The organism is Aestuariivita sp., assembly GCF_021404545.1.
In the GTDB taxonomy this organism is placed as follows: domain Bacteria; phylum Pseudomonadota; class Alphaproteobacteria; order Rhodobacterales; family Rhodobacteraceae; genus Aestuariivita.
The window spans coordinates 112519-160000 of record NZ_JAAWWD010000061.1; the positions used below are offsets into that span (position 1 = coordinate 112519).

The window sequence follows — 47482 nt, forward strand, 5'->3', positions numbered from 1 at the left end:
CACCAGTTTGTCGACATCAGATCGCGGGCATGTTCCACCAGATGTATCGGATCGCGCGCCAGAAAGATCTCCATGGTCACCGGTCGGCGGTCCTGGGCATAAAGGTACTGGTCCGGCAGCCCGTCGATCATCGGGGAAATGACACCCAGCGTATCCAAACGGCGCACCACGTAATTCAGTGCGGTCAACTGATGAGGAACGCCGGGATCGGTCGCCAAGATGCTCTGGAGCATCTCGAACAGGCGCCTCCAGTTCCCATGTCGCCGCACCTCTTCGCCAACGCGCAGCACATCGTTGACCGATGCCCGCAGGATGTCGGCATCGCGCCCCTCCTGCTCCAGCAGATCGGCATAGTCGCGTGCGCTCGACACCAGCTGACCGGTTTCGTCTTCGGTCACTTCGATACCGACATAGACCCCCGACCGGATCAGATCGCGCGGGATTTCCTCCTCCAGGCGGCGGTAATAGACGCCGCCTTCAAGCTGCCTGAACCGGTACTGCGCTTCCAAAGGCATCGCGCGCAGCAACCGATAGGCATATTGCGCTTCCCAGTCGCGGATCGCCCAGTCAAAGAACGACCGCGACAGCAAGTCCTGGATAGAGGCCAGGTTCTCCCAGACCGGTCGCCGCGCCATGAGCGCAAAGAACAGCCCGGCATAGGTGCCGCCAAGCGCATCGTCCCGGTCGGTCGCCCGAAACAACACCTCCAGCACGCCCAGCCGCCGCAGTTCGATGGCCACGGCCTCCAGGACCGGCGGCACCGTGCGCAGCGCACCGCCGAACTCATCCAGAGGTGCCGGAGTGTCATCCGCCTGTTCGGAGGTATCGGCCTGGGGTTCCGGCTCTACAATCGGCGCCAGCGGGCGCAGCATGTCCAGCACCTGCCGCGCCGCATCGGCGTTTTCATTGTCCTCCAGAATCCGCTGTGCCCGTCGCGCCAAAAGCGCCGCCCGGGCCAACTGGCTTTCGGTGAATTCGGTCTCATCGTCCCGGGTGGTGCGGGCGCGGTCCCGCTCGTCCCCGACCGGCTCGCCAAAGGGCCGACTGATGCGCGCGCTGATCTCGGCGCCCACCTCGCCCCGCATCAGCGCCACCAGCAGCCTGGGCCGCTGCCGCTCGACCTCGCCCAGCACCAGATCCAGCGCAACGACTTCCAGACCGCGCAACGCGTCATAGGGCAGGCTCTCGAAGGTGCGCTCTTTGAAGCGGTCCACATCCGTCCGGGCAAGCCCGGCATAGGCCGCCAGAGCCGAGCGTGCATAATCGCGGTGATGCTGATCGCCAAGCTCGCCCGGAATCCGCGCGCGCCGGTCTGGGGGCAATGCGCGGATCATCGCAGCGGCCGTCACAAACGGATGCGCATCCAGAATACTCAGAATCTGCGTCATTTCCCCGTCGGTGACGATCCCGTCCAATGTCGCGCTGATCCGGTCACGCGCGCTTGTCTGCGCCGGAGACAGGTTGTCCGCCTGGTCGTCGATCCGCTGCTGCAACCCGTCGGCAGTGTCCAGTGTCGGCCCCGGCTGCGCGGGCGAGGAGGCCACCGCCGTGCCGGTATCGCGCGCCACAGCCCCCTTTGGCAGGACGGCCCGCGGGGCGTAGAGCGGCAACAGAGCCGCGGCCCGGGCACCGATGTCCCGTGCCTCACGCTCGGCGGCCTCCGCATCGCCCTGCGGCGCCAGCCCCCGTTCCGCCCGCTGGGCCAGGTGGGTCATCTCATGCGCCAGCAGCGCGCGCGCCGCACCCGATCCCAGCGGGTGCGCATCGGGATCCACATGCGCCACGCCGTCCTTGACGACGCCGCGCGCGCCAAAGGCCCGGGCATGTGTGTCGAACCGCACCTGGGCGTCCTGCGGTGCCAACCCCAGTTGCATCGCGAAATCCACCACCAGCCGGGGATCCGGTTCCGTCGCCATGGGTCTGGACAGAGCTCTGTCCGGCGCAGCACCGGTGTGGTCCACCGCACGTCTCATGGCGTGATCCGCCCGATAATCCTGTGTGCCAGTGCCGCACCGACATCTTCGGGCAAGGCCGCGCCCCGGTCGGGCATCGCCGCCACAGCCGTATCCTGCCGTGCCGACAGCTCCGGCAGCACCTCAAGCCCGGCCAGTTCCCGCGCCAGCGCACCGGTCAGGCTATCTGCAATCCGGCGGGCGGTGCTGGGCGAAAACCCATGCAGGTCCAGGCGGTCGATGCGCAGCGTCACCCGCTCGGCCGCGCGACACTGGCGCTGGCGGATCGCATAGCGGGTCATGACCACCCCTCGAATTCCGTCGGGCTCATCAACCGACCCATCTTGTCGTATTCAAACACCGCCGCGCGTCGAATATGCTCCATATTCAGCGGACAGGCCTGGTCGGCGGCCAGAAACGCCGCATTCAACGCGATGGTTCGGATGGTGCCGCCTGCCACGTTAAGCCGGGACAGTCGCTCAAGATCCATCGGCTCGGCCACAACCTCGACAGGAAAGCTCTGAGCCCAGATTTCGCGGCGTAACGCCCTGTCGGGGAACGGGAAGTCGATCAGAAACCGAATCCGCCGCACAAAGGCCGTGTCGATCGCGTCGCGGATATTCGTCGTCAGGATCGACAGCCCGGCAAAGGATTCCATCCGCTGCAACAGGTAAGCGATCTCGATATTGGCATAGCGATCATGGCTGTCGCTGACCTGACTGCGTTCGCCAAACAGAGCATCCGCTTCATCGAACAGCAGCACGACACCGCCGCCTTCGGCGGCGTCGAAAATACGGGCAAGGTTCTTTTCGGTCTCGCCGATATACTTGCTGACCACCGCTGACAGATCGATACGATAAAGATCCAGCCGCAGCGCGTTCGCCAGCACCTCGGCCGCCAGCGTCTTGCCGGTACCGGACGGGCCGGAAAACAAAGCCGTCACGCCGCGCCCGCGCGCGCCCGGCCCGGCCATGCCCCAGCGATGATAGACGATGAAGCGATTGCGCACCTGCGCGACCAGATGTTCCAGCGTTTCGCGCTCGCGTTCGGGCAGGACGATATCGGCCCAACCCGCCTCGGTTTCAACCCGATCGGCAAGCGCGGCGAGCCGTGGTTCGGCCAATCCGCAGCAGCGGTCCCACAGCGGCATGTCACCGCGGGCGGTGGCCAGGGTCTGGATATCTGCTGCGGCCAGATCGAACTGACCCAGCACCTGCGGCAGTTCTTCAAGGGCGCCATTGGCGGTGGACCCTAGCGCCTGACGCCACAGCGCCTCCTGTTCGTCCGGGCTGGGCATCGGCACGCTGAGACACGCGATGGACCCCGCCCCGCTGACGCGCCGCCGCGCCGAAAACAGGATCGGGCAGGCGCAACCCTGTGCAAAGCTGAGTGCTGCTGCCGGATCGCCGTCCTCCAACTCAATCATCAGGACCAGCGGCTGCAACAGGCACTCGCGTTCCCACAGCCGTTGGATCAGGCTGCGGCTTTCGATGTCGGAAGGTATCGCGGCAGCCTGCATCCGGCACAGCAGCCGCCCCGCCTTGCGCGCCGCTTGGGCCACGACGCGCTGCCGGTCGTGCATGTGGCGACCATCCAGGCTCAGATGCACCGGACCACGGTCCCAGCTGTCCCGCAACCGTTCCGCCACCCGCAGTTGCGACGGAGGCAGCAGCGCATCGTCATAGACGGGCCGGTCAGCGCGCTCCAGCAGGCGCCGGTCCAGGTCGCGCAGGCCCAGCAGCGCGCTCAGCGTCCGCTCGTCAATCGCAAGCCCGGCCCGGGTCGGCGACCGGCCCTCCAGCGTAAGACAGTGCCAGTACCGCAGCGGCCGCCCCGGCGACAGCGCGTTCCAGTGCGGGGCGTCCAGCACCGCAAGTGCGACGGCAAAACTGGCCTCCGCGCCGCTGCCGGGCCCACGCAGACCCGCGACCAGCTGGGCAATGCGCGGGTCCATCTCGACACCGGCGCACAACAGCAGCAGATCGGCCTCGAACGCGGTCAGACCCAGGCGGTCTACGATGCGACCCAATGCGGTCCCGCGCGCGGTTTCCAGGAAGTCCGGGCCATCCGGCGCGGCACTCTCGGCCTCAAGCCTGGCGCGGATCCGGGCCAGGCCCTCGGCCAGCACCGCCTGATCCCGCTGCTGTGGCGTGCCGCTCATATCGTCACCTGCGGGCTGTCGAAATTGCCCGCCCCATCAAACCCCAGTGGCGAATCCACGCCATCGACACGCAGGCGCAGCAGGTAATCGCCCGCAGCGACATCCGTATAGCGGAACACGATCTGGGTCGTGGTCTCGGCCGGGGCCGTCACGCCGTTGTCGCGCGGGGCGTCAAGGCTGTAGTGCCGCGGGCGCGCGCTGCCCAGCTGGTTCAGCGACAGGCTCACGCGCTGCCGCGCGCCGATCGCGGGCGTCGTTGTCAGCGTCAGGTCACCGGTGCGATAGGTCACCCCATCAACGTCGCGCTCACTGTCGGGTGTGACCACATGGGTGAATGTCGCCGCCAGCGGCAAGGCAACGGTGTTGGACCTCAACGCCTGATGCGGCACCGGAGGATCGCCCAGATCGGGCGCGATCACCGCGCTCAGCGGCACCAGACCCGGCAAGGGCGGTGTCGCCAGATCCGCCAGCGGAAGAACGATACGCAGGGGTGTGATCTGTGCCGCGGTCGGCATGTGGGTGACCGTCCCAAACAGCAGGCTGAGCCCATCGGTAGCCAAGCTCGTTCCGTCGATCACAACCGTGTCCGCCATGGTCAGCGCCTGGCCATCGCCACCTTGTGCCGACACCCCGGTCAGATGCGCGCCCAATGTCGGCAGAACCCGGATCAGCCGCCGCGTCACCGGGAGCGCAGACCCCGGAGCACTTTCGCTTTCGATAAACGCGACCGACACCTTATAGGCCATCGACAACCGGTATTGTGCATCCAGCGCCGACCACATACGCGACATCTCTTCCGAGCTGATCGCCTCGGGCGAGATGCGTATCAGCTCGGCCTGGGCATCGATCCCCGATGCGGCAATCACCGCCGGGACCGGCGCTTGCAACGCATCGCGGATGTGCCGACGCGACAGCACCGGCTCCTCGTGGAGCAAAAGCGCGGCATGACCCATCAGAACCTCGGCGAACAAGGCCTGCGCGCCATAGGCGGTCATCAGGTAATGCAGATCCAGCACCAGAGCGGGACGGGTCGTCAGCCCGCCGCCCGCCGACCGGGTCGGCTGGTCGGCATTGCGGTAGGTCACGTTTGGCGTGACCTGATGCAGGAACAGGTTGAGCTGCGTGGGATCGGCATTGGCCACGCCGGAGATCAGGTCCGGCGGGGTCGAGGTGACCGAAAACGCCCCCACGACCGAGGCCACGTCATTGGCCACCAGCCGCGCGTTGATCCGGGCGCGCAGCACGGCGGTGATCGCAGCCATGGCATAGCCGTCGCTCATCCACGCCCTCCCAGATAGGTGTTCAGATCAGGCGCCGGATTGTCCGCGCTGCGCCGCACCCGCGCCGTCCGGGCGGGCGGCGGTGCGGCGCGGATCTCCAGATGGCCGATATGCACGTCCACCCGCCGCTCAGGCGGCGGCTTCGTCACTGGCATCGGTGGCACCGCCTGAGGCATCGCATCTACGACCGGCGGCGGCAGCACGCCCTCAGGGAGATGCGGCGCGTCCGGCACTGTCGGCACCGGTGCGGGCGCAGGTCGGGCGTCTGGCGTGTCGCCCACCGGGCGTGCCACGGCGTCCGGCACATCCGGCGCGAGGTCGGGCGCGTCCTGCAAGATCTCCTCGCGGCGCAGCGTGTGCAGCTCACGGGTTATGTGACGAAACTCGGTGGTCCGCTCATGCGCGATTTCGCGGTGATCATGTCTCACCTCAAGCGGCACCCGCGTCTCAGGTGCGGTGCGCTCGGTTTCAGGGTCAGGCAGGGGTGCGGGCGACCGCGCCGACGGTTCCGGCGCGATCTGCTCGGGGGCCGGTGCACGCAGCGGCGCGGGCGGCGTATCCGCCGCTTTCTCGGCCGACGGCGCAGACGGGGGGGTGCGCGCTTGAACCTCTTCGACGAATCCCTCGTCAGATCTGCCTTGCGGCTCGAACAGGCCTGGAAGCTGTGGGGTCAGCAGGCGCGCCGTCCCAAGCTGCCGGGCCGCCAACCGGGTGAACATATCGGTCATGGCACATCCATTAGCAGATAGGCCTCGCGCCGGACCGGCGCCATCTCCAAGAGCCGGGCCTCGCTCCAGCCATAGCGCATGGCCAGTTGGTGCACCTCCCACAGCGTCCGCCGGGCCCAGGCCTCGAGCCGAGCCAGCAACACGGCACAGGCATCGAACCCGCTTTGCCAGCTTGCGCCGCATTCCGGACAGTCCAGGGCCATTTCCGCGGCGGCCAGCGGATCCTCCTGCTCCATCCGCTCTGCCAGCGCCAGCACCACGCCAGGTGGCAGGCTCTCGGGCGGGTGCGTCCGCGTGTCTCCGGTCACGTGATCGACGGTCGCGCGCAGCAGGTCCCGGCGCATGCGCTCTGGCCCGCTCGCCCGGTCAAGCCGCGCAAGATCGGTCTGCGTCGGCAAATGATACCGCACCGTCCAGCCGTCATGCGACAGTGTTCCGGCCACCTCGGGGGCGGCCTCTTGCGCCGCGATCAGCGCCTGCGCCGAAAGCTGTACCCCCAACGCAGTGTCACAGTCCGGGCAGCGGTCGTGGCAGGTGATCCGATCGCCAAACGACAGCGCAAATCCCGTCAGCGCCGCCGCCTGCACCGCCCCGAGGCTCTGCCCGGACCCAAGCCAGGGCGCGGCCACTACCAAGGCCCGCGCGGATGCGGGCAGCGCTTGCAGGCTGTCCCAAAGGCGCATCATGGCGCCAGCGTCCCAGTTACTGTGGCTCGAGGAAGCTGGGTTCGGTCGGTTCGGGCTGATCATAGTCGCGCTCCCATCCCTCGTTCTCGATCTTCATCATCTCGATCGCGATGGCATTGGCGTTGGCATCCAGATCCGGCAGCGTCTGGAACTCCGACACCCAGCAATTGTAGATGCGATAGGACATCGCCACCTGCCCCGCCTCGTTCAGGTGCTGGATGATGATGTTCTTGCGCAGATCCATCAGCGAGCTTTCCGCCCCAAGGCCCGAGCCATAGTTCCAGACCTTGTTGGCCCATTGCTCGAATGTCGGGTCATAGGTCTTGCCGCGCTCCAGCGTGATCGGCTCGTATTCGGTGCGCCCCGGCGCCTTGCGAGACGAGGACGGATCGCCGCCAGCGCGGTGTTTGATGACTTCGGTCGTGCGTTTCAGCGCACTGACCTTGGAAACGCCGGCCACGGTCCTGCCGTCGATGACGACCAGGAATTTGTAGTTCGGCAACTCGTGATACCGGTGTGTGTTGGTGTTGAACGTTGGCATGACGGACCCCTCAGACCTCGACCTGACCAGCCAGCTGCTGGATGGTGATGATGACGAATTCGGCAGGCTTCAGCGGCGCAAAGCCGACCAGTACGTTGACGATACCGCGATCAATATCGGCCTGGGTCGTCGTTGTGGAATCGCACGCGACGAAATAGGCCTCCTGCGGCGTGGTGCCCTTGAACGCGCCCTGCCGGAACAGTTGCTGCATGAAGGTGCCAACGTTCAGCCGCAGCTGCGACCAGAGCTGTTCGGCATTGGGCTCGAACACCGCCCATTGCGTACCGCGATAGAGGCTCTCCTCGATAAACAGCGCGATGCGCCGGACCGACAGGTATTTCCATTCGCTCGCTGCCTGATCGGCACCTTGCAGCGTCCGCGCGCCCCACGCCACCGTGCGGTAAACCGGGAAGTTGCGGATGCAGTTCAACCCGAGCGGGTTCAACGCGCCGTTCTCCGCATCGTTGAGGTTCTGCGTCAGCCCCTGCACCCGGCTGATCGTGGCCTCTGTCCCGGCGGGCGCCTTCCAGACGCCGCGGTTGGTATCGGTGCGCGCATAAAGACCGGCCATGGCGCCGCAGGGCGCAAACCGCCGCAACTGAAACGCGCGCAACGGATCGACGAACAACAGATGCGGATAATAGGCCGCGCCATGATTGCCCGTCACCGTCAGCCCGCCGCTGATCCAGTCAATGGCGCTGGCGGTGTCGCGGATCTCGGGCGGCGGATCGACCAGAAGAAAGGCGCGCTCGGCCTGGCACAGCTCCATCCCGCGCGCAAAGATCTCGTTCGGATCGACCGTGCCGTCCGTGGTATTGGGATCGCCCGGCGCGCTGCGCGTGGCATCGGGTATGCACAGGATGTTGAACATATCCACCTGACGCAATGCTTGCATGCCGGTGAAATTGCCTTCGTTGCCCACCAGCCCGGCCGTGTCCGGCAGGCCGGTTCCAGCCACCGCCGCCACGGGGGCGGTCTGCGCCTCGGTGTCCCGGCCCAGCCCAAGGCGGTAATGACCCACGTTACGCGTCCCCGTCGACAACCCAAGCTGCGCCAGGGCCGAGTTCGGCACTCCGGCGGCAAAGCTCAGCCGGGCATCCAGCGCGCCGCCCAGTAGCTCGGGATCGAAATCGGGATAGATGCGCAGCCCCTGCCCACTGGCAGAAGGTACGACACGCACCGCCGCTCCCGGAACAAGCGGCCCGATCACCTCGTTGATGCGCCGCTCCACATGGCGGCTCAGACCCAGGATCGACTGCGGCAGCGCTTCACCATTGTTGAAGATCGGCACCGGCACCGACACAATCGCCGCAACCGGAACGTCCGAGGTGATGCGGATCGAATAATCGTTGTCATTCAGCAGCGCATTTAGATCCACATCGCCGCCCGCCGCACCGGTCTGTACGGGCCGCCCCGCCGCTGGATCGGCAATCTCGACGATAACCATCTTCGATCCGGTGGCCGGATCGTTCACCACCGCCTCGACATTGCGCGGGCTGGTCGCTGACATCGACACATCGGTGAACCGCTCAATCGCACCAGAGTCCAGATCGGTGATCGTCAGGTTGAAATTCGCGACATCGCTGACACCGTTGTAATCCACATCGACCAGCCGGTTATTGGCATCTTCTCCGGTCGCCGCCGCGGTCACGCTCAGCGCCGCATTGGCGCCACCTCCCACCGCATCCTCCAGGGTGATGGCGGCCGGTTCTGCATCCACCCGCGGCACCCGCACGACGATCGCCTCTGATCCGCCATTGGCGAAGAACTGTTGCACCGCATAGGATAAAAGACTGTCCTCGTGCAGCCCGCCGAACAGTCGCTCGAAATCGCCAAAGCTGCGCACGGTATACGCGACATTGTCTCGTCCGGTGACGCGCGCTGTCCAGCCCACGAAGGCGGTGATCGAGGTGGCGACACCGGCGATTGTCCGAACGCCACTGGATTGTTCCTGGATGTAAACTCCCGGATAGGTTGGGGTGACTGGCATGGGATTGCTCCAACGAAAGGGGCGCCGCGCGCCCGTGACGTGGCCTGAAACAGACCGACTCACAGCACTTTGACCCAGCCTCTTCACGCAGATGTCACGCGCATGTCACGTCAGTCTCGCAGCGCAAGATTCAGCCTACGCCACACGCCTGCGTTGAACGCATCTTGTGTTCAGGCTAAGGTCCGTTGGTATTGTCATGTGTGGGAGAGGCCGCTCTCTCACCCCATTTATTTTGTTTTCCGGCTGTGCCGCCCCGGGTTTCAAGACCGAGCCGACGTGGATCAACCCGGCTGCAAGACACGAGCAGATTTCTGTTATGGGGCGCCCGCAGCGGCGCCCGACCGAGGGACGTATTGATGGACCCATTGATCGTAAATCTGTTCGGCGTCACCCGTGTGCACCCCCCGGTGCCTCAGCCCAGCCGACACCCGCAACCGCCCCGCAAAGTGGCGGAGCTTTTGGGTTATCTGGTGATGGGAGGGCGGCGCAGTTATGAAAGGGCCGAACTCGCGGATCACTTCTGGAGCGATCAGGACGCGCCGCGCGCCCGGCGCTGCCTGAGTACCGCAGTCTGGCGTCTGCGGCAGATCCTTGAACCCAAGGGCGTGCCGCCAGGATCGTATCTGTCGACCGAGAATGCCGAAATGGTCGGGTTTAACTGGGCCAGCGCACATCTGATCGACGCGGCCGAACTTGAGGCGGTGCTCGACGCGACCCTGTCCATCCCTGCCGAACACCTGACCCAGACAGAGGCCCAAGGGCTTGAAGACGGTCTTGCGCTTTGCACCGGCGATTTTCTGGCCGGTGTGCTGGACACCTGGGCGTTGCGCGAACGCGACCGGCTGGCCGCGCGCCAGCTTGACGGGATGGCCCATCTCTTGCGCCACAAACTCCATACCGGGCAGTATCAGGCCGCGCTGGCACTTGGCGCCCGCATCCTCGAACGCGATCCCCTGCGCGAGGATGTGCACCGCGACATGATGCATCTGAACCTGCGTACCGGCCAGCGCAGCCGCGCGATCCAGCAATACCATGCCTGCCGCGCGCTCCTGCGTCAGGAGCTCGCAATCGATCCCGCCCCCGAGACCGAGCGGGCCTACAAAACCCTCTGCAACGGCACATCGCAGGATCCCGGCACCGCACCCGAGAAGGCGATGGATCAGGCCATGGATCGGCTGCACCGCGCACTCGAAGAGCTCGACCGCGCCCGCGCTCTGGTCGAACAGCTGACACGGCAACAGCCTCCGCCTGTCTGACCCGCCCCCAAGCAGCGGGACGGCTTTCCCATCCGACCTCGCAAGCCCGGGCCGGTCGCCGACCGACAGCTGCGCTTTTTGGGTTGCCACGTGACCGTCTCACCGCAGCACGGCTCGCGGCCCGCAACACAAGGAATGTGACCGGCATTCATGAGGCGTTCGGCGTTCTGAGTGAACCATGTCGACGGGCAGCAGCAACCACCCTTCACCCAAAGCCGAGGCGGTGGATTTTCGTCCAGCTCTCAGACCACGAAGCCGGGCCAGCTCAAATCCAGGCCGTCCGGTTTGGCGGGCAACCGCTGCCAAAAGATGCAAATCAGCGGAATGACGTTCCGTTCTGCGGGATTGGCAGCCGCGCATTTCCTTCTTAATCTGCTTTGCAAGGAGTCGGTCGCATCTGAGGAGACTGCGACCGGACATCTGCCTTGGGAGGGGGAGAGATGCGTCCAGCAATACCGATGACGCCCGAAGACGCGGTGCGCCATGTTGTCGAAACCGATCCGACATTCGCGGTCCATGAAACTGAGATACGCGGGGTCACCGTCCGCGCCTTCCGCAATATCCCGCCCACCGTCCCGGCGCTTCTGGCCGCGGGTTGGGCGCGCCACGGGGAGGGCGCATGGCCCTATGTCGCCTATGAGACCGAGACCCTGACCTATGCCGAGTTCACCAAGGCGGTACACCGTATGGCGCATGCCATGCAGGACGAGCTGGGGTTGAAACAGGGCGACCGTGTCGCGGTGGCGATGCGCAATTATCCCGAGCTTTTGATTCTGGTCCTGGCGATCTCGTCCTTTGGCGGGGTCGTGGTGTTCGTCAACGCCTGGTGGACAACCCAAGAGCTGGAATTTGCCCTGCGTGACAGCGATGCGCGCGTGGTGTTTGCCGACGGGGCGCGTCTGGACCGGCTGGAACCGCTGCGCGACACGCTTGGCCTGACGCTGATCGGGGTGCGGGATGGTGAAGGGCGCGGTGGCCATGATTTCACGGTCCTGCGCGACGGGGCCGCAACGGACACGCCGCTGCAGGTGGCCATCGACACCGATGACGATTTCGCGGTGATGTATTCCTCGGGCACGACGGATCATCCGAAAGGCGTTGTACAGACGCATCGCGGGGCGGTGAATGCGGTGTTCTCCTGGCTGATACAGGCCGCGATCGTACCGCTCATCGACCCCCCTGCACCGGATGCGCCAGAACCGCCGCGCCCCTCGGCGCTGGTGGTGACCCCGCTGTTTCACGTGACAGCCACGCATCCGCTATTTTTGTTGAGCCTGCCCGCCGGGGCCAAGATCACGCTGATGCATAAATGGGATCCCGAGGACGCGGTCCGGCTGATGCGCGACAATGACATCACCCGGTTTCTGGGTGTGCCCACGCAATCCGCCGAACTGATGGAGGCCGCCCGCCGCATGGGCGAGACGCTGCCCAAGATGGATTACCTCGGCGCGGGTGGTGCCAAGCGCCCCGCCGCTCAGGTCGCGCAGCTGGCGGAAGCCTTTCCCAATGCCGGGGTCGCAACCGGCTGGGGTATGACCGAAACCAATGCGTTGGGCATCGGGGCGATTGGCGACGAATATCGCGCAAATCCCGAAAGCGCGGGCAAGCTGCACCCGCCGGTTCAGGAACTGGCCATTCTGGATGACGCGGGCAACCCGGTGCCCAACGGCACCATCGGCGAGATCACCGTCAAGGGCCCGCATATTATGCGCTGCTATCTCAACCAGCCCGATGCCACGGCAGAGGTTCTGAAGGACGGCTGGCTGCGGACCGGGGATCTGGGCACGCTGGATGATGACGGCTACGTCACGATTGTGGACCGCAAGAAGAACATCATAATTCGCGGTGGCGAGAATATCGCCTGTCTGGACGTCGAAGGCGCGTTGCACCGGCACCCCGATGTGCTGGAGGCCGCGGCCTTTTCCATCCCCGACGCGCGGCTTGGCGAGACGGTCGGTGCCGCGGTGCAGCTGCGTGCGGGCACCGATCTGACGCGGGCCGATCTGGGGGCGTTTCTGGATGGTCATCTGGCAAAATTCAAACACCCCGCGCACCTGTGGGTGCAGCATACCCCATTGACCCGCGGGGCCACCGACAAGATCGACCGGCGCGCCATCCGCGCGGCCTGTCTGGACAACCAAGAGGCACAAGTATGACCCCTCCAACCGAAGAAGAGATCGGCCGTTACATCGCCGCCGCGGGCGCGCGTGCCTGGGAGGTGCCCGGCCTGCCCGAAACCGTGACCCACCGCGACATCACGACCGTGGGCATCATCGGCGCCGGAACCATGGGCGGCGGCATCGCGATGAACTTTGCCTCCGCCGGGTATCCGGTCAAGATCGTCGAGACCACGCAGGAGGCGCTCGACCGGGGCCTGGGCGTGGTGCGCGGCAATTACCAGCGTTCGGCCGACAAGGGCCGGTTCCCCCAGGACGAGGTCGAGGCCCGCATGGGCCGTTTCGACGGACGGCTCGCGCTGGCCGATCTGGCCGAATGCGATCTGGTGATCGAAGCGGTGTTCGAGGACCTTGACCTCAAACGCCGGATCTTCACCGAGCTTGACCGGGTGATGAAACCGGGCGCGATCCTGGCCACGAATACCTCCGCGCTCGACATCGACGCGATTGCCGCGATGACGACCCGGCCCCAGGATGTGATCGGGCTTCATTTCTTCTCGCCCGCCAATGTGATGAAGCTGCTCGAAATCGTGCGCGCCAAACACACCGCCGATGACGTGGTGGCCACCTGCATGGACCTGGCGCGGCGGATCAACAAGGTTGCCACGCTTGTCGGTGTCTGCCCCGGTTTCGTGGGCAACCGTATCCTGTTTGCGCGGCAGAAACAGGCCAACAAGCTGGTCTATCGGGGCGTTATGCCCTGGGATGTGGATGCGGCCCTCAATGCGTTCGGGTTCAAGATGGGACCGTTCCAGATGTCGGATCTGGCCGGTCTGGATATCGGCTGGTCGAAAGGCGCCCAGACCGACAACCCGATCCGCGACGCGCTGTGCGAGCTGGACCGGCGCGGGCAAAAGACCAAAGCGGGTTTTTACGATTACGACGAGGCGCGCAGACCGATCCCCTCCGAGGTGACGGCCGGGATCATCCGCGACATCACCGGGGCCGAGCCCGCAACCATGAGCCAGGCGGAGATCATCGAGATCTGCATCTATCCGATGATCAACGAGGCCGTGAAGATCCTTGAAGAGAACAAGGCGCAGCGCCCCTCCGACATCGATGTGGTTTGGCTGAACGGCTATGGCTGGCCCCCCGACACGGGCGGGCCGATGTTTTACGGCGATATGGTGGGCGCAAAGGCCGTGCTCGACCGTATGGAAACGCTGGGTGCGGAGGATGCGGAGTTCGCCCCTGCGGATACATTGCGCCAGCTTGCCACCTCGGGCGGCGCCTTTACCCAGATCGACACCGGAGGGTTGAAAGTATGAGCTATGAATTTATCACCGTGGAAAAGCAGGGACACATCCTGCTGGTCACGATGAACCGTCCCGATGTCTATAACGCGGTGCATGTCGATATGCACAACGAGATGGCCGAGTGCTGGGACAGCTTTGCCGCCGACCGGGATCTTTGGGTCGCCGTGCTGACCGGGGCGGGCGACAAGGCGTTTTGCGCCGGTAACGACCTCAAGGCCACGGCACAGGGCGGCAGCAAGGCCAAGATGACGCCGACAGGGTTTGCCGGTCTCTCATCGCGCTTCGATCTGGAAAAGCCGATCATTGCCGCCGTGAACGGCTTTGCCATGGGTGGCGGGTTCGAGACTGCGCTCAGCTGTGACATCATCCTCGCCTCCGAGACCGCGAAATTCGCCCTGCCAGAGGTCAAGGTCGGGTTTTTTGCCGCCGCATCGGGCGTGCAGCGCCTGTCACGCTATGTCGGGCGGCTGGCCGCGCAGGAGATGATGTATACCGGGCGCACCATCGACGCGTCCGAAGCGCTGGCGATGGGCTGCGTGAACGCGGTCTATCCAGCCGATCAGCTGATGACCAAGGCGATGGAGAAGGCCCATGAGCTGTGCTCGGTTTCCCCTTCGGCGATCAAGGCGACCAAACGGGTCCTCAACGATATGTATGCCCGCGACGGCATGCGCGACAGCATCGCCTATTCCCGCGAGGTCATCGCCGATCTCAGCAAGACAGAAGATTTCAAAGAGGGCGTGAACGCCTTCGTCGAAAAACGCGCGCCCAACTGGGTCAACAAATAAGGAGGCATCCCCATGTCCGACACGACCTCACCCGCCAGCCTGAACAATCTGGAAATGTCCGAAGGCGCCAAGCCTTTGCTGAACGCGGTGATCAAGCATATCCGCGAAAACGTCGATCCGGTGACCGAAGAGTTCTATCGTCTGGGCGAGGGGCGCGCGGATCGCTGGTCCTATGCGCCGGGTCAGCTCGAACTGCTCGACGGGCTCAAGCAAAAGGCGCGCGCGGCGGGTCTGTGGAACTTCTTTCTGCCCAATGCCGAAACCGGCGAGGGGCTGTCGAACCTCGATTACGCCTATATCGCGGCTGAGCTGGGCAAGAACCCATTGGCCTCCGAAACGCTGAACTGTTCGGCGCCCGACACCGGCAATATGGAGGTGCTGGAACGCATCGGCACGCAAGAGCAGAAGGACACCTGGCTCAAGCCGCTCCTGGCGGGGGAGATCCGCTCGGCCTTTGCGATGACCGAACCGGATGTCGCCTCGTCGGATGCGCGCAATATCTCGACCTCGGCGGTGCTGGAAAATGGCGAATGGGTCATCAATGGCGAGAAATACTATATCTCGGGCGCGGGCGATCCGCGCTGCAAGATCATGATCACGATGGTCAAGACCTCGCCCGATGCCGAACCTTTCCGCCAGCAGAGCCAGATCCTGGTGCCGATGGACGCGCCGGGCGTCGAAATCCTGGGACCGATGCATGTCTTTGGCCATGACGACGCGCCGCATGGGCATATGCACATCCGGTTCAACAATGTCCGCGTGCCCGAAAGCAACATGCTCTGGGGCGAGGGGCGCGGATTCGAGATCAGCCAGGTGCGCCTGGGGCCGGGGCGCATTCACCACTGCATGCGCTCCATCGGGCAGGCGGAAAAGGCGCTGGATCTGATGATGGAACGCGGGCTCACGCGCGAAGCCTTTGGCAAGAAGATCGTCGATCTGGGCAAGAACATGGAAACCATCTCGCGCGCCAAGATCGAGATCGAGGCGATGCGCCTTCTGGTGCTGAAAGCCGCCAAGGCAATGGATGTGCTGGGCAACAAGGAGGCGCGTATCTGGGTGTCGATGATCAAGGCCAAGGTGCCGGAACAGGTCTGCGACATCATCGACCAGGCCATGCAGGTTCATGGCGCCACGGGCATCAGCCAATGGTCGCCGCTGTCGGGCATGTATGCGCAACAGCGCACGCTGCGCTATGCGGACGGGCCGGACGAGGTGCATCATCACGTCATCGCCCGGCATGAGGTCAAGACCTATCAGCAAAGCAACGCGCGCCAATCGGCGGCCAAGGCGGTGGGCAAGGAACGTGGCGCCTCGGGGTTCATGGGATGAGCCTGTTCGATCTGACCGGCAAGACCGCCCTTCTGACCGGCGCGTCCAAGGGCATGGGTCTGGCCATGGCCACGGCGCTTGCCGATCATGGCGCGACGGTCGTGATTTCGGCGCGCAAGCCCGATCAACTGGAGGCCGCCGCAGCGCAGATCAACGCCCGTGGCAAAGGCCGCGCCCATGCGGTGCCCTGCAATGTGGTTCACAAGGATCAGGTGCAGGCGCTGGTGGACCGGACCCATGATCTGGCCGGTCCGATCGACGTGGTGATCGGCAATGCCGGGGTAAACCCCTATTATGGCAAAACCTCCGAAATCCCCGACGAGGCTTATGAGCGGACCATGCAGGCCAATGTTCAGTCCAACCTGTGGCTGGCGCAGATGGTCGCGCCCGACATGGTGGCGAAAGGCAGCGGCTCGATGGTCTTTACGTCCTCTATCGGGGCGTTCAAGGCCTCGGTGATGTTGGGCACCTATGCGATGTCGAAACTGGCACTGATCGGGCTCTGCCGCAATCTGGCGGCCGAGTTCGGGCCCAAGGGCCTGCGGTTCAACGCGCTTTGCCCGGGCCTGGTCAAGACCGACTTCGCGCGCGAGCTGTGGGACAATCCCGAAACCGCCAAACGCGTGCAGGAGGAGATCCCCCTGCGCCGTCTGGGCGAGCCCGAGGATTTCGCGGGCATTGCCGTCTACCTCGCCTCGGATGCCAGCCGGTACATGACCGGTCAGGCGCTGACCGTGTGCGGCGGCTCAAGCATGTGGAGTTGAGCGATGGATATCACAGGCAGGATCTGCGTTGTGACAGGCGCGGCAAGCGGGATCGGCCGCGCGCTGTGCGTCGCGTTCGCCCAGGCGGGCGCGGCGAAGGTGGTCTGCGTGGACCGCAACGGCGAGGGCGCGGCGCAAACGGCCCGGGAGATCGGCGGAGTGGCCTATACGGTCGATGTCTCATGCGAGGATCAGATCACCGCGATGATCGACGATGTGGAGGATAAGATCGGCCCCATCGACCTCTTTTTCTCGAATGCCGGGATCGCCGTGGGCGGCGGGATGGAGACGCCCAATGACGACTGGCAGCGGGTGTGGGAGGTCAACGTGATGTCCCATGTCTGGGCGGCGCGCCACCTTGTGCCCCGGATGGCCGCGCGCGGCGGTGGGTATCTGCTGAATACCGCCTCTGCCGCAGGCTTGCTCAATCAGGTGGGCTCGGCCTCCTACGGGGTGACCAAACACGCCGCGGTCGGTCTGGCGGAATGGATCGCGATGACCCATGGCGATGACGGGATCAAGGTCAGCGTTCTGTGCCCGCAGGCCGTGCGCACCGAAATGACCCGGGGACACGAGGATCACGTGGCCGCCATCGACGGCATGATGGAGCCGGGGCCTGTTGCGCAGATCTGCCTCGAAGCGATCCGCGACGAGACCTTCCTGATCCTGACCCACGCCCAAGTGCGGGGGTATATGCGCAACAAGGTCGAGGATTATGACCGCTGGATCGGCGGCATGCGCAAACTGAACCGACGGTTCGGAGAGCTGGCCTAGACTGCCGCATCCGGCCCTGTAACACCCTGACCTAGAAAGAGGATTTCACAATGATCGGATATACGACAATCGGCGTCTCGGACCTGGACCGGGCCAAGGCGTTCTACACCGACCTTTTTGCCGACCAGGGCGCAAAGGTCGTGATCGATGCCGGTCGCATCGCCTTTATCGGCACCAAGCGGGGCGAGCCGATGCTGGCCGTCTGCGAACCCTACGACAAGCAGGCACCCACACCCGGCAACGGGGTCATGATCGCCTTTCCCACCTCGACCAAGGCCGAGGCCGAAACGCTCTATCATCGCGCGATTGAACTGGGGGCCACAGATGAGGGCGCGCCGGGTCAGCGGATCCCGGATCAGTTTTATGGCGCATATGTGCGCGACCCGGATGGCAACAAGATGTGCTTTTTCGTGTTTGGCTGAGGGTGTCAGTCCTTGTGCAGGGGGCGCATCAGGCCCTCCTGCGCGACACTGGCCACAAGCTGGCCGTCATGGGCATAGATGGCGCCACGGTTGAACCCGCGGCCGCCGCCCGTCCAGGGCGCATCGAGATCGTAAAGATGCCAGTCCGCAAACTCGATGGGCGCGTGAAACCACATCGCGTGATCCAGGCTCGCCGTCATCACCTTGCCCTGAAACCACGTCAGCCCGTGCGGCCGCAGCGACGAGCCCAGCAGGTTCATGTCCGATGCGTAGGCCAGCAGGCAATGCTGCATCTGCGGGCTTTGACCCCGGGCCGCCTGCATCCGGAACCACAGTTGATTGCGGTCATCGGTGATCGCGGGCTCGAAAAAGTCGCGGGGGGCTACCTCGCGCAGTTCGATGGGCCGTTCGCGCAGGAAATCTGACCGGTACTTTTCCGGGATCCGGTCCACAGCGCCCTGGCGCAGTTCGTCCCGGCTGGGCCAGTCCTCGGGCGCGCCGACGTCTTTCATGGGATGCTGCCAGGACCAGCCCTCTTCGGTCACATGAAACGAGGCCGCCATGTTGAAGATCTGCTTGCCATGCTGGATCGCCACCACCCGCCGGGTTGTGAAACTGCCGCCATCGCGGGCCCGGTCGACCTGATAGATCACCGGAATGGCCGGATCGCCGGGACGGATGAAATAGGCATGCAGCGAATGACAGAGCCGATCCGGCACCGTGCGATAGGCCGCCATCAGCGCCTGCGCGATCACGTGACCGCCGAAAATGCGTGTGGTCGTCTCGCCTCCGCCGCCGATCCCGCGAAACAGATCCACCTCAAGCTGTTCGATATCCAAAAGACCGAGCAGCGCGTCGGCGGGGGTCGTGGTGGTGGTCATGGCAGGGCCTCAGGACGTGGCCCGTGCTGTCGCATAGGCGATGAAAAAGTCAAAGCTTGCGGGGTTGGCCATGCTGTCGCGATTCACCACCCGCTCGGCAGCCTGCCCAAGCAAAAGCTTTTTCACCGGAACTTCAAGTTTCTTGCCCGACAATGTGCGCGGCACCTCCGTGATCTCGACGATCTCATTGGGCACAAACCGGGCCGAGACCTGCGACCGGATCGCCGTATTGATCCGCTCTTTCAGCGCGTCGTCCAGCGCGGCACCCGGCGCCGGGACGACAAAGAGCGGCATAAAGCTCTCGCGGCCCAGAAATTCCAGATCGACGACAAGACTGTCGAGGATCTCGTCCAGGCCTTCGACCGCCTGATAGATCTCGGCCGACCCCAGCCGCAGCCCCTTGCGATTGATGGTCGCGTCCGACCGGCCATAGATCACGCTGGAGCCATCTTCGGCGATACTGATCCAATCCCCGTGCCGCCAGATGCCCGGATAATCGGCGAAATAGCTGTCATGCAGCCGTGTCCCATCCGTATCGCCCCAGAAACACAGCGGCATCGAGGGCAAGGGTTCGGTGCAGACAAGCTCTCCGACTTCTCCGACCAGGTCATTGCCTGCCGGATCGAAGGACCGCACCGCATTGCCAAGCGCGCGGCACTGCATTTCGCCCGCGCGCACCGGCATGCCGGGATGGCCGAGCACGAAGGCTCCGGCAAGGTCCGTGCCGCCGGCAATGGGCGCGAGCCATTGATCTGTTTTCACATCCCGGTAGATCCAGTCATAGGCATCCCCCGACAGCGGCGATCCGGTCGACCCCAGAGACCGCAGCGCGCCCAGATCGACCGCGTCGCGTGGGGTGATCCCGGCCTTCATGCAGCCGCTGAAAAAAGCCGCGCCCGCGCCGAAATACGTCAACCGCTCCTCCGCGATGAAACGCCAGACGACCGACATGTCGGGATGGTTTACCGCCCCGTCGAACATCGCGACGGCGGCACCCTGACCCAGCGCAACCCATTGCGACTGCCACATGATCCAGCCCGAAGAGGTCAGCCAGCAATAGCGGTCCCGTGACGACAGATCCATATGCAGCGATTGTTTGCAGCCCTCAAGAACAACACCGCCATGGCCATGTACGATGGGTTTGGGATTGCCCGTGGTGCCCGAGGAATAGACGATCCAGACCGGGTGTTCGAATGGAACCTGTTTGGGGGCGAAGGGCACCGTGTCCGTAATCAGCGTGCGCCAGTCGATATGGCCCTCCGGCAGATCACCCACCACCGGCAGCGTGACATGGTATTCAACACCCGGCAGACCATCGGCGATCTGCGCCAGCACCGCCCGGCGGTCCACTCTCTGGCCTGCATGGACATAGCCGTCCTGTGCGATCAGCACCTTGGGTTCGATCTGCTCAAACCGGTCCAGGATCGCCACATGCCCCATATCCGGCGCGCAAAGCGACCAGATCGCCCCAACGCTGGCCGTTGCCAGAAAGGCGATCAACGCGGTTTCGGTATTGGGCAGGATCGCGACCACGCGATCCCCCTCGCCCACCCCCATTTCGTGCAACCGCGCGGCGACGCTGGCAACCTGATCGCGCAGCGCGCCCCAGCTCAGCTCGGACCGGCCAAAGGTCTCGGATTGCACGATCAGCGCGGTTTGATCCTCGCGGCCCTGGGCATGGCGCAGGATGTTTTCGGCGTAATTCAACCGCCCCCCGGTGCCCCATTCCATGTCGGGCATCTGCCGCTTGACCAACAGGCGCTCGGGCCGGGGGGCGGCGGGGATCTCAAAGAAATCCCAGATCGCGGTCCAGAACCCGTTGAGGTCGTCGACGCTCCAGCGCCACATGGCGTTGTAATCGGCAAAGCGCAGACCGCGCGTGTCTTCCACAAACCGCGTGAACTGAGCCATGGTCGATGCGGCATAGCGCTCGGGCGGGGGTGTCCACAAAACGCGCCCGGTCACAGCAACGCCCCCTGCACCAGGGCCTTGAGCTCGGAGCGGGAGGGATAGGACGAGCTGGGCGAAAGCTGTGTGAAAAAGACCACGCACAGATCCTGCGCCCGGTCCACCCAGAAAAACGTCGACGCCATACCGCCCCAGGAGTAATCCCCGACCGAGCCCGGCACGCGCGCGCGCGCCGGGTCCAGCACGACCGCCCCGCCGATGCCAAAGCCCATGCCCTCCATCGGTTGTTCGGCAAAGCTGTCGGGACCCATCGATGCGATGTCGCCCGCCAGATGGTTGCGCATCATGAACGCCAGCGTTGCCGGTGACAAAAGACCCGCCCCACCGGCGCGCAGCATCTCTGCAAACTTCACATAGTCGTCGATTGTCCCGACCAGCCCGCCGCCGCCGGACTGCATCCGGCTGTCCAGAAACGGGCTGTCGGTCGCGCCATCGGCCTGCCGCAGCGTCTCATCGCCCTGGGCGCGCGCGTTCAGATCAAAGCTGTCCCCCGCCAGCGGGGTATAGAGCGCCGCAAACCGCGCGCGCGCGGTCGGCGGAACGGCAAAGCGGGTCTCCGACATGCCCAGCGGATCGAGCAGTTCGTCCACAACAAACTGGCCCAGATCCTGGCCGGTGATCACCTCGATAACCCGTCCGATGATGTCGATGCCGACAGAATACTCCCAGCGTGTGCCGGGCCGAAAGGCCAGCGGAAGCCGGGCGACCGCATCGGCGACATCGGCCAGACGGCGCGCGCCAGGGCCAAAGTCGAGCTTGCCGTCGCGCATCGCTTCCGGCACCGGCCCTGTGTTGAACGAATAGCTCAGCCCGGAGGTATGGGTCAGTATCTGGTGCAGGCTGGGCGGCGCACAGGGCTCGGTCTGCGCCAGATCGGAGGCACCGGGGATCAGACAACGCGCATCGCCAAACCCTGGGATGAAGTCCGAGACCGGCACGTCGAGATGGACCAGACCGCGCTCGACCAACATCATAAGCGCGGCCGAGGTCACCGGCTTGGTCATCGAATAGATCCGCGCCACGGTATCGCGCGACCAGGGCTGCCTCGCCTCGATATCGCGCAGCCCGCAATCGTGATAGAAAACCTCCTGCCCGCCCTGAGCGATCAGCACCGAGGCGCCGGGATATCGGCGCGCATCCACATATCGCTGCATCCACAGTTTGATCCGTGCGAGCCTTTCAGCGTCAAGCGTTCCCATCGCCATCAGACCTCAAGCCATTCGCGACGCACCTCATCGGCGGCTTTGAGGTCCGCAGGGGTGCCTTCAAAGACGATCTGCCCGTGCCCCATGACATAGACCCTGTGCGCGATATCGAGCGCGATAGAGAGCTTTTGTTCCACCAGCAGTGTGGAGATACCGCGCTTGGCGATTTCCTGAAGCACCTGTGCCACCTTCTGCACCATCTGCGGCGACAACCCTTCGGTCGGTTCGTCGATCATGACGAAGTCCGGGTCGCCCATCAGCGTGCGGCACATGGTCAGCATCTGCTGTTCACCGCCAGACAGGACCGAGGCTTCGACATCCGCGCGCTGATTGAGATTTTCGAACATCTCGAACATGGCCTGCATCGACCACCGCCCCGCGCCATCCTTCTGCCCGGGCTTGAGGCCCAGCGTCAGGTTCTGCCGCGTGGTCAGCCCTGGAAAGATATCGCGGTTTTCCGGCACATAGCCGACGCCCATATTGGCAATCTCGAACGCTTTGCGGCCCGCGATCTCCTCGCCCTTGAATTTCACCGATCCGATCGGTGTCACCTCACCCATGATGGCCTTGCAGGTGGTCGACCGGCCCACCCCGTTGCGGCCCAGCAGGGCCACGATCTCCCCCTCCTTGACGGTCATATTCACACCCTGAAGGATGTGCGACTTGCCGTAATAGGCATGCATGTCGGTCACTTCGATCACTGTTCGGTCTCCAACGCCTCGCCAAGATAGGCTTCCTGCACCCTGGGATCGCCGCGCACATCGGCGGGCTTGCCCGTCGCGATGATCTCGCCATAAACCAGCACGCTGATCCGGTCGGCAAGGTTAAAGACCACGCCCATGTCATGCTCGACCATCACCAGCGTCTTGCCTTCGGTGACCTTGAGGATCAGCTCGGTGATGTAATCGGTCTCGGAATGGCTCATCCCGGCCGTGGGCTCATCGAGCATGATCACATCGGCCCCGCCCGCGATGGTGATCCCGATCTCAAGCGCGCGCTGCTCGGCATAAGACAGTGTCCCGGCGGGCAGGTCGCGCCGCTCCGAGAGGTTGATCTGATCGAGGATCGCATCGGTGCTCTCGGTCAGCTGCCGCGATCGGTTCACGAGGTTCCAGAACGAATACCTGTACCCCTGCGCCCACAACAGTGCGCAGCGCACGTTTTCAAAGACGGTCATGCGGGGAAAGATATTGGTGATCTGAAACGACCGGCTGAGCCCCTTGCGGTTGATCTGAAAGGGCTGCAACCCGCTCAGATCCTCGCCATGAAGCCTGACCTTGCCCTCCGTTGGCGCAAACCGCGCCGTGATCAGGTTAAAGAGCGTGGATTTGCCTGCCCCGTTAGGGCCGATCACAGCGTGGCGCTCCCCGCGTCCGATTTCCAGATCGACCCCCCGGATGATCTCGGCCTTGCCAAAGCTTTTCTTGAGCCCTTCGAGCTGCAGTGCAGGAACGCTCATGACCGATCTCCCGCAGTGTTGGCCTCGTTCCAGGCGTCGCGCAAGGCCGGGGTCGTGGCCCGGGCAATGCCCAGACCGATCAGCGCAATAGCCGCGGCAATGACCCATGGCAGGATCGCGTGGCTGTCGAACGGGATCCAAAAGAGCGTCATCTGCGTGTCGCCTGTCGCCGCGTGCCGGACATGAAAGGTCATCTCGACCAACGCGCAGAGCCCAAGGGTCCCGATCGCCGCCGGGATCAACGTCCTGATATAGGGCCGCACCAGATACCCCGCCTTGCCCAGCTTGAACGCCGGGACATGCATCATCATCAGACCGGCCAGGCCGCCGGGAAAGAACATCACCGTCGCCACAAACAGCGTGCCTGCGTAAAACGCCCAAAGATCGGTTTCCAGCGACAGCACCGTCTGCACCAGGGTAAAGACGATGGCGCCGATGATCGGTCCGAAGAAAAAGCCGACCCCGCCCAGGAACGTCACCAGCAGGATAATGCCGGATGAGGCCGTGTTGAGGTTCTCTTCGGTCAGGATCTCATAGTTGATGGCGAAAAGCCCGCCCGCGATGCCCGCAAAAAAGCCCGACGCGACAAAGCTGTAGAACCTGACCCAACGCGCGGAATACCCCAGGAACTCGGCCCGTTCGGGGTTGTCGCGCACCGCGTTGGCCATCCGGCCCACGGGCGTGCGCGACCACAGATACATCAGCGCCGCCGACACAATCACCCAGAACGAGATCAGGTAATAGACGTCGATCTGTTGCAGAAACTCATTGCCAAAAAACGGCATCGCATAGGTTCTGTCGCCGGAAATCCCTTCCTCACCGCCAAAAAACGCCACCACGATCACCGACGAGGCCGCGATCAACTCTCCCACGCCCAGGGAAATCATCGCAAAGACGGTTCCGGCCGAGCGTGTCGAAAAGCTGCCGACGATCAGCGCCAGACCCATGCCGAAAAGGCCGCCAAAGATCGGCAGCACCGGCAGGGGAAAGCTGGCAAAGAAATCGGACGCGTTCATGATATGCATGCAGGCAAATCCGCCCACCCCGGCATAGACCGCATGGCCGAACGACAGCATGCCGCCCTGGCCCAAAAGCATGTTATAGGCCAGCGCGAAGATCACCGTGATCCACATCTGGTTCATGATGGTCAGCGCCGAATTGGACGTAAAGACGAAAGGCAGGATCGCCAGCAGCACTGCCCCGATCAGCCAGGGCGTCAGCGTCAGGGTCATCGACCCTGCGCCCATCCGCTGGGCAGGTTTGCTCGGGTCGGTGGTGATCTGCTCCTTGGAGCGCGCGGGATCTTTCACGTTCGTATCGGTCATGACTGCCGCTTTCCGAACAGACCCTGCGGGCGAAAGATCAGGATCATCACCATCAGGATATAGGGCAGAATATCGGCGATCTGCGGACTGGTCACCGTCCAGAGATCGCGAAACGCGCTGGTATCAAGGTCGGCCGGGCTGGGAATGCCGATCCCGTTCAGAATATCGGACATCGCAATGTTGTAGGATTTCGCGAAGGTCGTGATCCACCCGATCAGAAGCGAGGCCACCAGCGCCCCCCAAAGCGATCCCAACCCGCCGATCACGATCGTCACGAACACGATGGATCCCAGCACAAAGGCCATGCCGGGAAAGGTGCCCAGAACCGGCCCCGCGATCACGCCGGCAACCCCTGCAAGGGCTGTTCCCACGCCGAAGACACCCATGAAGATCAGCGGCACGTTATGCCCCAGCGCCTCGACCGTGCGCGGATAGCTCAGCGCGGCCTGGATGATCATGCCGACCCGGGTTCTGGTCAGGATGTACAGCAACCCGATAAAGATCGCGATCGAGATGAAGATCATGAAAATCTTGTAGGCGGGGATGGAGTTGCCCGCGATCGCGAAGGCGGTGAAGTTCAGGACATCGGGAACCGAATAGGGCATCTGGTTCTTGCCCCAGATGAACTGCACCAGCTCTTCGATCAGCAAGGCAAGACCAAAGGTAAAGATCAGCTCAGGCACATGCCCATACTGATGAACGCGCCTCAGCCCATAGCGTTCGACGCCGGCCCCCATGATCCCGACGATCAGCGGCGCGATCAGCAGCCCCATCCAGAACCCCAGCGCAATGCTGATCTGATAGGCGAAATAGGCGCCCAGCATATAAAAACTGGCATGCGCGAAATTCAGCACACCCATCATGGAAAAGATAAGCGTCAGGCCCGCGGAAAGCATGAACAAGAGCAGTCCGGTCACAAGCCCGTCGATGAGATTGACGAGGATGAGTTCCATAGGTCCCCCCAGAGGGTTAGCGGATAACAGAATTGGGTGGCCCGTCCCATCACCCGCGGGACAGGCCGATCAGATGACCCTGTTCAGAACGGTCCCATGACTCAGGGGCGTTTCATCTGACAGGTTGTGGGGCTGTCCATCGACGCCATCTCGATCCGTTTCATCGAACGCACACCGTAATCAGACCCGTCATAGGTGAAGGTGATCCCCTCGTCGGTATGCTCCTGGATATGGATATCCTGGATCGCCTGGTGGTCTTCTTCGCGCATGAACACCTTGCCGCCCCAGATCGACTCGTACTCCATCCCTGCCAACTCATAGGCAACCTTGACGACGTCATCGGCAGTGCCTGCCGCCTCGATGGCCTGTGCCAGCATCCCGATGGTGTTAGAGATCCGCGACTGATCGATATTGCCATCGGGGTACTTGGCCTTGAACGCCTGGTAATAGGCGGCTGCCTCGTCCGTGGGCGGCGGGTTGATCTGCCCTTCGCTCACCAGACGGATCGCGCCCTTGCCTGTTTCGCCGAAAGCCGCCGTGATGCCGGAACCGGCCGCGTAATAGGTATAGATCGGCCCGTCGAACCCGTTTTCGATGATCGACTTGCCAAGGCCCAGCATATCCGCCCCCCAATTGCCGGTGATCACCGCATCCGCACCCGAGGCGACAATCTTGCGGCTATATGGGGTGAAATCCTTGACCTTGCCGATCGGGTGCAGTTCATCCCCGACGACCTCGATATCGGGGCGTTTTTCGCTCAGGAACCGGTTGGCCGCAGCCGAGACCGCCTTGCCAAAGGAATAGTCCTGGCCGATGATATAGATCCGCTCGATCTCCTGGTTGGAGGCAATCGAGTCGGTGATCGCATCCATCTTGATATCGGCATTGGCGTCAAAGCGGAAATGCCAGAAATTGCACTTGTCATTGGTCAGCGCCGGATCCACGGCGGCATAGTTCAAGAACAAAACCCGGTCATCGGGGTTGCGGCGGTTGTGCTTGTCGATGGCCTCGGTCAGTGCGTTGGCCACGCCGGACGAATTGCCCTGGGTGATAAACCGGATGCCCTGGTCAATGGCGACCTGCAACTGGATCAGCGATTCCTTGGGGCTGATCTTGTTGTCGAAACCGACGACCTCGAACGTTTGTCCTCCCAGAACGCCGCCCTGCTGGTTGACCATATAGTCGGCCGCGAATTCAAACTGGTGCAGCCCGTTTGTGCCCGTGCTGGCGAAGGGCCCCGACAGGGGGTCGATGAAGGCGATTTTGATGTCCGCGGCAAAAGCGGATGCCGCGCCGACAATCAACGAAAGCGCGGAAACCGCGCCGAGTTTGACGATCTTTTTCATGTAGTCCTCCCTAGAATCAGCCGCGCCCGATTAGTTGATTTTTGGGTCGTCAGCTGCCCAGAAAGAGTTGCATACCCCCTGCTAAAGTCAAGAGTTCAGACACGGCAGGCCCCAGCGTCATTTCCGGCGGATTGAGTGAGACTTTATTGGCTGATTGCGCGCATAACCGCCGGCGGGAATTCGCTGATCAATTCTTAAGTATTTGTTTTATAATAAATTTTTATGAGATAGACTCAGGGTTGCAAAGGCGCGTAATCCAAATTGGATTTGAAAGAACCCGCGAGGACACACTCGAAAAAATCCACCGGAGATTTTCCGGTTGTCACAGGAATCGTTCCGCTGTGCGGAACAGATCACCGCGCCGATTCAATCTGGTCTTCGGGTGCTCAGCAGACGCCCCGCTTCGGTCAGCATAGGGGCATAGACGCTTTCAAGCTGGCGCGGTTTTACGCGGAACGACGGGCCCCCGACATTCAGCCCATAAACCCCCGCACCGCCCAGTGAAAAGACCGGAACCGCAATGCCGTTCACATCCCTTCGCCAGATCCCGTAGCCGGTGCAAAACCCTTTGTCCTCGTAGATGGCGCGCGCCTCCGAAAACCGGGCCCGACCTTCGGCTTCGATCTCCGGACCTCGGCGCCCGGCGATCTCAAAGATCCGCTCGCGGGCGTCATCGTCCATACCGACGAGGATGGCCTGACCGATGCCCGAATGAAAGATCGGCAAACGGGTGCCCACGCGGATCGCCAGCGTGACGCCCTCGTGACTGTTGCAGGTCACCAGATAGACCACATCGAGCTGATGCTGTTCGCCCAGGGCGACGGTGATATAGGAGTTGGGCCCGTCGCGCAGACGTTCCATGATCTGTTTGGCCCGCGCCCCGATATCGAGCGCGCTGAGCACGCTGAACCCCAGATGCAGCACGCCCGCGGTCAGCCGATAGGTGCCCGCGCGCGGATCCAGCGCAAGATAGTCCAACTCGCACAACGTGTGCGTCAACCGTGAAATCGTCGCCTTGGGCAGGCCCGTGCGTTCCGAGAAATCGGCGTTGGTGAGTGTCGCCTCGCCGTCGCGAAAGCACCGCAGAAGCTGAAGCCCCCGCGCCAGCGCGGTGACGAAATTGCGGTCCTTGCCGTCCCCGACGTCGAGATCGTCCATACGTGGCTATCCTTGCTTGAGCGCATCCAGGCCATGCTGGGCAAAGACCGGCACGTATTCCCCCACCTTCATGGCGCGGTCTGGGTTCGAGGCATTGCCATCCAGCGCGCGTTTGAGAACGCCCTGAATGATCCCTGCCATGCGAAAGAAGCAAAAGCCGAGGTAATAGCCGAAATTGTCGATCCCATCCAAGCCGCGCCTGTCGCAATACCGGGCGATGAAAGCCTCATCGGAGGGCAGGCCAAGGGCTGCGCGGTCCAGCCCGCCCATTCCTCGCCCTTCGCTGCCCGCGGGCAATTGCCATTGCATGATGACCCCGGCCAGATCGGCATAGGGATGACCAATGGTCGACAGCTCCCAATCCAGCACCGCGCGACATTGCGTGCTCTGCGCGTCGAAGATCATGTTGTCGATCCGGTAGTCGCCATGCACCAATGTGCGCTGGCCGTCATCTTCGGGCCGCTGCTCCTCCAGTGCCAGCATCAGCTCGTCCATCGCCGGAATGCTCTGGGTTTCGGACGCGCGGTATTGCTTGGACCAGCGCGCCACCTGCCGTTCAAAGTAATTGCCGTCAGGTCCGTAATCCGAAAGACCCACCGCGTCGATATCCACATCGTGCAACGCGGCCAGCACACGGTTCATCTCGTCGATGATCCCGGCCCGGTCGGCAGAGCCCAGATCGGGCATGGACGGATCGTAAAAGTTGCGCCCCGGGACATGGTCCATCACATAGAACATGGATCCGATCACGTCGTCATCTTCACACAAAAGATGCATGCGCGCGACAGGCACGTCCGTGTCGGCCAGGGCGCGCTGGACCCGAAACTCCCGGTCGACCGCATGGGCGGATTTCAACAACACGCCCGGCGGTTTGCGGCGCAGGACATAGCTGCGCGCGGGCGTCCTGAGCAGAAAGGTCGGGTTCGACTGACCGGTCTGGAACTTGGTCACCTCCATCGGCCCCTCGAACCCTGGCAAATGGTCGGTCAGATAGCGGGCCACCGCCGTCTCATCGAGTGTCTGTGTCTCTGCGCTCATCCTACTTCCCTCAACTATAGCTTAGCAGGTCCGCGCCCTGCGGCGACATGAAATGGGGCGTGGCATTGAATTCATGCAAAGAAAACCGCGCGCCACTGAACATAAAGCGGGTCATCGCGGTGTTCTTGATTTGCAGATTCAGCTCCATCATATGCCGCTTGGGCGCGCCCATGACCGTCGCTGTCATCTGCCCGATCACCCCGCCGGACGACACCACAAGCACACGCCGTGCCGTGGTGTCGGTGGCAAAGCGGCGCGCGGCCTCGACCCGTGCGGCAAACGCGGCATAGGTTTCGGATGCGCCATCAAAGGCCGCGTCCTGCCATGCGAACACCGTATCCCGCAAGGCCCGGAAATGTGCCTTGCGGTCCTCTTTGACCACTATCGGCACTTGGCCGTCGAACCGTGCATGCAGCAGATCGGCAAAGTCATACTCGTCAAAGCCCGCATGCTCTTCGGGGGGTGCGTCAAACCCCATGGCGGTCAGCGTATCCTTTTGCCGTCTCAGCGTGCCCGTCACCAGGCGATCAGGTTCCCAGCCGATCCGGCCAAGCAGCGCGCCGACCGCCCGGGACTGATGCCGGCCAAGATCGGACAACACATCGTAATCGTCCTGACCGAAGGACGCCTGCCCGTGCCGGATCACAAGAAGCTCGGCCATCTAGGAAAACTCGGCGGCCAATGCCCGACCTGCGGCAAGGTATTCTGCCTCGATCCGGTCCACGATCGCGCCCGCGGGCCCAACCGACTTGATCGCGCCGATCCCCTGGCCAGAGCCCCAGATCGTCTTCCAGGCCTTTGGTTTCTCCCGGTCCTGTCCGAAGTTCATCGAGCTGGAATCTGCGGTCGGCAGGTTGTCGGGATCCATCCCCGCAGCCTTGACCGACCCTTTGAGATAGTTGCCCCAGACCCCGGTAAAGAGCGAGGAATAGACAATATCCTCAGCACCCGACCCCACGATCATGTCCTTATAGGCCTGATCGGCATTGGCCTCTTGCGTGGCAATGAAAGGCGATCCGGTATAGCCCAGATCGGCCCCCACCGCTCGGGCGGCCAGCAAGGCCTCGCCCGTGGCAATCGCACCCGAGAGCGCGATCGGCCCATCGAACCATTCACGGATTTCCCGCACCAGCGCCAGCGGCGATTGCTGCCCCGCATGCCCGCCGGCGCCCGCCGCGACAGCGACCAGCCCATCGGCCCCTTTCTCGATCGCCTTTCTGGCAAAGCTGTTGTTGATGATGTCATGCAGCACAACGCCACCGACCGAATGCGCGGCCTCGTTCACCTCAACCCGCGCGCCCAGTGAGGTGATCCAGATCGGCACCTTGTGGCGCACACAGATTTCCAGATCCCGGTCCATCCGCCCGTTTGACCGGTGTACGATCTGATTGACGGCAAAGGGCGCCGCAGGCCGGTCCGGGTTGGCCTGGTTGTGGCGGTCCAGCTCTTCGCGGATTTCCGTCAGCCAGGCCTCGAGCAGCGGCGGCTCTCCCTCGGCCTCCCGCGCATTCAGCGCCGGAAAGGATCCGACGATCCCCGCCTTGCATTGCGCGATCACCAGTTTCGGGACGGAAATGATAAAAAGCGGAGCGGCGATCAGCGGAATGCGCAACCCGCGCAGGGCGGCGGGCAGGTGAGAGTCGGTGCGGGCCATGAAGCCTCCGGAAAAGCGTTATCTTCTATGATCTGAGGGCGGACCGTGCCGCCCTCGGTCTGTCGTATATCAGGCCATAAAGCCTCGGGCCAAAAAACCCCGGCCAAGGTGCATCGCGCGGGCTTCGGTCACAAGACCTCAAAGAGGCCCGCCGCCCCCATGCCGCCACCGACGCACATGGTGCAGACAACGTATTTCACACCGCGCCGCTTGCCTTCGATCAGAGCGTGCCCGACCATCCGCGCCCCGGACATCCCATAGGGATGCCCGATGGAAATCGCACCGCCATCGACATTCAGCAGCGCATCCGGGATGCCAAGTTGATCGCGGGAGTAAAGCACCTGAACGGCGAATGCCTCGTTCAGCTCCCACAGCCCGATATCGTCCATCGTCAGCCCATGCGCCTTGAGCAGCGGCGGCACCGCATAGATCGGGCCGATCCCCATCTCGTCGGGCTCGCAGCCTGCGGCCATCACACCGACATAGCGGCCCAGAGGCTCCAGCCCGGCCTTTTCGACCGCCTTGGCCTCCATCACGACCGAGGCGGAGGCTCCGTCGCTCAGCTGTGAGGCATTGCCGGCGGTGATGTATTTGCCCTCTTTGATGACCATCCCGTCCTTGAACACGGGTTTGAGACCGGCCAGGCTTTCGGCACTGGTGCCGGGGCGGTTGCCCTCGTCCTTGTCCAGCGTCACCTCGTGATACGAGATCTCCTTGGTGTCGCGGTCCTGAAGCATCATGGTCGATGTCAGCGGCACGATCTCATCGTCGAACCGTCCGGCCTCCTGTGCCAGGTGGGTACGCTCCTGCGATTGGGCGGCATAGGCATCCTGTTCCTCGCGGCTCACACCATAGCGCGCGGCGACGGTTTCGGCGGTTTCCAGCATCGACATGTAGATGGCGGGCTTGTGCGCCATCAGCCAGGGGTCGGCCTTGACCCGCATCTCGGGCGTCTGCACCATCGAGATACTGTCGACACCGCCGCCCACGACCACGTCCATACCGTCCATCACGACCTGTTTGGCGGCGGTCGCAATCGCCATCATGCCACTGGCACATTGCCGGTCCAGCGACATGCCGGCCACGCTCACCGGCAGCCCGGCCCGCATCGCGGCCTGACGGGCGATATTGCCCGAGGAATGACCCTGCTGCAAAGCCGCCCCCAGAACGACGTCCTGCACCGATGCCGGGTCCACGCCCGCAAGGCTCACGGCATGCGCGATGGCATGACCGGCCAGTTCCTGTGGCGTGGTGTTGTTGAACGCACCGCGATAGGCCTTGCCGATCGGGGTGCGGGCGGTGGAAACGATAAGGGCGTCACGCATGTGTCTCTCCTGACTAAGGTCGGTTACCAATCCGGCGTCAGGCCACGGGCCTGCGCTGCGTTGAGGGCATGTTTTCGGGTCTGGCTGAAGGCGTCCATCAGCTTGGGATATGTGTCTGTCGCGGCGATCCCGGGCATCAGTGCAGCGCCTGCTCGAATATGTTCGGCCCGGACATCACGTTGATCCCGCCCGACACCGGTATAACGGCCCCTGTCACATAGGCCCCGCCGCGCCCGCACAGAAACAGCATGCAGCCCGCGATATCCTCGTCGCGGCCCACACGACCCAGCGGCACGTCCTGGCCGACCTTCGCGCGCATCTCCTCGTCATGGGTGGCAAAGGCGGTCATCCGGCTGACGAACGGCCCCGGAGCCAGCGCGTTCACGGTGATCGCTTCACCCGCCAGTTCCTTGGCCAGGATCTTGCTGAGGTGCAGGACCGCCGCCTTGGACGCGGCATAGGAATAGGCGCCATCGCCCATCTCACGCTCACCCATAACCGAGCCCACATTGACGACGCGCGCCGGATCGTCGACCGAGCCGCTGTCGCGCAGCATCGGCAACAGCTTTTGCGTCAGATCAAAGAGCCCGGCAACATTCACGCCCATCACCTTGTCCCAGGCCTCAAATGGGAACGCGCCCAGCGGGGCGCCCCAGGTGACGCCTGCGTTGTTCATCACGATATCGAGCCTCTCGGTGCGCGCCTTCACCGCCGCGACCAGGGCATCGACCCCCGCTTCGGTGCTCACATCACCGGCAAAACCGATCGCGGTGCCACTGGCGCCCAATCCGTTCAGCTCGGCCGCGACGGCCTCGCAGGCCGCACCCTTGCGACTGGCCAGCAGCACGGTCGCACCGGCCCGCACCAGCGCCTCGGCCGCCATGCGCCCGATCCCGGTGGCGCCACCCGTGACCAGCGCCACCTTCCCGTCCAAGCCAAACAGCGTCTGAATATCCATCAAAACCCCCTCAGTGCCGCAACCCGTTCGGCGTGATAGGCGTAGTCGCCCAACCATTCCGCCCCGACCCGCGCGCGTTTCATGTAAAAGCCCATGTCATAGGCGTCGGTCATGCCGATGCCGCCATGCATCTGCACGCCCTCGATCACCGCCAGCTTGGCGGTATCCGTCGCCCGCGCCTTGGCCAGCGACACGGCCAGCTCCGCGTGTTCGGGATCGCTGTCCAGCATACGCCCGGCGTTGAGGATCGCCGACGCCGTCACCTCGATCTCGCACCACAGATGCGCGGCACGGTGTTGCAGCGCCTGGAACCGACCGATCTCGATGCCGAACTGCTTGCGCTCCTTGAGGTATCCGACGGTCATGCCAAAGGCCCCCGCCGAGAGGCCCGACAGCTCGGCTGCCAGAGCCGCTTGGCCTGCGGCAAGTGCGGGTTTCAGCACGTCCATCGCGCTGTCGACGGTGCCAAGCACATCCTCGCCCGTGGCCTGCACATCGGCAAAGCTGATGCGGGCGGCGTCGCGCGCGTCGATCATCTGCGTCGCCTGACGTGCGATGCCCCCGCGGTCGGCGGGAATGTCGAAAAGCGTCAGACCGTTCGCGGTCCGGGCCAGCACCAGCAGCCGGTCCGCCAGGGCACCGTCCACGACAAAGCGCTTCTGACCGGTCAGGCGGAACCCGTTGCCATCGGCCACCGCTTCCATCTCCGTCGCTTCAGGGTCGAACTTGATCCCCTCATCCACGGCCAGCGCATAGGTCGCCTCACCGCTGGCGATCCGGCCCAAAGCCTGCATCGCGCGAGCGTCGCCGACCTGCCGCAGGGCGGTGGCCGCGATCACCGCACTTGACAGGAACGGAGAGACGGCCAGCGTCTTGCCCATCTCCTGCGCGATGATGTTGGCGGCGGCCTGACCCATGTCCGACCCGCCGGCCTCTTCGGGGACCAGCACACCGGCCCATCCCATCCCGGCCATCTCTTTCCACAGATCCGCGTCATGGGTCTGACCCGCATCGCGCAGCGCCCGAAACGCCGAGACCGGCGCGGCCCCATCCAGAAACCCGCGCGCCATGTCGGCCAGCATGGTTTCTTCCTCTGTCATCACCAGTTTTGCCATCGCCCCTACCCCGGAAGTCCAAGAACACGCCGCGACACGATGCTCAGCATCACCTCGCTCGTGCCGCCCTCGATCGAATTGGCCTTGGTACGCAGCCAGTCGCCCGCGCGGTTGCCCAAGGGTCCGTCCCATTCCAGCGCATCCGAGCCGCCTGCGGTCATCAACAGCTCATGCCGCCGCTTGTTCAGCTCCGTACCCATGTATTTCAGCATGGCCGAGGCGTCGCCCGCCCCCTGCCCCGCTTCGGCCTGATCCTTGTAACGCTCCAGCGTCAGACCGATGGCCAGCGTGTCGATCTCGCAGCGCATCGCATCGGCACGCAGCGTCGCATCCAGCTCCTCCATCGTTTCCGACAGGACCGCCCCCAGCGCGCGCCCGGTGCCGGTCAGACCGGCGGCACCGCCCGAGATCATCTCACGCTCATGGGTCAGCAGGTATTTCGCCACGTCCCAGCCACGGTTCACCTCACCGACGATCTGATCCTTGGGCACGGTCGCATCGGTGAAGAACGTCTCGCAAAAGGGCGAAATGCCCGAAATCATCTTGATCGGCCGCGTCTCCACCCCGTCCTGCGCCATGTCGATCAGCAGAAACGAGATCCCCTTGTGTTTGGGTGCCTCGCGATCCGTGCGCACCAGCGCAAAGATCCAGTCGGCCTTGTCGGCATATGAGGTCCAGATCTTTTGCCCGTTCACCAGCCAGTAATCGCCGCGATCCTCGCCTTTTGTCTGGACATTGGCCAGATCGGAGCCGGCACCGGGTTCGGAATAGCCCTGGCACCATCGGACCTCTCCGCGTGCGATGGGCGGTAGATAGTGCAGCTTTTGCTCATGAGTGCCGAAATGCAGCAGCGCGGGCCCCAGCATCCAGATGCCAAAGCTCTGCAACGGGCTCCGCGCGTTGATGCGTGCCATTTCCTGATGAAAGATCTTCTCCTGATCGCGGCTCAGCCCGGCGCCACCATACTCCACCGGCCAGGTGGGCACGGTGTAACCCTTGGCCGCGCAACGCTCCAGCCAGTCACGCTGGGCCGCGCTGGTAAAGACCCAGTCCTTGCCGCCCCAGCAAATGCCCTCTTCGGTCATCAGCCCGTCGCGCATCTGGGGCGGGCAGTTCTCTTCCAGCCATGCCCGCAAATCCGCGCGGAAGCCCTCAAGGCTTGCCTCACTCATCAGATCATCCTCCCTTGGAACGTCACGTCAAAATGCGGACATCCATTCCGCTGTGCAGAATGTCGGTCCGAATTGCGATTGACAAGACTCGACGCCACGTCCCAGTTTTTCGACACAGGAAACGGGGAGGACGAAACGATGAAAGCGATGCTGAGCAAAGAGGTCGGCGGGCCGGACACTCTGGTGTTGGAGGATCTGCCCGATCCAGACCCCGGAAAGAAACAGGTGCGCATCCGTGTGCATGCCGCAGGCGTGAACTTTCCAGATACGCTGATCATCCGCGACATGTATCAGATGAAACCCCCCCGCCCCTTTGCGCCGGGTGGCGAAGTGGCGGGTGTGATCGACGCCGTGGGCGAGGGTGTCGAGGGTCTGGCGATTGGCGACCGGGTTCTGGGCATGTCGGGTTTTGGCGGGTTCGCGACCCATCTGGTGATCGAGGCGGCCAAGGTGATCAAGATCCCCGATGCCATGCCCTATGACGAGGCGGCCTGTTTCGTGCTGACCTATGGCACCTCCTATCACGCGCTCAAGGACCGCGCCGAGATCAAGGCGGGCGAAAGCCTGTTGATCCTTGGGGCGGCCGGCGGCGTGGGTGCCGCGGCCATCGAACTTGGCAAGGCCCTCGGTGCCCGTGTCATCGCCGCGGTCTCGTCCGAGGACAAGGCGCAATTCTGCCGGGATCTGGGTGCCGACGAGACCATCGTTTACTCTCGCGACATGTCCGACCGCGCGGTGCGAAAGGCGTTCTCGGATCGGATCAAGGCGCTGTCGGGGGGCGAAGGCGTCGATGTGGTCTATGATGCGGTGGGCGGCGACTATGCCGAGCCCGCGCTGCGGGCGCTTGCGTGGAAGGGGCGGTTTCTGGTCGTTGGATTTCCCGCAGGGATCCCGAAAATCCCGCTGAACCTGACATTGCTCAAGGGCTGCCAGATCGTCGGTGTGTTCTGGGGCGCGCATACGCTGCGCGAACCGTCCGGCCACGCGGCGAATATGGCCGATCTCTTTGGCTTTTATGGCGAGGTCCGCATCAAACCGCGCATCTCGGCCAGCTATCCGCTGGCAGAGGCCGGCGCCGCCTTGCAGCTTTTGCAGGACCGCAAGGTGCTGGGCAAGGTCGTGGTCACCGTCGATTGACCCGCACCAGACCGACCCGGCCGATACTTCATCCATCGCAACAGGATATATCCCATGACAAACCGCCAGATCATCATCGCAGACCTGCCTACCGATGCGCTTACCCCGGATCATTTCAAGATGATCGAAACCGAGATGCCTCAGCCGGGCGAGGGCGAGCTGCTCCTCCGTGTGATCCTGATGTCGATTGACGCGGCCAACCGGTCCTGGCTGCGCGGCGCGACCTATCGCGCGGCCGTGACTGCGGGCGACGCGATGCCCACCTATGCGGTCTGTGAGGTCGTTACATCGAACAGCCCCAAGATCGCCGCAGGCGACATCGTCGCCGCCGAAGCGGTCTGGGCCGATCACGTTGTTGCCAAGGCCCACAAGGTCCAGAAACTGCCACGGGTCGAAACGCTGTCGCATCTGATGTCGGTCTACGGCATCGCGGGCAAGACGGCCTTTCACGGGTTGATGTCGATTGGCCGGCCCATGGCGGGCGAGACCGTTCTGGTCTCTGCCGCCGCGGGGTCGGTCGGCGGCTATGTCGGCCAGATCGCCAAGGCGCTGGGATGCCGCGTCGTGGGCATCGCGGGCGGGCCGGACAAATGCCAATGGGTGATCGACCAGTTCGGCTTTGACGCCTGCCTGGACTATCACGAGAAAGGCCTGGGCAAGGCCCTTGCCACGGCCTGCCCCGATGGGGTCGATATCTATTTCGACAATGTCGGTGGCAAAGTGCTGGAGACGGCTTTGAACGTGATGAACGAGCGGGGCCGCGTTGTCTGCTGCGGGGCAATCAGCCAATACGATACCGACAGCCCCTTCGGCCCGCGCAACCTGCCCGGTGCGATCGTCGTCAAGCGCCTGAAGATGGAGGGCTTCATCGTCACGGATTTTGCCAAGGATGATGCCAAGTGCCTGCGCGCGATGGGGCACTGGGTCTCGACCGGCCAGATCAAGGTGACCGAGGATATCGTGGACGGGCTGGAAAACGCGCCCCACGCCCTGATCGGGCTGCTCGCCGGGGACAACAAAGGCAAGCGGATGGTGCGTGTCGCCGCCGATCCGCGCTGATGTCCGCCCTTCAGGCCGCGGTGAAGGCAAGCCAGGCCCATATCGGCACCGAGGTGGGCGTGTCGAACTGGATCACGGTCGATCAGGACATGATCGACCGGTTCGCCGAAACCACGTTCGACACGCAGTGGATCCACATTGACCCGGTCCGCGCCGCCGCCGAAACCCCGTTCGGCGGCACCATCGCCCATGGGTTCCTGACCCTGTCGCTGGCCAGCCGGTTTGCCTATGACTGCTTCGAGATGCTGCCGGGACAGGTCATGGGCATCAACTATGGCATGAACAAACTGAGGTTCCTGATGCCGGTGCGGGCGGGCAGCCGTCTGCGCGGGCGCTTTCGGCTGGAAGAGGTGCGCGCACGCAGCACCACCGACCTGCTGCGCACCAACACCCTGACAATCGAGATCGAGGGGGAGACCACACCGGCACTGGTCGCAGAATGGCTGGGCCTCGCGGTGTTCGAAGACTAACCGAAACGCCCGTCCGCCCCCAGGTCAGCCGGTCGAACGGCAAGCCACCTGGCCCTCACAGGTGACGACAAGGCGGTATGCTGGAAACGGCTGTCGGATCGGTCCCAAGCCTGTCCGGTCCCAAGCCGGGGTCCGGGATCTGTCCTGAGTATTCGCCCGCCCCGGAGCGCAGCGACAGAATGCAGGCACAGATCGGGACGGCATCTTCGGTCGAGGTGAAACAGCGTCTGGGCCACCCCCGGTATGGGGTACCGAACCGCCCGTGTAACCGGCTCCACCCATGGGTTCGCTGGCCGGGGCGTTGACCAATCGCTCGTTTTTGCAGCGCAGGGCGCCTGGGTGCGCAGAAATCCCGACCTGGTCGTATCCGAGTCCCGCCTAGGTTATTAATAAGTTGACAGCGCGACGGCTTGTCGCAAAGCTATGAGGGCCTCAACGGCGAGGCTCAGCACCACAATACCCTACAGAGGCCCGTTTGGGTCAGGCACCGTCGCCCTTTCGCAACCACCTTTGCGACGGGGCTTTTTTAGTTTGGAACGCGCATGTCAAGTGACACAGTCAAGGTTGGTATCCTGTTCTCGCTCACGGGCTCCTATGCCGCCATTGGCGCCGCCATGCGGGCGGGTGCCGAGCTTGCGATTGCCGAACTGAACACCCGGCCCAACAGTGAGTTGCGGCTTGATGCAGTGTTCGCCGACCCGCAAGGAAACCCCGCGGCCTATGCGGATGTTGCGCGGGGTTTGCTCACCGACAAAGGTCTGACCCACGTCATCGGCTGCTATACCTCGTCCAGCCGGAAAGAAGTGCTGCCAGTGTTCGAGAAACACGACGCGCTCCTCTGGTATCCTTCCCACTACGAGGGGTTCGAGAGCAGCGAGAACGTCATTTACACCGGCGCCGCCCCAAACCAGCATGTCCTCCCGCTGGCCGCGTATCTGCTGCGCACTCACGGCGGGCGCGGCTGGTTTGTCGGCTCGAATTATGTCTGGGCATGGGAGAACAACCGTATCCTGCGCGAAGCCATCCTGGCCGGTGGCGGCACGGTGTTGGGCGAGCGGTACTTCCCCGTCGGCGATATCGACCTGGAGGATGTTGTCCGCCAGATCGTGCGGGACCGGCCCGATTTCATCTTCACGACCCTGATCGGCGAGTCCTGTTATCAGTTCTGCCGCCTGCTGCGGGCCGAGGCCGACCGCATGGGCATTGATCAGGCCGCCGAGATGCCCATCGCCAGTTGCAGCCTGTCGGAGGCCGAGTTGCCGCATCTGGGTGCAGCGGCTGACGGGCATCTTTCCTCGTCGGTCTATTTCTCGACTATCGAAACGGCCGAGAACGCGCGGTTCTCCGCTCTGTGGCGACAAAAGTATGCGCATCTCGGCAACCCCAGCGCCGATGCCGAAGCGACCTACATCGCCGTTCGGCTGCTGGCGCGGGCCATCGAACGGGCCGGTGATACCGGCTTTCACGCCGTGCGCGAGGCGGTGCGGGGCCTGCAACTGGACGCACCACAAGGGCCGGTGACCGTCGATGCCGACAACCTGCACTGTGCGATGCGCCCACAGATCGGTCGGTCGCGACTGGATGGAACCTTCGATGTGGTCTTCGCCGCGCAGACCGCCGTCGCACCCGACCCCTACCTTGTCTGGAGCGGCGCCGAGGATCCGGTGGCCCACACGAGCCCCGGTCACCTGAGGGTCGTCCGATGACCCGGATCAAGACGAATTTCCGCGGGCTGCGCGCACTGGTCCTGCATCACAAGGGCGCCACGACAGAACGTCTGGCAGGCATCCTTCAGCGGCTCGGGCTCGTCGTCCAGACCTGCGATCCTGCCGAAATCGACGCGACCGTCCTGCCGGAATGCGATCTGGTTCTGTTCGATGCCGACGAGGAGATCGCGGCAACCGTGCTGGAGGACCTGGCCGCAACCCGTCCGATGATTGCGCTGATCGCGAACGAAGCCCCCAGCCGACTGGCGCGCGTCGTCCGGTTTCGCTGCAATAGCCACATCCTCAAACCGATCCGTAGCATGGGCGTCTACTCTGCCCTGCTGTTGGCCACCAACGGGCACGAACAGCAGCTTCAGACCTGCCGTGAGATCGCGTCCCTTCGCCAGCGACTGTCCGGGCGACGCACCGTCATGAAAGCCGTTCTCAAGCAGATGGACCTGACCGGGGTTGACGAGGATACCGCCTATGAAGGGCTGCGCCGCCGCGCGATGGAACTGCGCGTGCCGATCGAAACCGTCGCGCGCATGACGCTTGACCTGTCCGACACCGAAGCATTGCCGTCACATCGGCGGCCCCGCAAGGCGTGACCGCGCCTCAATAACCAACCAGCAGGAGATGGAACATGATAAAGACATGGAAAACAGGCATTTCGGCCGCCGCTCTGGCAGGCGCTGCGGCGCTTGTGGCGGCTGGCCCGGGCTTCGCTCAGGACGCGATCAAGATAGGCGTGCTGGAGGACCAGTCCGGCGACTTTGCCGCGGCCACCAATGTCAAAGTGCATGCCATCGAACTGGCCGCCGAAGAGATCAACGCCGCCGGCGGGATCGACGGCCGCCCGGTGGAGCTGGTGATCTACGATACCCAGTCCGACAACCGCCGCTATCAGGAGTTCATGCGCCGCGTACTGCAACAGGATCAGGTAGACGTGGTGTTCGCCGGTTTCTCCTCGGCCTCGCGTGAGGCCTATCGCCCGATCGTGAACCAGTTCGACGGGCTGGCGTTCTACAACAACCAGTACGAAGGCGGCGTGTGCGACGCGAACATGATCGTCACCGGCGCCGTGCCCGAGCAGCAGTTCTCGACCCTTATCCCCTGGATGATGGAGACCTACGGGAACAACGTCTACACCATCGCGGCGGATTACAATTTCGGTCAGATCTCGGCCGAGTGGGTGCGCCAGATCGTCGACGAAAACGGCGGCGCCATGGTGGGCGAGGAATTCATCCCCCTCGGTGTCTCGCAGTTCAGCCAGACGATCCAGAACATCCAGGCATCCGAGGCCGATTTCGTGGTCACCCTGCTCGTGGGCGCCGCCCAGGCATCCTATTACGAACAGGCGGCCTCCGCCGATGTGGGCTTGCCCATGGCCTCCTCGGTCAATGTCGGCCAGGGCTATGAGCACAAGCGGTTCACGCCGCCCAGCCTGTCGCAGATGTACGTGACAACGAACTACATCGAGGAAATCGACACGCCCGAAAGCCAGGCCTTCCTCGAAAAGTTCCGCGCGAAGTTTCCCGAAGAGCCCTACATCAACCAGGAAGCCGCGAATTCCTACATCGCGATGAACCTCTACAAGCAACTGGTGGAACGCGCCGGCACGACCGAGCGTGAGGCCCTGCGCGAGGTCATCGCCGAAGGCGATGTCTGCTTCGACGGGCCGTCCGGCACCGTCTGCCTCGACCCCAAGAGCCAGCACATGTCGCACACGATCTTTCTGGCCAAGGTGGAGGAGGACCATTCGATCAGCTTCCCAAGGGTTTGGGAAAACATCGCACCCTACTGGCTGGGAGACGCGGGCTGCGACCTGACGCAGAACGACCCCTCCGCACAGTACACGCCGTCCAACCCGCCCCCGGCCAACTAACCGCTGGGGCGTGGCGGCTGACGCCGCCCGAGGACGACGATATCAAGGGGCGGCCCTGCCCGGGGCCGCCCTCTACCCCGGCTGATCTGAAATAAGGGACACGCGCATGGAATTCTTCGCAGCAGCCTTTGCGATGGCCTACCAGTTCGGCGACGCGTTCGCGTTCCTCGTGATCTCCTGCGCCGGGCTGGCCATCATCTTCGGGATGATGGGCATCATCAATCTGGCCCATGGCGAGTTCATCATGTGCGGGGCCTACGTCACCGCATCGACGGCGCGCATGGGGCTTCCGCTGCCGCTTGCCATCCTGTGCGGCGCGCTTGTGGCGGGCATTGTTGGGATGCTCGTGGAACGCATCGTGATCCGGCATCTCTATCAACGCCCGCTTGATTCCATCATCGCGACATGGGGGATCAGCCTGATCGCAACGCAGGGCGTACTGATCGTTCTGGGCTCGACCATGCAGGGCATCGGCACACCTCTGGGCAGTATCGAGGTGGGCGACCGCTCGTACTCCGCCTACCGGCTGGTGCTGATGGCCGCGGCGGTTGCCCTGCTGATCGGGCTCTACTTTCTGTTCTATCACACGCGCTTCGGTGTGATCGCCCGCGCCACGATCCAGCGGCCGCAGATGGCCCAGGCCCTGGGCGTGGACACGCGGCGGGTCTATGGGCTGACCTTCGGCCTCGGCGCCGCGCTCGCGGGTCTTGCGGGCGGGCTTTACGCCCCGACCATGACAATGGTGCCGACCATGGGCGCGACCTTCATCGTCGAAAGCTTCGTGACAGTCGTGGTCGGCGGCGCGGACATCTTCGTGGGCGCCGCCCCGGCGGCGGTCATCCTCGCGGCGATCCGCGCCTCACTGACCGCCTGGTACGGCCAGCTTTTCGGCCAGATCGGCCTGCTGATCGCTGTGATCGTGGTGATCCGGGTTATGCCCGGCGGTCTTTCGGCGTGGATCAAGGGAACGAGACAGTAACATGGACAGACCCGACACGCCCCACACCGACGAGCCGCTTGTAGCCGAGACCCAGATAGAACGCCGATCGGCCCTGGCGATCTGGATCTCGCGGCTGGAAGGCCCGCAGACGATGGGACGCGGCCCGGTCTTCTGGGCGACGGCGGCGCTGGTCGTTCTGGCGGCCATCCTCTACCCGCTGTTCAGCGATCCTTTCGCTGTCGGCAACTCCGCCTATTTCATGGTCTGGACCTTCATGGCCATGGGGCTGGGCGTGGTTTGGGGTTACACCGGCGCGCTCAGCTTCGGACAGACGGCGTTTTTTGGCCTGGCGGGCTATGCTTACGGCGTGCTGACGATCAATTTCGGCGCGGCTTACGGTTTCACCTGGATCGCGCTGATGATCTCCGTCGCCCTGGGCGGGCTCTTTGCCATGCTGATCGGCTATTTCATGTTCTACGGTCGCATCAAGGGCGTGTTTGTCGGGATCGTCACCCTGTCGGTCACGCTGGTGCTGGAGACGTTCATGGCCCAGACCGCGGGCCCGCAATGGCGGATCGGCGAGGCGCGGCTGAACGGCTTCAACGGCATGTCGGGCATGCCGCCCCTGACCATTCCGTGGCCCGGCGGCGATGTCCTTCTCTATCCCGGCGTGGGCCTGTACTACGTGCTGCTGGCGATGGTCGTGCTGTGCTATCTGGGGCTGCGGATGCTGCTGAACGCGCCCTTCGGCAACGTGCTGGTCGCGATCCGGGAAAACCCTGAACGGGCCGAAATGCTGGGCTATGACACGCGGGCCTATCAGATGCTGTCCTTCGCCCTCGGCGGTGCGCTCGCGGGGCTTTCGGGCGCACTCTACACCGCGTGGGGGCAGTATATAACGCCCTCCAGCATGGGGCTGACTGCGGCGGCCCTGCCCATTGTCTGGGTCGCGGTCGGCGGGCGGCGCGACATCACGGCGACGCTGCTCGGCACGCTGGCGGTGCTGTTCGCGTTCCAGTTGCTGACCGTCTATGGCAGCCAATATGCCCTGATCGTCATGGGGGCGCTTTTGCTCTTCACCGTCCTTCTGACGCCCGAGGGCCTGATCGCCACGGCCATGCGCTGGCTTGGCCGCTTAGTAGGGAGAGCCAAGCGATGACCGAGATCCTGAGCGTCTCCAAGCTGAACAAAAAGTTCGGCGGCGTGACCGTCGCAAACGATATCGACTTCACGCTGCATGCCGGAACCATGCATTGCCTGATCGGGCCGAACGGGGCGGGCAAATCGACCTTCTTCCGGCTGATCCTTGGCGAGCATGCCCCCGACAGCGGCACGATCTTGTTTCGCGGCGCGGACATCACGCGCCTGCGTTCGTTCGAGCGGATCCGGCGCGGGATCAGCGTCAAGTTTCAGGTGCCCGGCATCTTCAAGGCGCTCAGCGTCCGGCAGAACCTCGACGTCGCGTTCCAGCATCACCTGCACGGCCACAACCTTTCGTCCACCGTAAAGCGCGTGGTGGAGTTCACCAATCTCGAGGCCGAAGTCGAAACACCCGCGGGCGCGCTGTCGCACGGACAACAGCAATGGCTGGAAATCGGCATGGCCGTGGGCGTGGAACCCACGCTCCTGCTGCTTGACGAGCCCACCGCCGGCATGTCGCCCGACGAGACGCGCAAGACCGGCGAGATGCTGCACGATCTGAACCAGCGCGGGATCACGATCCTGGCCGTGGAACACGACATGGCCTTCGTCGAACAGATTGCCACGCAAGTCACCGTGCTGCATTTCGGACGGATCTTCGCCGAAGGGACAATCGCGGAAATCATCGACCATCCCGGCGTCCAGGACATCTATCTCGGGGGCAGCGATGAGTAACGAGACACTGCTCGACCTGAAGGGCTTGCGCAGCGGTTACGGCGCCGAAACCGTCCTGCAAGGCGTCGACATGGAAATCAGACCGGGCGAGATCGTCGCCGTGATCGGCCGCAACGGCGTGGGCAAGACGACGCTCATGCGCACGCTGTCGGGCCTTCTGAAACCAAGCGCCGGGACGATCCACCTGAAAGGCCGCGACGTGACCGGGGACAGCGCCGATTTGCGCGCCCGCGCCGGCATCGGCTATATCCCTCAGGGCCGCGACGTCTTTCCGGAGCTGACCGTGCGGGAAAACCTTCTTGTGGGCGAGGTGGCCGGCACCGGCCGGGCCAAGCCCGATTACGATCTGGTCTATCAGTTCTTCCCGATCCTGCGGGAGCGCGCACACCAGCGCGCCGGCACCCTGTCGGGCGGGCAGCAGCAGCAGCTTGCCATCGGCCGCGCCATGATGGGCAACCCGTCGCTCATGCTGCTCGACGAACCGTCCGAGGGCATCCAGCCTTCCATCGTCAAGGACATCGCCCGCAACGTCCGGACGCTGAACGCACAGACCGACATGGCCGTGCTGCTGGTCGAACAGAACCTGGATCTGATCGTCTCTCTCGCAGAACGCGGCTATGTCATGGAAAAGGGCCGCATCGTCGCGCGCCTTAGCCGGGACGAGATCACCTCGCGCGAAGAAGTCCGCAAACATCTGACCATCTAAACCAACAGGGAGAGACCTATGAGCTGGTTCGAGTCGTCCATCATGGCAACCAAGGGCGTCGCCCGGGGAAAGGCAGGCGAAAGCCACAGCATCACGATCGAGGATCAGGGGGCCTTTCACTATGTCTACGGCCCCTATGTCGATCCGGTTCTGGAGGTAAAGCCCGGCGCCGTCGTCACCGTCGAGACGCACGATGCGTTCGAAGGCAAGATCACCTCCGAAACCGATAAACCAACCGAGATCCTCAATTTTCCATACCTCAACCCCCAGACCGGCCCGATCTACGTGGAAGGCGCGGAAAAGGGCGATGCGCTCGCCGTTCGGATCATCTCGATCAAGCCGCGCGGCCCGCAGCCTGTCGGCACAACCTGCCTGATCCCGGAATTCGGCGGCCTTGTCGGCACCGGCGACACCGCGATGCTAAACCCGCCGCTGCCGGAAATGGTCAAGAAGCTGCATGTGACCGAAGAGGGCGTGAAATGGTCCGACACGCTGACCCTGCCCTACGAGCCCTTCATCGGCACCATCGGCACGTCGCCCGAGATCGAGGCGATCTCGTCGCTCCAGCCCGACTATTACGGTGGCAACATGGACCTGCCCGACATGGCGCCGGGCGCGATCGTCTATCTGCCGGTGAACAAGGAAGGCGGCTACCTTTACCTCGGCGATTGCCACGCGATCCAGGGCGACGGAGAGTTGTGCGGCGTCGCGCTGGAAATGCCTGCCACCGTGGAAATCCAGATCGACCTGATCAAGGGCCACGGCAATGGCTGGCCGCAGCTGGAAAACGAGCATTCGATGGGGTTCATCGGGTCTGCCCGCCCGATGGAGGATGCCGCGCGCATCGCCTATCGCGAACTGGTCCGCTGGGTCGCCGCCGAAACGGGCCAAAGCCAGGAAGAGGCCTATATGCTGCTGACGATGTGCGGAAAGGTCCGTGTCGGCAACATGGTCGATCCGAAGTACAGCCTCGGCGCGTCGATCGAGAAGCGTTTCGTGAAATAGGAGAAGACAGATGGATCTTGGACTGAAAGGCCTGCGCGCCATTATAACGGGCGGCAGCAAGGGCATCGGGCGCCGCTGCGCCGAAATTCTCGTGGCCGAGGGCGCGCATGTCTCGATCTGCGCGCGCACCGCCGCCGATGTGGAGGCCACGCTCGAAGCGTTGCGCCCCGGCGGAACCACTGTGCATGGCGCGGCGGTCGACGTCTCGGACAAGGCGGCGCTGGAGGGCTGGGTGTCAGATGCCGCCGCCGCGATGGGCGGGATCGATATCGTTATCGGAAATGTCTCTGCACTGGCCGTGGGTGACGACGAAGAGGCATGGCAGGCAGGCTTTGACACCGACATGATGCATTGCGTCCGTGTCGTGAACGCGGCAATGCCCTGGCTGGAGGCGTCAGATGCCGCCTCCATTACGCTCGTCTCCTCCGTCTCAGGGCGCGAGATCGACTTTACCGGCCCCTCCTACGGCGCCTTCAAGGCCGCAATTGTGCACTACGCCAGCGGACTGGCATACAAGCTTGCTCCGAAAGGGATCCGGGCGAACGCGGTCTCTCCGGGCAACACATATTTCGATGGCGGCATCTGGCAGCAGATCGAAACCGGCAACCCCGCGCTTTTTGCGGAAGCACTGGCTTTGAACCCGATGGGCCGCATGGCCGAGCCCGAGGAGATTGCGCGCGGGATCGTTTTTCTCGCCAGCCCCGCCTCCAGCTTCACAAGCGGGACAAACCTTGTGATCGACGGTGCGCTGACGCGCGCCGTGCAGCTCTGAGACCCAAGGCACGAAGGCCACATCCGTCCGGTATCGCCTGTCGGGATCGACCTCTCCTGCGCCAAGCTGTGCAGTCAACGGGCGCCGCAAACCTGACCGTGAAGCATGTCGCGAATGGCCTGTGTGGATGGTTCCTGCATAGCAAGACTTTTTTGATCTGATTTGTGCATTTGTCAGAAGCAGTCATGTGTCCGGCCTGTTTGCGGGGTTTTGACCGCTGGCCCTAGTGGGTTCCCCAAACCAAGTTCCTAAAAGTTTCCGGGGGT

44 protein-coding genes (1 of these 44 cut by a window edge) are annotated in these 47482 nt (G+C 63.7%); 20 read left to right on the forward strand and 24 right to left on the reverse strand.

The window, feature by feature from the left end; translation table 11 throughout:
- The 8 genes in view from HEP69_RS19035 to HEP69_RS19070 are tightly spaced (at most 53 nt apart) and all read right to left on the reverse strand, a layout consistent with a single transcriptional unit that may run on beyond the window.
- On the reverse strand, nucleotides 1-1916 hold the beginning of the coding sequence (locus tag HEP69_RS19035) for a hypothetical protein (protein ID WP_290560084.1). 5635 nt of this gene lie to the left of the window's left edge; the window shows 1916 of its 7551 coding nt (coding positions 1-1916); the start codon lies at nucleotides 1914-1916; its stop codon lies off the left edge, out of view.
- Between the two features lie 53 nt (nucleotides 1917-1969).
- A complete protein-coding gene (locus HEP69_RS19040) occupies nucleotides 1970-2254 on the reverse strand; it encodes a hypothetical protein (protein ID WP_290560085.1) in 285 nt (94 codons plus the stop codon).
- On the reverse strand, nucleotides 2251-4113 hold the full coding sequence (locus HEP69_RS19045; RefSeq protein WP_290560086.1) for an ATP-binding protein: 1863 nt from the start codon (nucleotides 4111-4113) through the stop codon (nucleotides 2251-2253). Before HEP69_RS19045 ends, HEP69_RS19040 begins: the two co-directional genes overlap by 4 nt.
- A complete protein-coding gene (locus HEP69_RS19050; RefSeq protein ID WP_290560087.1) occupies nucleotides 4110-5393 on the reverse strand; it encodes a DUF4255 domain-containing protein in 1284 nt (427 codons plus the stop codon). Before HEP69_RS19050 ends, HEP69_RS19045 begins: the two co-directional genes overlap by 4 nt.
- Nucleotides 5390-6121 carry a hypothetical protein gene (locus tag HEP69_RS19055; protein ID WP_290560088.1) on the reverse strand — a complete coding sequence of 244 codons (732 nt, stop codon included), beginning with the start codon at nucleotides 6119-6121 and terminating at the stop codon, nucleotides 5390-5392. Before HEP69_RS19055 ends, HEP69_RS19050 begins: the two co-directional genes overlap by 4 nt.
- Nucleotides 6118-6807: a hypothetical protein gene (locus tag HEP69_RS19060; protein ID WP_290560089.1), complete on the reverse strand. Its 690-nt coding sequence runs from the start codon at nucleotides 6805-6807 to the stop codon at nucleotides 6118-6120. The genes HEP69_RS19055 and HEP69_RS19060 overlap by 4 nt, the downstream gene beginning before the upstream one ends.
- A 16-nt stretch (nucleotides 6808-6823) precedes the next feature.
- Nucleotides 6824-7348: a phage tail protein gene (locus HEP69_RS19065; protein ID WP_290560090.1), complete on the reverse strand. Its 525-nt coding sequence runs from the start codon at nucleotides 7346-7348 to the stop codon at nucleotides 6824-6826.
- Nucleotides 7349-7358: 10 nt separating this feature from the next.
- Nucleotides 7359-9338: a phage tail sheath C-terminal domain-containing protein gene (locus tag HEP69_RS19070; protein ID WP_290560091.1), complete on the reverse strand. Its 1980-nt coding sequence runs from the start codon at nucleotides 9336-9338 to the stop codon at nucleotides 7359-7361.
- 356 nt (nucleotides 9339-9694) lie between these two features.
- Between HEP69_RS19070 and HEP69_RS19075 the strand changes: the two genes are divergently transcribed.
- The 8 genes from HEP69_RS19075 (at nucleotide 9695) to HEP69_RS19110 (ending at nucleotide 18104) form a co-directional block, all read left to right on the forward strand.
- A complete protein-coding gene (locus HEP69_RS19075) occupies nucleotides 9695-10594 on the forward strand; it encodes a BTAD domain-containing putative transcriptional regulator (RefSeq protein WP_290560092.1) in 900 nt (299 codons plus the stop codon).
- 440 nt (nucleotides 10595-11034) lie between these two features.
- Nucleotides 11035-12750 carry a class I adenylate-forming enzyme family protein gene (locus HEP69_RS19080; protein WP_290560093.1) on the forward strand — a complete coding sequence of 572 codons (1716 nt, stop codon included), beginning with the start codon at nucleotides 11035-11037 and terminating at the stop codon, nucleotides 12748-12750.
- Entirely contained in the window at nucleotides 12747-14039 is a 1293-nt protein-coding gene (locus tag HEP69_RS19085; protein WP_290560094.1) for a 3-hydroxyacyl-CoA dehydrogenase, read from the forward strand. The genes HEP69_RS19080 and HEP69_RS19085 overlap by 4 nt, the downstream gene beginning before the upstream one ends.
- A complete protein-coding gene (locus HEP69_RS19090) occupies nucleotides 14036-14815 on the forward strand; it encodes an enoyl-CoA hydratase-related protein (RefSeq protein ID WP_290560095.1) in 780 nt (259 codons plus the stop codon). Before HEP69_RS19085 ends, HEP69_RS19090 begins: the two co-directional genes overlap by 4 nt.
- 12 nt (nucleotides 14816-14827) lie before the next feature.
- Entirely contained in the window at nucleotides 14828-16144 is a 1317-nt protein-coding gene (locus HEP69_RS19095) for an acyl-CoA dehydrogenase family protein (RefSeq protein ID WP_290560096.1), read from the forward strand.
- Nucleotides 16141-16908 (forward strand): SDR family oxidoreductase, encoded by a 768-nt coding sequence (locus HEP69_RS19100; RefSeq protein WP_290560097.1) that lies wholly within the window; start codon nucleotides 16141-16143, stop codon nucleotides 16906-16908. The genes HEP69_RS19095 and HEP69_RS19100 overlap by 4 nt, the downstream gene beginning before the upstream one ends.
- Before the next feature lie 3 nt (nucleotides 16909-16911).
- On the forward strand, nucleotides 16912-17682 hold the full coding sequence (locus tag HEP69_RS19105) for an SDR family oxidoreductase (RefSeq protein ID WP_290560098.1): 771 nt from the start codon (nucleotides 16912-16914) through the stop codon (nucleotides 17680-17682).
- A gap of 50 nt (nucleotides 17683-17732) precedes the next feature.
- Nucleotides 17733-18104, forward strand: coding sequence for a VOC family protein (locus HEP69_RS19110; protein WP_290560099.1), 372 nt, complete (start codon nucleotides 17733-17735; stop codon nucleotides 18102-18104).
- A gap of 5 nt (nucleotides 18105-18109) precedes the next feature.
- On the opposite strand, the gene HEP69_RS19115 is transcribed toward HEP69_RS19110, so the two are convergent.
- From HEP69_RS19115 to HEP69_RS19190, 16 genes are all read right to left on the reverse strand, one after another.
- Nucleotides 18110-18985, reverse strand: a complete 876-nt coding sequence (locus HEP69_RS19115) for an acyl-CoA thioesterase II (RefSeq protein ID WP_290560100.1) — start codon at nucleotides 18983-18985, stop codon at nucleotides 18110-18112.
- Between the two features lie 9 nt (nucleotides 18986-18994).
- Nucleotides 18995-20950 (reverse strand): acetoacetate--CoA ligase, encoded by a 1956-nt coding sequence (locus tag HEP69_RS19120; RefSeq protein ID WP_290560101.1) that lies wholly within the window; start codon nucleotides 20948-20950, stop codon nucleotides 18995-18997.
- Entirely contained in the window at nucleotides 20947-22152 is a 1206-nt protein-coding gene (locus HEP69_RS19125) for a serine hydrolase domain-containing protein (RefSeq protein WP_290560102.1), read from the reverse strand. Before HEP69_RS19125 ends, HEP69_RS19120 begins: the two co-directional genes overlap by 4 nt.
- A 5-nt stretch (nucleotides 22153-22157) precedes the next feature.
- Nucleotides 22158-22841 carry an ABC transporter ATP-binding protein gene (locus HEP69_RS19130; RefSeq protein ID WP_366111640.1) on the reverse strand — a complete coding sequence of 228 codons (684 nt, stop codon included), beginning with the start codon at nucleotides 22839-22841 and terminating at the stop codon, nucleotides 22158-22160.
- A gap of 14 nt (nucleotides 22842-22855) precedes the next feature.
- Nucleotides 22856-23617: an ABC transporter ATP-binding protein gene (locus tag HEP69_RS19135; protein WP_290560104.1), complete on the reverse strand. Its 762-nt coding sequence runs from the start codon at nucleotides 23615-23617 to the stop codon at nucleotides 22856-22858.
- On the reverse strand, nucleotides 23614-24942 hold the full coding sequence (locus HEP69_RS19140) for a branched-chain amino acid ABC transporter permease (protein ID WP_290560105.1): 1329 nt from the start codon (nucleotides 24940-24942) through the stop codon (nucleotides 23614-23616). The genes HEP69_RS19135 and HEP69_RS19140 overlap by 4 nt, the downstream gene beginning before the upstream one ends.
- Nucleotides 24939-25895 (reverse strand): branched-chain amino acid ABC transporter permease, encoded by a 957-nt coding sequence (locus HEP69_RS19145; protein WP_290560106.1) that lies wholly within the window; start codon nucleotides 25893-25895, stop codon nucleotides 24939-24941. Before HEP69_RS19145 ends, HEP69_RS19140 begins: the two co-directional genes overlap by 4 nt.
- Nucleotides 25896-25996: 101 nt before the next feature.
- The gene (locus HEP69_RS19150) at nucleotides 25997-27241 is read right to left on the reverse strand and encodes a branched-chain amino acid ABC transporter substrate-binding protein (RefSeq protein WP_290560107.1); all 1245 of its coding nucleotides are present in this window, start codon (nucleotides 27239-27241) and stop codon (nucleotides 25997-25999) included.
- Between the two features lie 366 nt (nucleotides 27242-27607).
- A complete protein-coding gene (locus HEP69_RS19155; protein WP_290560108.1) occupies nucleotides 27608-28399 on the reverse strand; it encodes an IclR family transcriptional regulator in 792 nt (263 codons plus the stop codon).
- Nucleotides 28400-28405: 6 nt separating this feature from the next.
- A complete protein-coding gene (locus tag HEP69_RS19160; RefSeq protein WP_290560109.1) occupies nucleotides 28406-29437 on the reverse strand; it encodes a phosphotransferase family protein in 1032 nt (343 codons plus the stop codon).
- Between the two features lie 10 nt (nucleotides 29438-29447).
- Nucleotides 29448-30098 (reverse strand): histidine phosphatase family protein, encoded by a 651-nt coding sequence (locus HEP69_RS19165; RefSeq protein ID WP_290560110.1) that lies wholly within the window; start codon nucleotides 30096-30098, stop codon nucleotides 29448-29450.
- Entirely contained in the window at nucleotides 30099-31091 is a 993-nt protein-coding gene (locus HEP69_RS19170; RefSeq protein WP_290560111.1) for a nitronate monooxygenase family protein, read from the reverse strand.
- A gap of 128 nt (nucleotides 31092-31219) precedes the next feature.
- Nucleotides 31220-32416 (reverse strand): acetyl-CoA C-acyltransferase, encoded by a 1197-nt coding sequence (locus tag HEP69_RS19175; protein WP_290560112.1) that lies wholly within the window; start codon nucleotides 32414-32416, stop codon nucleotides 31220-31222.
- A 136-nt stretch (nucleotides 32417-32552) separates the two neighbouring features.
- Complete coding sequence (locus HEP69_RS19180; RefSeq protein WP_290560113.1) at nucleotides 32553-33374, reverse strand: SDR family oxidoreductase; 822 nt, start codon at nucleotides 33372-33374, stop codon at nucleotides 32553-32555.
- Nucleotides 33374-34489 carry an acyl-CoA dehydrogenase gene (locus HEP69_RS19185; RefSeq protein ID WP_290560114.1) on the reverse strand — a complete coding sequence of 372 codons (1116 nt, stop codon included), beginning with the start codon at nucleotides 34487-34489 and terminating at the stop codon, nucleotides 33374-33376. Before HEP69_RS19185 ends, HEP69_RS19180 begins: the two co-directional genes overlap by 1 nt.
- 5 nt (nucleotides 34490-34494) lie before the next feature.
- Nucleotides 34495-35661, reverse strand: a complete 1167-nt coding sequence (locus tag HEP69_RS19190) for an acyl-CoA dehydrogenase family protein (RefSeq protein ID WP_290560115.1) — start codon at nucleotides 35659-35661, stop codon at nucleotides 34495-34497.
- 138 nt (nucleotides 35662-35799) lie between these two features.
- Between HEP69_RS19190 and HEP69_RS19195 the strand changes: the two genes are divergently transcribed.
- From HEP69_RS19195 to HEP69_RS19250, 12 genes are all read left to right on the forward strand, one after another.
- The gene (locus HEP69_RS19195; RefSeq protein WP_290560116.1) at nucleotides 35800-36798 is read left to right on the forward strand and encodes an NADPH:quinone oxidoreductase family protein; all 999 of its coding nucleotides are present in this window, start codon (nucleotides 35800-35802) and stop codon (nucleotides 36796-36798) included.
- Between the two features lie 54 nt (nucleotides 36799-36852).
- Nucleotides 36853-37857 (forward strand): NADP-dependent oxidoreductase, encoded by a 1005-nt coding sequence (locus tag HEP69_RS19200; RefSeq protein WP_290560117.1) that lies wholly within the window; start codon nucleotides 36853-36855, stop codon nucleotides 37855-37857.
- Nucleotides 37857-38327: a MaoC family dehydratase gene (locus HEP69_RS19205; protein ID WP_290560118.1), complete on the forward strand. Its 471-nt coding sequence runs from the start codon at nucleotides 37857-37859 to the stop codon at nucleotides 38325-38327. The genes HEP69_RS19200 and HEP69_RS19205 overlap by 1 nt, the downstream gene beginning before the upstream one ends.
- A 542-nt stretch (nucleotides 38328-38869) precedes the next feature.
- Nucleotides 38870-40033: a transporter substrate-binding domain-containing protein gene (locus tag HEP69_RS19210; RefSeq protein WP_290560119.1), complete on the forward strand. Its 1164-nt coding sequence runs from the start codon at nucleotides 38870-38872 to the stop codon at nucleotides 40031-40033.
- Nucleotides 40030-40641: an ANTAR domain-containing protein gene (locus tag HEP69_RS19215; protein ID WP_290560120.1), complete on the forward strand. Its 612-nt coding sequence runs from the start codon at nucleotides 40030-40032 to the stop codon at nucleotides 40639-40641. Before HEP69_RS19210 ends, HEP69_RS19215 begins: the two co-directional genes overlap by 4 nt.
- 35 nt (nucleotides 40642-40676) lie before the next feature.
- The gene (locus HEP69_RS19220) at nucleotides 40677-41918 is read left to right on the forward strand and encodes an urea ABC transporter substrate-binding protein (protein WP_290560121.1); all 1242 of its coding nucleotides are present in this window, start codon (nucleotides 40677-40679) and stop codon (nucleotides 41916-41918) included.
- A 106-nt stretch (nucleotides 41919-42024) separates the two neighbouring features.
- On the forward strand, nucleotides 42025-42897 hold the full coding sequence (locus HEP69_RS19225) for a branched-chain amino acid ABC transporter permease (protein WP_290560122.1): 873 nt from the start codon (nucleotides 42025-42027) through the stop codon (nucleotides 42895-42897).
- A gap of 1 nt (nucleotide 42898) precedes the next feature.
- Nucleotides 42899-44017: an ABC transporter permease gene (locus tag HEP69_RS19230; RefSeq protein ID WP_290560123.1), complete on the forward strand. Its 1119-nt coding sequence runs from the start codon at nucleotides 42899-42901 to the stop codon at nucleotides 44015-44017.
- Nucleotides 44014-44733, forward strand: coding sequence for an ABC transporter ATP-binding protein (locus HEP69_RS19235; RefSeq protein WP_290560124.1), 720 nt, complete (start codon nucleotides 44014-44016; stop codon nucleotides 44731-44733). The genes HEP69_RS19230 and HEP69_RS19235 overlap by 4 nt, the downstream gene beginning before the upstream one ends.
- A complete protein-coding gene (urtE, locus tag HEP69_RS19240; protein ID WP_290560125.1) occupies nucleotides 44726-45439 on the forward strand; it encodes an urea ABC transporter ATP-binding subunit UrtE in 714 nt (237 codons plus the stop codon). Before HEP69_RS19235 ends, urtE begins: the two co-directional genes overlap by 8 nt.
- Nucleotides 45440-45457: 18 nt before the next feature.
- Entirely contained in the window at nucleotides 45458-46444 is a 987-nt protein-coding gene (locus tag HEP69_RS19245) for an acetamidase/formamidase family protein (RefSeq protein WP_290560126.1), read from the forward strand.
- 10 nt (nucleotides 46445-46454) lie between these two features.
- Nucleotides 46455-47216 carry an SDR family oxidoreductase gene (locus HEP69_RS19250; protein WP_290560127.1) on the forward strand — a complete coding sequence of 254 codons (762 nt, stop codon included), beginning with the start codon at nucleotides 46455-46457 and terminating at the stop codon, nucleotides 47214-47216.
- Nucleotides 47217-47482 lie beyond the last annotated feature (266 nt).

What these genes read in the sequence shown, in the direction of transcription:
- HEP69_RS19040 (WP_290560085.1), bottom strand. Translation starts at nt 2,254, where the DNA reads ATGACCCGCTATGCGATCCGCCAGCGCCAGTGTCGCGCGGCCGAGCGG.
- HEP69_RS19045 (WP_290560086.1), bottom strand. Translation starts at nt 4,113, where the DNA reads ATGAGCGGCACGCCACAGCAGCGGGATCAGGCGGTGCTGGCCGAGGGC.
- HEP69_RS19050 (WP_290560087.1), bottom strand. Translation starts at nt 5,393, where the DNA reads ATGAGCGACGGCTATGCCATGGCTGCGATCACCGCCGTGCTGCGCGCC.
- HEP69_RS19055 (WP_290560088.1), bottom strand. Translation starts at nt 6,121, where the DNA reads ATGACCGATATGTTCACCCGGTTGGCGGCCCGGCAGCTTGGGACGGCG.
- HEP69_RS19060 (WP_290560089.1), bottom strand. Translation starts at nt 6,807, where the DNA reads ATGATGCGCCTTTGGGACAGCCTGCAAGCGCTGCCCGCATCCGCGCGG.
- HEP69_RS19065 (WP_290560090.1), bottom strand. Translation starts at nt 7,348, where the DNA reads ATGCCAACGTTCAACACCAACACACACCGGTATCACGAGTTGCCGAAC.
- HEP69_RS19070 (WP_290560091.1), bottom strand. Translation starts at nt 9,338, where the DNA reads ATGCCAGTCACCCCAACCTATCCGGGAGTTTACATCCAGGAACAATCC.
- HEP69_RS19075 (WP_290560092.1), top strand. Translation starts at nt 9,695, where the DNA reads ATGGACCCATTGATCGTAAATCTGTTCGGCGTCACCCGTGTGCACCCC.
- HEP69_RS19080 (WP_290560093.1), top strand. Translation starts at nt 11,035, where the DNA reads ATGCGTCCAGCAATACCGATGACGCCCGAAGACGCGGTGCGCCATGTT.
- HEP69_RS19085 (WP_290560094.1), top strand. Translation starts at nt 12,747, where the DNA reads ATGACCCCTCCAACCGAAGAAGAGATCGGCCGTTACATCGCCGCCGCG.
- HEP69_RS19090 (WP_290560095.1), top strand. Translation starts at nt 14,036, where the DNA reads ATGAGCTATGAATTTATCACCGTGGAAAAGCAGGGACACATCCTGCTG.
- HEP69_RS19095 (WP_290560096.1), top strand. Translation starts at nt 14,828, where the DNA reads ATGTCCGACACGACCTCACCCGCCAGCCTGAACAATCTGGAAATGTCC.
- HEP69_RS19100 (WP_290560097.1), top strand. Translation starts at nt 16,141, where the DNA reads ATGAGCCTGTTCGATCTGACCGGCAAGACCGCCCTTCTGACCGGCGCG.
- HEP69_RS19105 (WP_290560098.1), top strand. Translation starts at nt 16,912, where the DNA reads ATGGATATCACAGGCAGGATCTGCGTTGTGACAGGCGCGGCAAGCGGG.
- HEP69_RS19110 (WP_290560099.1), top strand. Translation starts at nt 17,733, where the DNA reads ATGATCGGATATACGACAATCGGCGTCTCGGACCTGGACCGGGCCAAG.
- HEP69_RS19115 (WP_290560100.1), bottom strand. Translation starts at nt 18,985, where the DNA reads ATGACCACCACCACGACCCCCGCCGACGCGCTGCTCGGTCTTTTGGAT.
- HEP69_RS19125 (WP_290560102.1), bottom strand. Translation starts at nt 22,152, where the DNA reads ATGGGAACGCTTGACGCTGAAAGGCTCGCACGGATCAAACTGTGGATG.
- HEP69_RS19130 (WP_366111640.1), bottom strand. Translation starts at nt 22,841, where the DNA reads ATGCATGCCTATTACGGCAAGTCGCACATCCTTCAGGGTGTGAATATG.
- HEP69_RS19135 (WP_290560104.1), bottom strand. Translation starts at nt 23,617, where the DNA reads ATGAGCGTTCCTGCACTGCAGCTCGAAGGGCTCAAGAAAAGCTTTGGC.
- HEP69_RS19140 (WP_290560105.1), bottom strand. Translation starts at nt 24,942, where the DNA reads ATGACCGATACGAACGTGAAAGATCCCGCGCGCTCCAAGGAGCAGATC.
- HEP69_RS19145 (WP_290560106.1), bottom strand. Translation starts at nt 25,895, where the DNA reads ATGGAACTCATCCTCGTCAATCTCATCGACGGGCTTGTGACCGGACTG.
- HEP69_RS19150 (WP_290560107.1), bottom strand. Translation starts at nt 27,241, where the DNA reads ATGAAAAAGATCGTCAAACTCGGCGCGGTTTCCGCGCTTTCGTTGATT.
- HEP69_RS19155 (WP_290560108.1), bottom strand. Translation starts at nt 28,399, where the DNA reads ATGGACGATCTCGACGTCGGGGACGGCAAGGACCGCAATTTCGTCACC.
- HEP69_RS19160 (WP_290560109.1), bottom strand. Translation starts at nt 29,437, where the DNA reads ATGAGCGCAGAGACACAGACACTCGATGAGACGGCGGTGGCCCGCTAT.
- HEP69_RS19165 (WP_290560110.1), bottom strand. Translation starts at nt 30,098, where the DNA reads ATGGCCGAGCTTCTTGTGATCCGGCACGGGCAGGCGTCCTTCGGTCAG.
- HEP69_RS19170 (WP_290560111.1), bottom strand. Translation starts at nt 31,091, where the DNA reads ATGGCCCGCACCGACTCTCACCTGCCCGCCGCCCTGCGCGGGTTGCGC.
- HEP69_RS19175 (WP_290560112.1), bottom strand. Translation starts at nt 32,416, where the DNA reads ATGCGTGACGCCCTTATCGTTTCCACCGCCCGCACCCCGATCGGCAAG.
- HEP69_RS19180 (WP_290560113.1), bottom strand. Translation starts at nt 33,374, where the DNA reads ATGGATATTCAGACGCTGTTTGGCTTGGACGGGAAGGTGGCGCTGGTC.
- HEP69_RS19185 (WP_290560114.1), bottom strand. Translation starts at nt 34,489, where the DNA reads ATGGCAAAACTGGTGATGACAGAGGAAGAAACCATGCTGGCCGACATG.
- HEP69_RS19190 (WP_290560115.1), bottom strand. Translation starts at nt 35,661, where the DNA reads ATGAGTGAGGCAAGCCTTGAGGGCTTCCGCGCGGATTTGCGGGCATGG.
- HEP69_RS19195 (WP_290560116.1), top strand. Translation starts at nt 35,800, where the DNA reads ATGAAAGCGATGCTGAGCAAAGAGGTCGGCGGGCCGGACACTCTGGTG.
- HEP69_RS19200 (WP_290560117.1), top strand. Translation starts at nt 36,853, where the DNA reads ATGACAAACCGCCAGATCATCATCGCAGACCTGCCTACCGATGCGCTT.
- HEP69_RS19205 (WP_290560118.1), top strand. Translation starts at nt 37,857, where the DNA reads ATGTCCGCCCTTCAGGCCGCGGTGAAGGCAAGCCAGGCCCATATCGGC.
- HEP69_RS19210 (WP_290560119.1), top strand. Translation starts at nt 38,870, where the DNA reads ATGTCAAGTGACACAGTCAAGGTTGGTATCCTGTTCTCGCTCACGGGC.
- HEP69_RS19215 (WP_290560120.1), top strand. Translation starts at nt 40,030, where the DNA reads ATGACCCGGATCAAGACGAATTTCCGCGGGCTGCGCGCACTGGTCCTG.
- HEP69_RS19220 (WP_290560121.1), top strand. Translation starts at nt 40,677, where the DNA reads ATGATAAAGACATGGAAAACAGGCATTTCGGCCGCCGCTCTGGCAGGC.
- HEP69_RS19225 (WP_290560122.1), top strand. Translation starts at nt 42,025, where the DNA reads ATGGAATTCTTCGCAGCAGCCTTTGCGATGGCCTACCAGTTCGGCGAC.
- HEP69_RS19230 (WP_290560123.1), top strand. Translation starts at nt 42,899, where the DNA reads ATGGACAGACCCGACACGCCCCACACCGACGAGCCGCTTGTAGCCGAG.
- HEP69_RS19235 (WP_290560124.1), top strand. Translation starts at nt 44,014, where the DNA reads ATGACCGAGATCCTGAGCGTCTCCAAGCTGAACAAAAAGTTCGGCGGC.
- urtE (WP_290560125.1), top strand. Translation starts at nt 44,726, where the DNA reads ATGAGTAACGAGACACTGCTCGACCTGAAGGGCTTGCGCAGCGGTTAC.
- HEP69_RS19245 (WP_290560126.1), top strand. Translation starts at nt 45,458, where the DNA reads ATGAGCTGGTTCGAGTCGTCCATCATGGCAACCAAGGGCGTCGCCCGG.
- HEP69_RS19250 (WP_290560127.1), top strand. Translation starts at nt 46,455, where the DNA reads ATGGATCTTGGACTGAAAGGCCTGCGCGCCATTATAACGGGCGGCAGC.